This is a genomic window from Paenibacillus sp. J31R30, from assembly GCF_059692115.1.
In genome coordinates this window covers 115,344-173,014 of record NZ_JCAUAV010000006.1, presented here as the reverse complement: position 1 = coordinate 173,014, position 57,671 = coordinate 115,344, and the positions used below count along the sequence as shown (strand labels likewise).

The 57,671-nt window shown below is 45.8% G+C and carries 56 protein-coding genes (2 of these 56 cut by a window edge); 44 read left to right on the top strand and 12 right to left on the bottom strand.

Annotation, left to right across the window (positions count from 1 at the left end):
- Positions 1 to 925: the 3' portion of a LysM peptidoglycan-binding domain-containing protein gene (locus AC58QO_RS21235; RefSeq protein WP_497268984.1), read on the top strand. The gene continues 341 nt to the left of window position 1, outside the view; the window shows 925 of its 1,266 coding nt (coding positions 342–1,266); the start codon falls outside the window, past its left edge; it ends in the stop codon at positions 923 to 925.
- 68 nt (positions 926 to 993) lie between these two features.
- Here the strand turns inward: AC58QO_RS21235 and sigW are convergent, their stop codons facing one another.
- Positions 994 to 1,605 (bottom strand): RNA polymerase sigma factor SigW, encoded by a 612-nt coding sequence (gene sigW / locus AC58QO_RS21230; RefSeq protein ID WP_497268982.1) that lies wholly within the window; start codon positions 1,603 to 1,605, stop codon positions 994 to 996.
- A 242-nt stretch (positions 1,606 to 1,847) separates the two neighbouring features.
- Positions 1,848 to 2,012, bottom strand: coding sequence for a hypothetical protein (locus tag AC58QO_RS21225; RefSeq protein ID WP_497268980.1), 165 nt, complete (start codon positions 2,010 to 2,012; stop codon positions 1,848 to 1,850).
- A gap of 110 nt (positions 2,013 to 2,122) precedes the next feature.
- On the opposite strand from AC58QO_RS21225, the gene AC58QO_RS21220 reads away from it, so the two are divergent.
- From AC58QO_RS21220 to yajC, 8 genes are all read left to right on the top strand, one after another.
- Entirely contained in the window at positions 2,123 to 2,785 is a 663-nt protein-coding gene (locus AC58QO_RS21220; RefSeq protein WP_497268978.1) for a BofC C-terminal domain-containing protein, read from the top strand.
- 131 nt (positions 2,786 to 2,916) lie between these two features.
- On the top strand, positions 2,917 to 3,420 hold the full coding sequence (ruvC, locus tag AC58QO_RS21215; protein ID WP_497268976.1) for a crossover junction endodeoxyribonuclease RuvC: 504 nt from the start codon (positions 2,917 to 2,919) through the stop codon (positions 3,418 to 3,420).
- Positions 3,417 to 4,046: a Holliday junction branch migration protein RuvA gene (ruvA, locus tag AC58QO_RS21210; protein ID WP_497268974.1), complete on the top strand. Its 630-nt coding sequence runs from the start codon at positions 3,417 to 3,419 to the stop codon at positions 4,044 to 4,046. Before ruvC ends, ruvA begins: the two co-directional genes overlap by 4 nt.
- A gap of 32 nt (positions 4,047 to 4,078) precedes the next feature.
- Entirely contained in the window at positions 4,079 to 5,086 is a 1,008-nt protein-coding gene (gene ruvB, locus AC58QO_RS21205; protein WP_497268972.1) for a Holliday junction branch migration DNA helicase RuvB, read from the top strand.
- Between the two features lie 178 nt (positions 5,087 to 5,264).
- Entirely contained in the window at positions 5,265 to 7,472 is a 2,208-nt protein-coding gene (locus tag AC58QO_RS21200; RefSeq protein ID WP_497268971.1) for a SpoIID/LytB domain-containing protein, read from the top strand.
- A 9-nt stretch (positions 7,473 to 7,481) separates the two neighbouring features.
- Complete coding sequence (queA, locus tag AC58QO_RS21195) at positions 7,482 to 8,561, top strand: tRNA preQ1(34) S-adenosylmethionine ribosyltransferase-isomerase QueA (RefSeq protein WP_497268969.1); 1,080 nt, start codon at positions 7,482 to 7,484, stop codon at positions 8,559 to 8,561.
- 48 nt (positions 8,562 to 8,609) lie between these two features.
- Complete coding sequence (tgt, locus tag AC58QO_RS21190; protein ID WP_057311648.1) at positions 8,610 to 9,749, top strand: tRNA guanosine(34) transglycosylase Tgt; 1,140 nt, start codon at positions 8,610 to 8,612, stop codon at positions 9,747 to 9,749.
- A gap of 15 nt (positions 9,750 to 9,764) precedes the next feature.
- Entirely contained in the window at positions 9,765 to 10,079 is a 315-nt protein-coding gene (gene yajC / locus AC58QO_RS21185; RefSeq protein WP_497268967.1) for a preprotein translocase subunit YajC, read from the top strand.
- A gap of 66 nt (positions 10,080 to 10,145) precedes the next feature.
- Here the strand turns inward: yajC and AC58QO_RS21180 are convergent, their stop codons facing one another.
- Together AC58QO_RS21180 and AC58QO_RS21175 are read right to left on the bottom strand one after the other, a co-directional pair.
- Entirely contained in the window at positions 10,146 to 10,985 is an 840-nt protein-coding gene (locus AC58QO_RS21180; RefSeq protein WP_497268965.1) for a phosphatase PAP2 family protein, read from the bottom strand.
- Between the two features lie 97 nt (positions 10,986 to 11,082).
- Positions 11,083 to 11,463, bottom strand: a complete 381-nt coding sequence (locus AC58QO_RS21175) for a TIGR04086 family membrane protein (protein ID WP_497269188.1) — start codon at positions 11,461 to 11,463, stop codon at positions 11,083 to 11,085.
- 111 nt (positions 11,464 to 11,574) lie between these two features.
- Here AC58QO_RS21175 and AC58QO_RS21170 point away from each other — a divergent pair, with 111 nt between their 5' ends.
- Both AC58QO_RS21170 and AC58QO_RS21165 read left to right on the top strand, forming a co-directional pair.
- Complete coding sequence (locus AC58QO_RS21170; protein WP_497268963.1) at positions 11,575 to 12,903, top strand: ArsB/NhaD family transporter; 1,329 nt, start codon at positions 11,575 to 11,577, stop codon at positions 12,901 to 12,903.
- A gap of 104 nt (positions 12,904 to 13,007) precedes the next feature.
- The gene (locus AC58QO_RS21165; RefSeq protein WP_497268961.1) at positions 13,008 to 13,694 is read left to right on the top strand and encodes a DUF421 domain-containing protein; all 687 of its coding nucleotides are present in this window, start codon (positions 13,008 to 13,010) and stop codon (positions 13,692 to 13,694) included.
- Positions 13,695 to 13,702: 8 nt separating this feature from the next.
- Here AC58QO_RS21165 and spoVB read toward each other — a convergent pair whose 3' ends face one another.
- The gene (spoVB, locus tag AC58QO_RS21160) at positions 13,703 to 15,268 is read right to left on the bottom strand and encodes a stage V sporulation protein B (RefSeq protein WP_497268959.1); all 1,566 of its coding nucleotides are present in this window, start codon (positions 15,266 to 15,268) and stop codon (positions 13,703 to 13,705) included.
- 159 nt (positions 15,269 to 15,427) lie between these two features.
- On the opposite strand from spoVB, the gene AC58QO_RS21155 reads away from it, so the two are divergent.
- From AC58QO_RS21155 to AC58QO_RS21110, 10 genes are all read left to right on the top strand, one after another.
- Positions 15,428 to 15,712: a post-transcriptional regulator gene (locus AC58QO_RS21155; protein WP_497268957.1), complete on the top strand. Its 285-nt coding sequence runs from the start codon at positions 15,428 to 15,430 to the stop codon at positions 15,710 to 15,712.
- Between the two features lie 98 nt (positions 15,713 to 15,810).
- Positions 15,811 to 17,046: a protein translocase subunit SecD gene (gene secD, locus AC58QO_RS21150; RefSeq protein ID WP_497268955.1), complete on the top strand. Its 1,236-nt coding sequence runs from the start codon at positions 15,811 to 15,813 to the stop codon at positions 17,044 to 17,046.
- The gene (gene secF / locus AC58QO_RS21145) at positions 17,036 to 17,962 is read left to right on the top strand and encodes a protein translocase subunit SecF (protein ID WP_497268953.1); all 927 of its coding nucleotides are present in this window, start codon (positions 17,036 to 17,038) and stop codon (positions 17,960 to 17,962) included. The genes secD and secF overlap by 11 nt, the downstream gene beginning before the upstream one ends.
- Positions 17,963 to 18,027: 65 nt before the next feature.
- Entirely contained in the window at positions 18,028 to 18,981 is a 954-nt protein-coding gene (locus AC58QO_RS21140) for a cation diffusion facilitator family transporter (protein WP_497268951.1), read from the top strand.
- A 66-nt stretch (positions 18,982 to 19,047) separates the two neighbouring features.
- Positions 19,048 to 21,465, top strand: a complete 2,418-nt coding sequence (gene recJ / locus AC58QO_RS21135; RefSeq protein WP_497268949.1) for a single-stranded-DNA-specific exonuclease RecJ — start codon at positions 19,048 to 19,050, stop codon at positions 21,463 to 21,465.
- A gap of 26 nt (positions 21,466 to 21,491) precedes the next feature.
- Complete coding sequence (locus AC58QO_RS21130) at positions 21,492 to 22,004, top strand: adenine phosphoribosyltransferase (protein WP_497268947.1); 513 nt, start codon at positions 21,492 to 21,494, stop codon at positions 22,002 to 22,004.
- Between the two features lie 185 nt (positions 22,005 to 22,189).
- The gene (locus AC58QO_RS21125) at positions 22,190 to 24,376 is read left to right on the top strand and encodes a RelA/SpoT family protein (protein WP_497268946.1); all 2,187 of its coding nucleotides are present in this window, start codon (positions 22,190 to 22,192) and stop codon (positions 24,374 to 24,376) included.
- A gap of 14 nt (positions 24,377 to 24,390) precedes the next feature.
- On the top strand, positions 24,391 to 24,831 hold the full coding sequence (gene dtd / locus AC58QO_RS21120; protein WP_497268944.1) for a D-aminoacyl-tRNA deacylase: 441 nt from the start codon (positions 24,391 to 24,393) through the stop codon (positions 24,829 to 24,831).
- 81 nt (positions 24,832 to 24,912) lie between these two features.
- Entirely contained in the window at positions 24,913 to 25,086 is a 174-nt protein-coding gene (locus AC58QO_RS21115; RefSeq protein ID WP_497268942.1) for a hypothetical protein, read from the top strand.
- Between the two features lie 149 nt (positions 25,087 to 25,235).
- Positions 25,236 to 27,185 carry an FAD-dependent oxidoreductase gene (locus tag AC58QO_RS21110; RefSeq protein WP_497268940.1) on the top strand — a complete coding sequence of 650 codons (1,950 nt, stop codon included), beginning with the start codon at positions 25,236 to 25,238 and terminating at the stop codon, positions 27,183 to 27,185.
- Positions 27,186 to 27,285: 100 nt separating this feature from the next.
- On the opposite strand, the gene AC58QO_RS21105 is transcribed toward AC58QO_RS21110, so the two are convergent.
- Together AC58QO_RS21105 and AC58QO_RS21100 are read right to left on the bottom strand one after the other, a co-directional pair.
- Complete coding sequence (locus tag AC58QO_RS21105) at positions 27,286 to 27,612, bottom strand: hypothetical protein (RefSeq protein ID WP_497268938.1); 327 nt, start codon at positions 27,610 to 27,612, stop codon at positions 27,286 to 27,288.
- A gap of 303 nt (positions 27,613 to 27,915) precedes the next feature.
- A complete protein-coding gene (locus tag AC58QO_RS21100) occupies positions 27,916 to 28,308 on the bottom strand; it encodes a DoxX family protein (protein WP_497268937.1) in 393 nt (130 codons plus the stop codon).
- Between the two features lie 157 nt (positions 28,309 to 28,465).
- On the opposite strand from AC58QO_RS21100, the gene AC58QO_RS21095 reads away from it, so the two are divergent.
- From AC58QO_RS21095 to AC58QO_RS21075, 5 genes are all read left to right on the top strand, one after another.
- Positions 28,466 to 28,774, top strand: a complete 309-nt coding sequence (locus AC58QO_RS21095; protein WP_497268935.1) for a winged helix-turn-helix transcriptional regulator — start codon at positions 28,466 to 28,468, stop codon at positions 28,772 to 28,774.
- A gap of 438 nt (positions 28,775 to 29,212) precedes the next feature.
- The gene (hisS, locus tag AC58QO_RS21090; protein ID WP_497268933.1) at positions 29,213 to 30,478 is read left to right on the top strand and encodes a histidine--tRNA ligase; all 1,266 of its coding nucleotides are present in this window, start codon (positions 29,213 to 29,215) and stop codon (positions 30,476 to 30,478) included.
- A gap of 43 nt (positions 30,479 to 30,521) precedes the next feature.
- Positions 30,522 to 32,303 carry an aspartate--tRNA ligase gene (gene aspS, locus AC58QO_RS21085; protein WP_497268931.1) on the top strand — a complete coding sequence of 594 codons (1,782 nt, stop codon included), beginning with the start codon at positions 30,522 to 30,524 and terminating at the stop codon, positions 32,301 to 32,303.
- Positions 32,304 to 32,327: 24 nt separating this feature from the next.
- The gene (locus AC58QO_RS21080) at positions 32,328 to 33,086 is read left to right on the top strand and encodes a tRNA threonylcarbamoyladenosine dehydratase (protein WP_497268929.1); all 759 of its coding nucleotides are present in this window, start codon (positions 32,328 to 32,330) and stop codon (positions 33,084 to 33,086) included.
- Between the two features lie 154 nt (positions 33,087 to 33,240).
- Positions 33,241 to 34,560, top strand: coding sequence for a replication-associated recombination protein A (locus tag AC58QO_RS21075; RefSeq protein ID WP_497268928.1), 1,320 nt, complete (start codon positions 33,241 to 33,243; stop codon positions 34,558 to 34,560).
- Here AC58QO_RS21075 and AC58QO_RS21070 read toward each other — a convergent pair.
- The 3 genes from AC58QO_RS21070 to mnmA all read right to left on the bottom strand — a co-directional run bounded on the left by AC58QO_RS21070 (position 34,555) and on the right by mnmA (position 37,128).
- The gene (locus tag AC58QO_RS21070; RefSeq protein WP_497268926.1) at positions 34,555 to 34,899 is read right to left on the bottom strand and encodes a DUF3889 domain-containing protein; all 345 of its coding nucleotides are present in this window, start codon (positions 34,897 to 34,899) and stop codon (positions 34,555 to 34,557) included. The two genes, AC58QO_RS21075 and AC58QO_RS21070, sit on opposite strands and share 6 nt — an antisense overlap.
- A 391-nt stretch (positions 34,900 to 35,290) precedes the next feature.
- Positions 35,291 to 35,980: an AlkZ-related protein gene (locus AC58QO_RS21065; RefSeq protein ID WP_497268924.1), complete on the bottom strand. Its 690-nt coding sequence runs from the start codon at positions 35,978 to 35,980 to the stop codon at positions 35,291 to 35,293.
- 59 nt (positions 35,981 to 36,039) lie between these two features.
- Entirely contained in the window at positions 36,040 to 37,128 is a 1,089-nt protein-coding gene (mnmA, locus tag AC58QO_RS21060; RefSeq protein WP_497268922.1) for a tRNA 2-thiouridine(34) synthase MnmA, read from the bottom strand.
- A gap of 321 nt (positions 37,129 to 37,449) precedes the next feature.
- Here mnmA and cymR point away from each other — a divergent pair, with 321 nt between their 5' ends.
- The 5 genes from cymR to AC58QO_RS21035 all read left to right on the top strand — a co-directional run bounded on the left by cymR (position 37,450) and on the right by AC58QO_RS21035 (position 41,011).
- A complete protein-coding gene (gene cymR / locus AC58QO_RS21055) occupies positions 37,450 to 37,869 on the top strand; it encodes a cysteine metabolism transcriptional regulator CymR (RefSeq protein ID WP_057311968.1) in 420 nt (139 codons plus the stop codon).
- A gap of 8 nt (positions 37,870 to 37,877) precedes the next feature.
- Positions 37,878 to 39,026: a cysteine desulfurase family protein gene (locus AC58QO_RS21050; protein WP_497268920.1), complete on the top strand. Its 1,149-nt coding sequence runs from the start codon at positions 37,878 to 37,880 to the stop codon at positions 39,024 to 39,026.
- 28 nt (positions 39,027 to 39,054) lie between these two features.
- Entirely contained in the window at positions 39,055 to 39,576 is a 522-nt protein-coding gene (locus tag AC58QO_RS21045; protein WP_497268919.1) for a PRC-barrel domain-containing protein, read from the top strand.
- Positions 39,577 to 39,583: 7 nt separating this feature from the next.
- The gene (locus tag AC58QO_RS21040) at positions 39,584 to 39,787 is read left to right on the top strand and encodes a YrzR-like zinc ribbon domain (RefSeq protein ID WP_028555750.1); all 204 of its coding nucleotides are present in this window, start codon (positions 39,584 to 39,586) and stop codon (positions 39,785 to 39,787) included.
- A 153-nt stretch (positions 39,788 to 39,940) separates the two neighbouring features.
- Positions 39,941 to 41,011: an AI-2E family transporter gene (locus AC58QO_RS21035; RefSeq protein WP_497268918.1), complete on the top strand. Its 1,071-nt coding sequence runs from the start codon at positions 39,941 to 39,943 to the stop codon at positions 41,009 to 41,011.
- Positions 41,012 to 41,244: 233 nt separating this feature from the next.
- Here the strand turns inward: AC58QO_RS21035 and AC58QO_RS21030 are convergent, their stop codons facing one another.
- Positions 41,245 to 41,484: a DUF3951 domain-containing protein gene (locus AC58QO_RS21030; RefSeq protein WP_497268916.1), complete on the bottom strand. Its 240-nt coding sequence runs from the start codon at positions 41,482 to 41,484 to the stop codon at positions 41,245 to 41,247.
- Positions 41,485 to 41,896: 412 nt separating this feature from the next.
- On the opposite strand from AC58QO_RS21030, the gene alaS reads away from it, so the two are divergent.
- From alaS to AC58QO_RS20975, 11 genes are all read left to right on the top strand, one after another.
- On the top strand, positions 41,897 to 44,524 hold the full coding sequence (gene alaS, locus AC58QO_RS21025; protein ID WP_497268914.1) for an alanine--tRNA ligase: 2,628 nt from the start codon (positions 41,897 to 41,899) through the stop codon (positions 44,522 to 44,524).
- A gap of 111 nt (positions 44,525 to 44,635) precedes the next feature.
- Positions 44,636 to 44,896, top strand: a complete 261-nt coding sequence (locus AC58QO_RS21020) for an IreB family regulatory phosphoprotein (protein WP_028555746.1) — start codon at positions 44,636 to 44,638, stop codon at positions 44,894 to 44,896.
- 17 nt (positions 44,897 to 44,913) lie between these two features.
- Positions 44,914 to 45,330 carry a Holliday junction resolvase RuvX gene (gene ruvX / locus AC58QO_RS21015; RefSeq protein ID WP_068665576.1) on the top strand — a complete coding sequence of 139 codons (417 nt, stop codon included), beginning with the start codon at positions 44,914 to 44,916 and terminating at the stop codon, positions 45,328 to 45,330.
- A gap of 6 nt (positions 45,331 to 45,336) precedes the next feature.
- Positions 45,337 to 45,645 carry a DUF1292 domain-containing protein gene (locus tag AC58QO_RS21010; RefSeq protein WP_056610485.1) on the top strand — a complete coding sequence of 103 codons (309 nt, stop codon included), beginning with the start codon at positions 45,337 to 45,339 and terminating at the stop codon, positions 45,643 to 45,645.
- Entirely contained in the window at positions 45,642 to 45,941 is a 300-nt protein-coding gene (locus tag AC58QO_RS21005; RefSeq protein WP_497268912.1) for a DUF1292 domain-containing protein, read from the top strand. The genes AC58QO_RS21010 and AC58QO_RS21005 overlap by 4 nt, the downstream gene beginning before the upstream one ends.
- A 126-nt stretch (positions 45,942 to 46,067) precedes the next feature.
- Positions 46,068 to 47,165, top strand: a complete 1,098-nt coding sequence (gene mltG, locus AC58QO_RS21000; protein ID WP_497269186.1) for an endolytic transglycosylase MltG — start codon at positions 46,068 to 46,070, stop codon at positions 47,163 to 47,165.
- A gap of 44 nt (positions 47,166 to 47,209) precedes the next feature.
- Positions 47,210 to 48,136: a peptidase U32 family protein gene (locus AC58QO_RS20995; RefSeq protein WP_497268910.1), complete on the top strand. Its 927-nt coding sequence runs from the start codon at positions 47,210 to 47,212 to the stop codon at positions 48,134 to 48,136.
- A 25-nt stretch (positions 48,137 to 48,161) separates the two neighbouring features.
- Positions 48,162 to 49,445, top strand: coding sequence for a peptidase U32 family protein (locus tag AC58QO_RS20990; protein ID WP_497268909.1), 1,284 nt, complete (start codon positions 48,162 to 48,164; stop codon positions 49,443 to 49,445).
- A 186-nt stretch (positions 49,446 to 49,631) separates the two neighbouring features.
- A complete protein-coding gene (locus tag AC58QO_RS20985) occupies positions 49,632 to 51,806 on the top strand; it encodes a methyl-accepting chemotaxis protein (protein WP_497268907.1) in 2,175 nt (724 codons plus the stop codon).
- A 143-nt stretch (positions 51,807 to 51,949) separates the two neighbouring features.
- Entirely contained in the window at positions 51,950 to 53,770 is a 1,821-nt protein-coding gene (locus AC58QO_RS20980) for a peptidoglycan D,D-transpeptidase FtsI family protein (RefSeq protein ID WP_497268905.1), read from the top strand.
- Between the two features lie 73 nt (positions 53,771 to 53,843).
- A complete protein-coding gene (locus AC58QO_RS20975; protein ID WP_497268903.1) occupies positions 53,844 to 54,665 on the top strand; it encodes a lipoate--protein ligase family protein in 822 nt (273 codons plus the stop codon).
- Here the strand turns inward: AC58QO_RS20975 and AC58QO_RS20970 are convergent.
- Positions 54,657 to 55,388 carry an alpha/beta hydrolase gene (locus AC58QO_RS20970; RefSeq protein ID WP_497268901.1) on the bottom strand — a complete coding sequence of 244 codons (732 nt, stop codon included), beginning with the start codon at positions 55,386 to 55,388 and terminating at the stop codon, positions 54,657 to 54,659. The genes AC58QO_RS20975 and AC58QO_RS20970 overlap by 9 nt on opposite strands.
- 218 nt (positions 55,389 to 55,606) lie before the next feature.
- Between AC58QO_RS20970 and pdhA the strand changes: the two genes are divergently transcribed.
- Together pdhA and AC58QO_RS20960 are read left to right on the top strand one after the other, a co-directional pair.
- A complete protein-coding gene (gene pdhA, locus AC58QO_RS20965; protein WP_497268899.1) occupies positions 55,607 to 56,689 on the top strand; it encodes a pyruvate dehydrogenase (acetyl-transferring) E1 component subunit alpha in 1,083 nt (360 codons plus the stop codon).
- Between the two features lie 60 nt (positions 56,690 to 56,749).
- Positions 56,750 to 57,671, top strand: partial view of an alpha-ketoacid dehydrogenase subunit beta gene (locus AC58QO_RS20960; protein ID WP_477589338.1) — the 5' portion only. Its footprint extends 59 nt past the window's final position; 922 of the gene's 981 nt are visible here — the first part of the coding sequence; the start codon lies at positions 56,750 to 56,752; its stop codon lies beyond the right edge, outside the window.

Below are 57,671 nucleotides of genomic sequence, written 5' to 3'. Positions count from 1 at the left end.
TCATATGCATGGCAATCAACACCACACACACCACACACACCACACTACATCGAAGCTCTCTACGGAGCCATTTGCTCCTATGCCTATTACACAGCCAATGCCGCCGGCAGATGCTTATCAACAGCCAATTATCCAGAGCCCACAAGTACCTGTATTCGAAGCGCCGCCATTATCTACAGGAGAGACAAAACCTGCGGTGCCACAAGCGACTTCGCCAGTTATTCCAGCTCCAGTCATGGATGGTCTGGGACTCCATGAACCTTATGGGCAGGCGGTACATCCATTTCAACAATTTCATATTACAGCCACAGAGGTATTCGCTTACCCAGAGCAGCAGCACGAGGCCATGACGTATCCGGCTTATCAAGAAGAACCTTGTGAGCCGCTTCCAGCGATGACAGCCCCAGTTTCAGTCGTTGATGAAGGTTGTGGGTGCGGTGGACCTTCTATGAGCGAGCACCAATGGATGAATTACCCAGCCCATTATTCGAATGTACCTATGGGTAATCCTTGGGACAACATGCCGCAAGACATGCAATCTATGCCAAATATGCCAGCCATGCCTGCTTTCTATCCACCGCCGATGCCTTACGATCATCCAATGGCTCAGCACTATGCCTATCAGCATGATCCGTATGGCATTCCTTATGCTGGTGCCGGGCATCATGCGCCATATGATGAATCCTCGCTGATGCCGCAAGTTCATACACATGAGCTTAAGAAGGTCTCTGATACGCTAGAAGAGATTGAAATCGACATTCGGGATAAGCAAAAAGCAGATAAAGCGAAGTCTAATGGAAGTCGTTCCACACGTAAAGTAAAGCTTTCCGGAACATCAGCGTTGAGTGCATTCCTCCAGCAACAACAACGAGCTACGGAAAAACGAGAAACAAGTAAACCAAATAGTCCTTGGATTAATTTCTAGGCAAAACAAGAAGCCCCTGACCACGAGTTACAGCGTGGGAAGGGGCTTCTTTTTGTGTATAGAAGGAATCAAGCGATCATACCCAATGTGAAAAATGTCATTAAACCAATAACGAAATTCATTCCCCACTTTTTACGGAGGAGCTCACGCCCTCGGTGCAAGCGCGTTTTCACAGTGGTAATCGGCAGGTTCAGACGCTCACTAATCTCTTGTAGAGAAAGCTCCTCTAAATAGTAAAGCGTAATGATGCCTTTATATTTATCGCCTAATTTATTGATGGAAGCGTGCATGTGCTCTTGAACTTCCGTTTGAAGCAGCGCATGTTCAGGGGACTGATCTTGACTAGCCAGCTTGCTATAGTAGCTGTAATCGTCATCTAGATCATTTAGCTCCGCATCCAAGGATTGAACGGGTCTTTTTTTACGAAGCAAATCGATGGCAACATTTTTTCCGATTCGATAAATCCAAGTTGAGAAATTCTGGCTTTCATCAAAGTGGTTTAAATTCAAATAAACGCGGATAAAGGTCTCTTGGACGATATCCTCGGAATCAGGACGGTTATGCAGCATCCGAAACGCTAGCTTTTGTATTTTGTTACGATAGAGCTCGACTAACTCCACGAAAGCGTTGCGATCGCCCCGTCTGGATAATTGAATTAATTGAAGTTCTGCCACATTCATGATGTTTCCCTCCTTAGAGTTGTCGTTTAGAAAAGATGTGTAATGGTCTCATTTGCTTATTTCATATATATCGTCTTTCTTTCCTGCCTATGAGAGAATTCATCTATCTTTGACTATATCATTTCTGTGGCTACAGTCAAATTCAAATGCGAGGAAGAGTCATTTTATAACCATTTGTTACCGAAATGATGTAGGTTTCGTGACACTTTATAGGGATCTTTGACGAAGTCAAAGTCTCTCTGCTAGGAATGAGGACTCGGATTTGACTGAGAGACAGAAGTCGTATTCGAAGTCGCTGTACCGGACCCAACCTTTTGAATTTCGTTCCACAATGCCACACTTCCCCAAAACAAAATGACGCCGATAATGAGGAGAGTTGTGCGTTTAATTGGCTTTCTTCCGTTCATGGTTAATTTCACCATCCGTCTTGATTGGTTTCATTCTCTTCTATGGTAAATGATGTATAGTGCTTCTTGCAAATGGAAACAATACGAAAAAACAAGAAGAAGGGGATAACGTGAATGTACATCGGTTCTTGAAGCATTTAAAGAAAAGGCTACGCTGGAAGCGCAGTTGGTTGACCCTAGGGATGTTCGTTCTGGTTGTTATCGTGACCTGGCTAGTTTTTGGCAATAATGACCTCAACAACCCGAAAGGTTCCATTCAAGCGACCATCGCAGGCATAACGCCGGATAATGATGCACGAATTCAGGAAGCTGCCAAGCTGTTGCACACGATTTCGGATCGCAGAGAAAGCTATTTGCTCAAGTCCTATGTTTGTGGTGAAGAACGCAGTCAGTTAGGTTCGCATACATCACAAGAATTACTCTCGCTTCAGAAACAGCATCCTAGTTGGCGGTTAAGCATCCAGGAGACTGGCGAGGTTGTTTTTACGGAAAACATTGAAGATCTATCGCCAGATTGCAAAGAAAAAGCCGTATTCGGCATCGACGGAAGCAGCAATTTGTCGTTATTCAACGGTACTCCGGCAAATAATCACATTATTCGAACCTTTTTTCAACTCAATATAGAGCAGTTAGAAAGCAGTTTGCCACACGATACGGTTGCACAGCTGCACGAGGGAATCCGAGTCTCCGATATAGAGGAGTATAATAGCGTATTATCTACCTTCAGCGATTATGCCATTGAAGTTACAGAAGGTGCAATGTCTCGCCCTTAATTCAAACAATACCATAGATACAGCCCCAGAGATAGTTTCGGGAAATCCCGAGTCTATCTCTTTTTTTTGTTATCTGCTATAATGGAAAATGACTACATATGTTCGCTTTTTTAAAGATGGGAGAGAATTATTTGCGTATTCTAGGGATTGATCCAGGGATCGCGATCGTAGGCTTTGGCTTTATTGATAAAATCGGCAGTAAGCTAGTTCCGGTACAATATGGTTCGATTCAAACGGAAGCACATACGGATCCTGGTATCCGATTGAAGGATGTCTATGACGCTACAGTTCAACTGATAGAGAAATATAAACCAGATGTGATGTCCATTGAGAAATTGTTTTTTAATCGAAATGTAACAACGGCATTCACCGTAGGCCAAGCACGAGGTGTGATGATCCTTGCGGGCGTGCAGGCAGGGTTGCCAATTGCTGAATATACGCCGCTTCAAGTGAAGCAAGCCGTTGTTGGATATGGTAATGCAGAGAAGAAGCAAGTGCAGGAGATGGTTAAGATTTTGTTGAAGCTGACACAAGTGCCGAAACCAGATGATGTCGCTGATGCGCTTGCCATCGCTATTTGTCATGCACATTCATCATCACTTCAATCTATGATAAATGAGGCCAGGAAACGATGATAGATTTCTTACGAGGTAAAGTAGTCCTGCGTGAAAGTGAATATGCAGTACTCGATGTGAATGGGGTAGGCTATCGGGTATTCTGTCCGAATCCATATGCGCTTTCGCATAAGGAAGATGAGGATGTCACGATGTTCATCCACTATCATGTGCGGGAAGACGCACATCTTCTTTTTGGTTTTATCACACGTGATGAGCAGTCTCTATTTCGCTTATTACTAGATGTGAGTGGCATCGGTCCGAAGGTAGCGCTGGGTATTCTGGCAGCAGGTGGAAGGCCGGAAGCTGTGATTCTAGCGATCAGCCAAGAAAATTTGGTATTTCTAACGAAGCTTCCTGGTATTGGGAAGAAGACAGCCCAACGTATTATTCTAGACTTGAAAGACAAGCTGGGCTCTGTGAGCTTCTCGAGTCCGGAAGCTGCTGTCGCATTAAGTGTTGTCGGATCCGCACAATTAACAGAGGGCGGTCTGCCTTGGAGCGAAGCGAAAGAAGCCTTAATGACACTTGGCTATACGGAAGCAGAAGTCGATCGTGCGTGGCTGCAAGTGAAGCCTAAAGCTGGGCCATCGGATTCCGTAGATGTACTTGTGAAGCTTGCCTTGCAAGCCTTATTTACCATGTAAGCAACTGAACGTGCAAAGGAAGGAGGGACACCATGGACAATGACCGGATCATATCGGCTAATTTTATGATGGAGGACAATGTGGTCGAGTATAGTCTGCGTCCTCGTTATTTGGCTGAGTATATCGGCCAGAAGCAGGCGAAGGAGAACCTCAAGATCTATATTGAAGCAGCCAAGATGAGGAAAGAAGCTCTTGATCATGTACTTCTGTATGGGCCGCCTGGTCTTGGGAAAACGACACTATCCAACATTATCGCCAACGAGCTTGGCGTGAATATCCGTACTACCTCCGGGCCTGCCATCGAGCGGCCTGGAGATCTTGCTGCCATCCTGACGAATCTGCAGGAGGGGGATGTGCTCTTCATCGATGAGATTCACCGTCTCCACCGTACGGTGGAAGAGGTGCTGTACCCAGCGATGGAGGACTTTGCCCTTGATATTATCATCGGCAAGGGGCCTAGTGCGCGCTCTGTGCGCCTTGATCTGCCGCCATTCACCTTGATCGGCGCCACGACGCGTGTCGGGCTGCTCTCTGCGCCTCTACGCGACCGTTTCGGCGTCGTAAGTCGCCTGGAGTTCTACACGGTGGATGAGCTAAGCTACATCGTTAGTCGGACAGCCGACATTCTGCAGGTCGGCATCGTGGGTGATGCAGCCCGCGAGATCGGAATGCGTTCTCGAGGAACTCCGCGTATCGCGAATCGCTTGCTGAAGCGGGTACGCGACTTTGCGCAAGTGAGAGGCGATGGCATCATCACGATGGAGCTCGCTCAAGAATCGCTGCGCCTGCTGCAGGTGGATGACTTGGGGCTTGATGAGATCGATCACAAGATGCTGCGTGCGATTATTCAGAGCTTCCAAGGGGGCCCTGTCGGGCTTGAGACGATCGCAGCAACCATCGGTGAGGAAAGCCAAACCATTGAAGATGTCTACGAGCCGTATTTGCTCCAAATTGGATTTATGCAGCGTACACCTAGAGGACGGACCGTGACGCCACAGGCGTATCACCACCTCGGTTTACCTGTACCAGAACAAAGATAATGGATGGTTAACAGCCATATCAAAGTGAATCACACGAGAAGCTTTTGCCTCTGCTGTAAGGCGGGCAGGAGCTTTTTCGTCTTTTTTGTCATTTTTTCTGCAAGTCTAACAAAACTTCTGCCATTTGCTAGAGTCTACATTACTATAAGAGCACAGAAAGAAAGGAAACGATACCTTCATGTATGGAAGACACAAGCAACTGAATCCTAGACGAATCGCCATTTTGACGACAGCCGCAGTAACTTTCGCTACATTTTCCTTCCTAGGCGCTCCTCAGGCCAATGCAGAGGGAAGTAAGCATTTGGATCAGATTCGTGTTGCACTTGTCATTAACGCTGCCAAATATAAAAAGCTAGAGCCGCTAGTTTCACTCTCATCACCAGGAGGATTTGATATTGGTGTTCGCAGTTCAGCGAATACAGAAACGAAGCCATATGCTTCCATTTCGGATGCAGCCATTCGGATGTCATTGGATCAGTATAGTGTGATGATGTTAGAAACGCCGGACTACACGACGGCTAGGACTTTGAACGGCAAACTGGCTGTAATGCCAGAGGAAAGCTATGTGTTAAGTCGTGAAAAGCTAGGTAAGATGGTATACCAAGTGTATTACGGGAATCTGCCTACGAAGGCTGAAGCTGAAAATGCAGCGGCCCAAGCGTTGAAGGATGGGGCGGTTGCTTCCTTAACGAAATCGGCTGTGCCTGTGATTAGTGGTCCCCTTCATTTGAGTGCGGGCACGTATGCATCTGAGGCTGCAGCTCAGCAGCAAATCGCCGTGTACACACAAGCTGGTGTTGCAGCTGATCTCGTTTTACAGGCGGATGGGACAGGCAAAGTGGGCTATAGTGTTTGGTTAGGGAATGAGGCAACGGATACCAAGCTCGAGTTAGTGAAGCAAGCCGCACTGAAAGCTGCACCCAATACGCCTCTGCAAGCAGCGAATACGAAGGCAGCCTACTTGATCCGTAGGTCGGATGTAACCACCTCAAGTAGTCCCTCAATTGCTATGTCTCATTATGTGACTGCTGTTGGTGAGCAGAAAACGGTGATTCATCCTAAAAAAATGGGCATAGCGGTCAAAGAGCGTATGGACCGCAGCTTCCGTGGAGACATGGAGGTCAGCACGTATCGTGACCGTCTAGCCTTGGTGAATGAAGTTCCAATGGAGCAATATCTATATGGCGTTATTAGTGCAGAACTTAACTCGCAGTGGCCAACCGAAGCGTTGAAGGCTCAGGCCGTTGCAGCGCGGACATACGCCATTTATCAAGGAAATAAGTATGAGATTGCACAGGTTACGGATACAACGCTTGACCAGGCGTACTACGGCTTGGAAAGAGAATTTACGGCAGGCAACCAAGCGGTTGACGCCACGAAGGATGAAGTGCTTTCAGATAAGAAAGGCTTGATTTCACCTGTATTTGGATCGAATGCTGGGGGAATTACAGCGGATTCTACCGAGGCTTGGGGGAACTCAGTTGAGTACCTCCATAGCGTAGCAAGCCCGGATGAAGGCGCTGAACAAGGCAAAGCCATGTGGTATCAGATTCAACTGACGGACGGTCGTACAGGCTTTGTACATAGTATGTATGTCAAGGATAGTGGACAAAAGGACAAGTCAGGTAAGGCGATATATGAAGCTACCGAACCAGATGTCAATGTACGTATCTCGCCATATGTAGATAACGTTGCGAATCCTGCGATTGCGAAATTGGCCGCTAAGGAAAAAGTCGTTATCCTCGGTCAAGAGAGAGAATCGAATGCGTATTCCTGGATACGAGGTCCTTATACATTAAGTGAAATCAAGAGTAAGCTTGAAGCATTTACGAAAACGACCATTAATGGGGAATTAACCTCGCTGCAGGTTTCCAAAAGAGGGCCATCGGGCCGAGCGATCGAGCTGAAAGCGAACGGCGTTGTCGTGAAGGTGGATAATCCGGACGCCATTCGCGCCGCACTTGGCGGTTTGCCGAGCACGCTGTTTGAAATAGAAGGTGCAGGCAGTTATACTGGTACTAGCCCTAATGTTCCAAGCTTAGCTATCCTGAGTAGTACAGGGGTCGTTTCAAGCAGTTTGACTCCTGATAGCGTATATGTGTTATCTGGCAAACAATCGCAGCCAACAGCGGTGAAGACAACGGATATCATGACGTTAAGCAGCACGGGGTTAAGTAAACCGACGTTGGCAGGAACTGGGACGCCTGGGCTTCCGACTAAGGGGTCATCTACGCTGCAAGGGAATCAAATCATTTTCCGTGGAAAAGGGTTTGGTCATGGTGTAGGCATGTCGCAATGGGGCGCAAAAGGCTTTGCCGAAAAGGGCTACGATTACAAAAAAATACTTCAGACGTACTATACTGGGGTCAACATAACGAAGGAATGAATAACTAACATGGAAGTACAAGCTTTCGATTTTGAATTACCTGAATCATTGATTGCCCAGACGCCGCTGCTAGAGCGCACGGCGTCTAGGTTGCTTACGCTGAATAAAGAAACAGGCGAAACAGCCCATCGTACATTTGAAGATTTGATTACCTACGTAGAAGCCGGGGATTTACTCGTGATGAATGACACACGGGTCATTCCAGCACGGCTTTTTGGTATGAAGAAAGATACGGGCGCGAAAGTGGAATTATTACTTCTCAAGCCACTCGGCGAGGATCGTTGGGAGGCTTTGGTCAAGCCTGGGAAACGCATGCAACTCGGGGCTATTGCGGTATTCGGCGTGACGGCTGACGAGGAAAGTGAGCCGCTTCTAACTGCGGAAGTCGTAGATGTGGGAGACATGGGAGCACGTGTGCTGCAGTTCCGGTATACAGGTATTTTCAATGAGATCCTGGATCGATTGGGCGAGATGCCGCTTCCGCCATATATCAAGGAGCAGTTATCAGAGCGGGAAAGATATCAAACCGTCTATGCAAAGCATGAGGGGTCATCTGCCGCGCCAACGGCCGGATTACACTTTACCGAGGACTACTTGGAGAGGCTTAAGTCCAAAGGTGTTCGGCTTGCCTTTGTAACATTGCATGTAGGTCTAGGTACTTTCCGTCCTGTATCTGTGGATAAGATCGAAGATCACCAAATGCATGCAGAATACTACATTTTATCAGATGAAACAGCTTCATTGATTAATGAGACCAAAGCAGCAGGGAAACGCGTGATTGCTGTCGGCACGACATCTGCGCGTACGTTAGAGACGGCCGCTGGACTGAGCCGTGAGCAGCCAGGTTACATTGAAGGCGAACCATTACTCATTCAACCGTCTCAGGGTTGGACGTCCATTTTTATTTACCCTGGTTACACGTTTGGTGTCGTAGATGTCTTATTAACGAACTTTCATCTACCTAAATCAACGTTACTTATGCTCATTAGCGCATTAGCTGGCAAGGCGAATGTGATGCGAGCCTACGAGGAAGCTGTGAAAGAGCAGTACCGATTCTTCAGTTTTGGCGATGCCATGCTAATTTATTAAGACCATACACGAACAAGAAGAGCAAGCTTAGAATAGGAAGTGGATATGATGACAGCAGCAGTAACTTATGAACCGATCAAAACCTGTAAACAATCCGGCGCTCGCTTAGGCCGCGTTCACACCCCGCATGGCGTTATCGAAACGCCGGCGTTTATGCCAGTAGGAACACAGGCTACCGTGAAGACGATGAGTCCGGAAGAATTGAAAACGATGGACGCTCAAATTATTTTAAGCAACACATACCACTTATTCATTCGCCCTGGACATGAGATTGTGAAGGAAGCAGGCGGCTTGCACAAGTTCATGAATTGGGATCGTCCGATTCTAACGGACAGTGGTGGATTTCAAGTATTTAGCCTAAGTAATATGCGTAAAATTACGGAGGAAGGTGTCACATTCAAATCGCATTTGAATGGCGATAAGTTATTTCTATCACCGGAAAAGGCGATGGAGATTCAGAATGCGCTAGGTTCGGACATCATGATGGCTTTCGACGAATGTCCGCCATTTCCAGCCGAATATGAATATGTGAAAAAATCGTTAGAGCGTACGACACGGTGGGCAGAGCGCTGCCTGCAAAGTCATGCTAGACCCCAAGATCAAGGCTTGTTCGCCATCATTCAAGGCGGCATGCATGAGGATCTCCGTAAGCTGAGTGCGGAGCAGTTGACTTCCATGGATTTCCCGGGGTATGCTATTGGTGGACTGAGTGTGGGTGAGCCTAAGCACTTGATGTATGAAGTGCTAGATTACACAACACCGCTTATGCCTGCGAACAAACCACGTTATCTGATGGGTGTTGGTTCGCCGGACGCATTAATTGAAGGCGCTATCCGCGGCATTGATATGTTCGATTGCGTGCTGCCTACACGGATTGCTAGAAACGGGACTTGCATGACAAGTTCAGGTCGTCTTGTCATTCGTAACGCCAAATATGCAACTGACTTTGGCCCGCTAGATGCCAAATGTTCCTGCTATACGTGCACGAATTATAGCCGCGCTTATATTCGCCATCTTATCAAAGCGGATGAAACGTTTGGTATTCGCTTGACGACGATTCATAACCTTCACTTTCTATTACAGCTTATGCGTGAAGTGAGAGAAGCTATTAAGGAAGATCGATTACTTGATTTCCGCGATACCTTCTTTGCCGCTTACGGGCTGAATGATAATGAAAGAGGATTCTAAGAGAGGAGGATACCTATGTTTCTATTGGCTGACGAAGCTGCAAGCACAGGTGCAGTAGGATATTTGTATACATACGGCCCTTTAGTGCTCATGTTCGTAGTTTTGTACTTCTTACTTATTCGTCCACAGCAAAAAAGACAGAAAACACGTAGTCAAATGCTTGGAGGATTGAAAAAAGGGGATAAGGTTGTTACAATTGGCGGGCTTCACGGGACGATTGTAGAAATCACTGATGACATTTGTGTACTTCGTGTCAACGATGCAACGAAAATGACATTTGATCGCTCTGCGGTTAATGCGGTTTCACAAACACCTGCTTCTAAAGAATAATGGACAATTTAAAAAGCGAGGTCCTATAATAGGCTCTCGCTTTTTGTTTGCATAAACATATGGAATTTAATATTCATTGTTCTTTACTCGACGCTTGAGCAGTGCGCGCTCACCAAGGATGAGTCGGCCTTCAGCAATGCGAAGACCCATTCGTGCAGCTACAACACCTAGAACAACACCTGCACACATATCCGATAACCAGTGAATCCCTAGATAGAAGATTGTGAAAATGATAAAGGCTGCTGAGCTGGGAACGAAAATTTTCCAAAACTTATTTTGGCTTTTGACAGCGATAACCGCCATTGAAATGGAAATCGATGTGTGTAAGCTTGGGAAGCAGTTATCCAGTCCCGACAACGGTCTGTAATCTTGCTCAAACGTTGGGAATACATCTAAAATAAGAAGATCTACTTTTGGGTGGAAAAACCATACTTCATTAACTGGGAAAAAGAGATAAAACGGAATGGCAATCATATAATTGAACATGAGCGCATAACAAACCGCATAGAAAAGTTTATGATTCTTCTGGTACGTGTAGAGTGCAATAGAGGTAATCATGATGGATGGAAAAATAATAACATAGAAATAACTGCTGATCACCGTAAGAATATCATTGTGGAAAAAGTTTTGGATCGATGCTACAAAGTCACCTTCGATACCGTAGATCGACTTCGTAAAATCAGCTTTGTACTGCATGCCTTTTTCGATCGCCATCTCCATTTTGTTGAACATGAGGATCATAAGCAGCGCTAAAAAATGTAAAAGGTATTTGCGTGAAGTAAATATTTCTTGAACAAAGCTACTCGCAATGGTGTATGGACTCTTTCGCGTCGCGATAATTACAAATGCGAAAATGGTTAGTACAATATAGACTGTCGCATGCGTCATAGATTGAAAAGGGCTCATGTTGTATCCCCCCTATATATTGGAAGTTTTGTGCGGCAATAACTATGACATTATACCACATTCAACGGGGGGGAAGTGCAATCTTCACGGAAAAGACTTATTTCTGAGTATTTACACCAAGTATCCCGCCAAGCGCCCCAGATGCGAATAAAATGCCAAGTAATTGGAGGGATTGAAGATTCAACCCTGCATCAAATGCCAGAAAACCGACTAAGAAAATTAGAATGAAATAGAAAACGCCGACCATGCCCCCGTGATACCAGCCGCGGCTTCCGGCTCTTTTACCTGAAACCCATCCTCCAATAAACAAGGAGACCGCGTGGATGATGGTTGTTAGCGTGTGTAAGGAGCTTTCTTGTGTGCTTGTTAAAAGCAAAAACAAGGAGGTCACGATGGTTCCAATGGTCATCATAGTGAATGAATAGACGAGTCCTGAAAATAAAGGCGATGTTATTCGAACCTGACTGACCGTTTTCATAGGGTTCACAGGCATCATTCCTTTCCTATATTCGAACGCTTCATTATCATCATTGTATGGCCAAGCACATAGAATTAGTACAAACTATAGATCAAAGGAGTGTGATTATTTATGACTGAATTTTCTCAGGGTCCAGCTATGTGGCAAGCAATAGCAGCGTTGCTTATTTTCGCGGCGGCTCATGTTTGTATATTGATTGAAAAATGGGATCGCATGTATACCGCGCTTGGTGGAGCCATATTGATGCTGATTTTAGGCATTGTACCACTCCAAAAGGCACTAACCAGCTATGCGAACTGGCCCATTCTCATCTATCTCGTGAGTCTTTTCATCCTATCCAGTCTCTTTCAGCGAACCGGCATTATTTCTTATATCGTAAGTTCAATCGTTCGAAAATACCGTATGAGGGCGTTAACGCTTATTATTAGTCTTTCACTTCTAGCGGCGATTATTTCTGCCCTATTGGACAGCTTAATGGCTGTCGTTGTCATTGTACCTTTTATTATTGTTGCTTCGAAAAAAATGAGGCTATTGCCGGCTCCATTTCTAATCTCCATGCTATTATCCGTACATATTGGCGGAGCTGCCACGATCATGGGAAATATACCTAGCCGTATGCTAGGGGCGTCAGGACATATCTCGGCAGGGGACATGTTCATTAAGCTGTTACCTTTGATCATCTTGCTTTTAGCCGTGGTCTATCTCATTATGTGGTTGATCTATCGAAAGCGTTTGGTTGCTGCCGAAGCTTATATGCGTGAACTGCTCAGCTTGAAGCCAAGCTCCTATTTAGCTGCAAATCGAGGATATGTTCTGGGAAGCAGCTTGATAACGGGCTTGACCATTGTGACGCTTTGCCTCCATGGTGTACTAGCTTGGAGCCCAGCCTACATTGCGGCTTCTGGGGCGCTTGCACTGCTTGCGATGAATTACAAAGATATTCTGGATCTGATTAAAAACAAAGATTATGGCTCGGTCTGGCATCACTTGAAAGAAACGCAATGGCTCTTTTTCTTAGGCCTATTCATTATGGTTGGGGGCTTAACTTATGCAGGGTTTTCGGGGTTCATTGCAAGCAGAGGACTTGAGCTAAGTCAAGGGAGTATTCCGTTCTTGTCCATTTTGCTGTTATGGCTGAATAGCTTTGGTGCTGCGATGATGGATAACATCCCGTTCCTAGCTGCTATGATTCCCATCGTAGACCATATGGAGCAGCTCATTGAGGTATCCACGCAGCCAATTTGGTGGGCATTGATCGTCGGAAGCGGGATTGGAAGCGGAGTAACGCTAATCAGCTCAATCGCAAGCTTGTACGCTGCATCGTTTACGTATTACGACGGGGTAAAGCTAAAACAAAGTGAGTATGTCGTGGTTGCTGCCCCGATTTGTTTCGTTCTGCTGTTGATTTCGACGTTGTATTTCAAATTATTCTTGTTGTAATTGCCAACAATTGAATACGTAATATCTGCATGATGAAGTGCGTAGGCGGTCAGAATACCAGTGAACTCCGAGAACAAGCAAGAGCTTAGATCAGGGAGGTTACGATGGATATTCTGACCATTTTTTTGCGCACGGTGCTGATCTATTTTGTCGTATTTCTCATGCTTCGCATCATGGGGAAACGTGAGATTGGTAAGCTGTCGCTTTTCGATCTTGTCATTTCCATTATGATTGCGGAAATTGCAGTTTTCGTGCTTGAGGATGCGAAGAAGCCTCTGATGGCTGGCCTCTTACCAATGGGGACATTGGTGCTTATTCAAGTTGTCATTGCCTATATCACGTTAAAAAGCCGCGCCATTCGTGTGCTTTTCGATGGTAAACCGAGTGTTCTTATCAATAAAGGAATGATCGATCGCGAGGAAATGAAGAAGCATCGTTATAATCTAGATGATCTGATGCTGCAGTTAAGACAAAATAAAGTGATGAACGTGGCCGATGTGGAGTTTGCCATACTGGAGCCTTCGGGGAAATTAAGCGTAATCGAGAAAGATAAGGACGGGAAAGAGGCAGGTGCTAGCGTACCGAAGATAAAAGAAACCATTCGTTACGAAGGCTTACCGCTGCCTTTGATTATGGATGGTAAAGTCCAAGACGATAATTTAGAGAAAATCGGTCAAACCAGGTTCTGGTTGAAGAATCAGCTTCAAGAAAAAGGAGCCAGAGATTTTAAAGAAATATTCTATTGCTCGATTGATCATCGCGGCAGAATGTTTCTCGATCGGAAGAGATAAGTTGCGATTTAGCGTAATATTTTTTTGCCCATATTCATGAGACGCCCAATATCCTTAAGACTGATGAGACGGAATATCGTGATGAAAAAGATATAAGAGATGAGACCTAGAAATAAGGAGGAGACAAAGCGAATCCAAGTTGCTGAAATCCAAGGCGTATACATGATGAAGTAGCAAATAACGCCAGAAAGCAGCATAGCCGCACCAATTTTCCCGAAGCTGCTGCCTTCCATCCGGAATTTAAGTAGTCGAACTACGCTGCTCCAATGCAGCAAGGTCACTAAGACAATGTTGACATTAATCGCAAATACGGCCCCTTTGATGCCCATTTCCGGCTTACTGGCTAACCAGTAGATCAATGCCAACTTAACTGTAGAACCAATTAAGGTGTTGATAAGCGCAGCTCCTGGCTTGTTTAGTGCTTGCAAAGCAGATTGCAATGGAGCTTGAAAATAAATAAAAATCGCAATGGGTGCCATCATTTTGAGCATGACACTGACATCGGGCTGATTGTACAAATACGTACAAATGGGTTCAGCTAGAACGAACATCAGGACGGAGAAAGGGGCACCTGTCACTAATGCGAGCTTTAAGGATTGATGTAAACGCATATGAATCGTTTTGAGGTCTTTTCGAGCGGCTGCTTCACTTAGCGAAGGGACCAGAGAGACGGATAATGACATCGTAAGTGCACTCGGCAAAAGGATGATGGGGATAATCATACCTTGTAATGCGCCATATTGCGCGGTTGCAAGGGAAGTCGTAATACCAGCGATCGCTAAGCTCTGTGCAATTAAGATGGATTCTAGTAAATAGGAGCCGGCGCCGATGAGCTTGCTTCCTGTAATCGGGATGGAAATACGTAAGATTCTACGTAAATTCGTAAGTCGTCCTGTTGTTTTCTTTGATCCGATATGGGCAAGAGGAGTCTTTGGTGAAGCTTTTTTATCCCATCTAAAATGAATAGCCAAGACAGCAAGTCCGCCAATTTCGCCTGCTAAGACGCCAATCATCGCACCGGCTGCTGCATATTCAATCCCGTAAGGTATCATCATATAAGAACAGACTAAGACCATGACGATACGTATCAATGTCTCCATTATTTGCGAGGTTGCGGTAGGAATCATATTTTGTCTGCCTTGAAAGTAACCGCGATACACGGCCGATACACCAATAATGGGAATCATGGGACTCATACATAGGAATGTGTAGTAAACACGTGAATCTGTCAGCAAATGCGATGTGATCCATGAGGCACCTACGATGCAGATAACAGTAAAAATGATGCTTAGGGATATGGTAATCGCTAAAGATATGCGTAAAATACTGCGGATGCGGGTCTCATTTTTCTCAGCTTCCGCTTCTGCAATCAGCTTGGCGATAGCGACAGGAATGCCTCCTGTAATGATGGTTAAAATAACAGAAAGGAAAGGCCACCCCATTTGATAAATACCAATGCCTTCGGCCCCGATCACACGCGGTAAAGTCATTCTGGGTATGAAGCCAAGTATGCGATTCAAAATACCCGCGGCGAGCAGGATCATTGTACCTCTAATAAACGACTGCTTGGTCACTGCCATACCCTCTTCCGATAATGTCATACCTATGACTATGCGCGAGCTGGCCAAGCTCATGCTAAGATTTTATGGACAAGGGCGCATTCGGCAGGAAATTGCGAGGTGTCTCTCGAATTACCGTACATACAGGTAAACCATGCCTTAGGAGGATCCCCCATGAATGACGAGCAGGATAATGGAAGCGAAGAAGAGAATCCGGTTCTTTCGGATCATGAATTGAATGAAATCATCGAAAACCTTTGTTTGAGTAAGGTTGAGGAATTTATTCTGCTTGGGTACGAGCATGTTACCGGCAAGGATATCTGGGATTGTGTAAGTGATAAATACCGCAAAACAGGGATGCCCTCTCTCCATCAAATCGTAAATGACATTTTGTCCCTCAAATCTACAGCGTTTATGAACTGGATGACGATTAGCATGTATAGAGGAGCCCAATTCTAAGAATGGGCTTATTTTTTGCGTGAAACGACTTAAATTGACTCGTTTTTCAGACCTGAGTATAATAGGCATATTGAGTATTGAAGGGAGACTAGCAACAGATGCTGGATTGGAAAAGAATTTCGTTCTTTTTTCTAACGGTTGTCATTGTTCTTGGCGCAGTTGGAGCAACGAGCCCTAGACTAGTAGAACGTATTAAGCTTGGATTGGATTTAAAAGGCGGTTTTGAAATATTGTACACCGCGGAGCCGTTAACGGCTGGACAGCCTCTCACGAAGGAAACGCTTACGGAAGCTGCACAAAGTCTTGCAAAACGTGCCGATTCCCTCGGTGTTGCTGAACCTGAGGTGTACCCAGAAGGATCAGATCGTATCCGTGTTCGTCTAGCGGGTGTAGAGAACGAAGAAGAAGTTCGTACCCTGATGTCCAAACCTTCTGTACTTACTTTCAGAGGTCCTGATGGAACGGTTTACATGAATGGTACTGACTTCGTCGAGAATGCAGCGAAATTAAGCTATGACCCGAATACGAAGCAACCGATCGTTGAGATCAAAATGAAAAGCAGAGAGAAATTCAAGGAAGTAACAACGAAGTTGGTTGGCAGCACATTGTCTATTTACTTGGATGATGTTGTTCAGTCGACGGCATCGGTTAATTTCCCAATTGACAGCGACTCCGCAATCATTACACAAACGAATGTTGCTGAAGCAACTAAAGTAGCCAAAATGATTAACTTAGGCGCAATGCCGCTTAAATTAACGGAAAAATACATACAACGTGTCGATGCTACATTAGGGAAAGCATCCCTTCATGAGACAGCTAGAGCGGGGTTAATCGCTTCGATCTTGATCTTCTTGTTCATGGTGCTTTACTATCGTGTGCCAGGCCTAGTAGCGGCTTTCACTTTGATCACGTATGTTTGGGTATTATTAGCGATCTTCGACTTTATGAATGCCACATTGACGTTGCCAGGTATTGCTGCCCTTGTTTTAGGCGCAGGGATGGCTGTTGATGCGAACATTATCACATACGAAAGAATTCGCGAAGAAATCCGTGCTGGTAAGAGTATCCTTTCATCCTTGAAAGCAGGGACGAAGCACTCCTTCCGTACGATTATGGATGCGAACGTAACGAACTTAATCGCTGGTATCGTGCTTTATTATGTAGGTAACGGTGCTATTCGCGGATTCGCAGTTATTACGATGATGAGTATTATTATCAGTATCATAACGAACGTATTGTTCTCCAGATGGCTGCTGCATCTTATTATCCGAGGTAATTTGCTGAAAAAGCCAAGTTATTTCGGTGTAAAGGAGGCAGATATCCGTGGACTCTAAGCAAAAGTATGATTTTGTTAAAAATCGCAATAAATTTTTCATCGTTTCGGCTGCAATTCTGATCATCGGGTTAGTTATTATTTTAACCTCGGGTATGAATTTCGGTGTCGATTTCAAAGCAGGAACGAATATCGACCTTGTAGTCGGTAAACAGCTGGATAGTGCTAAGGTTGAGGAAATTTTGCATGGACTGAACACGAGTGGTGATGTGAAGTCGAAATATGCTGATCCTACAATTGGTGGTAATAATAGTGATCGCGTGTCGATCCGTTTCGATGACGTTCTGGACGATGCGACGGTAAACAAGATCCAAAAAGCATTTGCAACAGCCTATAGCGCTGAGGTTTCGAAGGAAATTAACACCGTTGATCCACAGTTAGCCAAAGAGTTATTGATGAAAGCGGTATACGCTGTAGCTATTTCAAGCGTATTAATTTGCTTGTATGTGAGTATCCGTTTCGAATGGCGATTTGCCTTAGCTGCGATTATTGCTATCTTGCATGATGCGTTCATCGTTATTGCGATGTTTGCCATTTTCCGCTTCGAAGTGAACCTTCCGTTCCTCGCGGCAGTGTTGACCACGATCGGTTATTCCATTAATGACAAGATCGTTATCTTTGACCGGATTCGTGAGAATTTGCGCTTCGCTAAGCTTAAGACAGACGCTGACCTTGTTGCATTGGTGAATGACAGTATCTGGCAAACCATGGCGCGTAACATCAATACGGTGCTCGTCGTGTTAATTGCTGCAGGTTGTTTGTATCTGTTCGGAAGCGAGTCCATTAAGTTATTCGCATTGGCCAAGCTAATTGGTTTAACGAGCGGAGCTTACTCATCTATCTTCATTGCATGTTCCTTATGGTATTTGTTCAAAAGAAATTCATTATCACGTTCTAAAAAGAAAGCTGCAGCGTAATAACCATAATAACCGGCCGCGTGATTGTTGCGCGGCCTTTGTATCCGTTCAGGGGGAATGGCCACATGAAAGACGAGGGTTTTCATAAGACAGAATACGCGCTTTGGGTAGGCATGCTGATCCTTTCTGCTCTGACTTGTCTGAATGGCGTATTTGGCTTTCAGGCGCATAGTATTTCGCTGCTTGCAGCAGCGGCTCAATCAGCAGCAGGGATTTGTGTGCTGGCTGCTGCTATCGGGAGAGTAAGATCAACGAGGCTGCAGCTTGCGAGTGCTTCTTATCGAAGTTTAGAAGGGAAAATTTCAGTCGGTTCGATTCTACTGATTGTCCTGATCATGGTAATTGGCACTGAAATGGGCATTATATCGGTCAAATCATGGATAAACCATGCGGAGTTTGAACCCAATGGAATTACCCTAGTCGTTCTAGTGATTTCGGTTCTTACAAAGGAATTCATGTTCCAATACATGCGCAGACTCGCTAAACAGGTTGGGACAGAGGAATTTATTGCCAATGCGCGGAGACACCGTTCCGATATATACTCTTCTTTTGTAGTCGGGTTAGGTATACTATCGACGATGCTGGCGCATGCCATGGGATATAGTGCGCTTTATTATGCAGACGCAGTAGCTGGACTTCTCATCGCATTATTTATTTATAAAATGGGATTCTCTCTAGTCAACAAAACGATATCTACTTCAGCAGAAAACGTTTTACATCAGGAAGAGGCCGCCGATTTCGTTACAGCCGTTCAAAAGATTCATGGTGTGATTACCGTTGATGAACTGTCCGCTAGAGAATACGGTCATTATGTCGTCATCGAAATGACGATCAGTGTGAATCCTAGGCTCTCCGTCTGGGAGGGGCATGAGGTTTCGAAGAAAATAAAACAACAGCTGATGAAGCAGTACCATCACGTGACCAATGTGTTCATTCATGTGAATCCCTACGATGCAGGCTATCCCTATAAACAACAGGCAGATATGGAAGCTAACGAACTGCCATCTGTTCTACACTAATTCACACTTTTCTAAAGCATGCTACCATGAAATATTCTTAGGAAAACGGCAAGGAGGACTCACCAAGTGCTAGCACCGAAGGCAAGATGGAACATTGGAAATGCGGATGAAGCGCTGGTAGAAGAATTTGTACGCGAACTGCAGTTGGACCCCTTGGTTGCCCGTATTCTAGTGCTTCGAGATATCCGCAGCGTGCCAGAGGCCAGACAATTTATGCAGGGTGGCATCGGCGATTACCATGATCCCTATTTGCTGGACGGGATGCTTCCTGCTGTGGAGCGAATCCGCAAAGCACTGCAGAACAACGAGATGATTCGTGTTTATGGTGACTATGATGCCGATGGTGTCAGCAGTACGTCCTTGATGGCGCATTTGTTAAAAGGATTAGGGGCTCGTTTCGATACGTACATACCCCATCGAGTTCGTGAAGGCTATGGTCTGAATCGCGCTGCAATAGCGTTAGCGAAGGAGCAAGGTGTCGAGCTGCTCATTACCGTGGACACGGGAATCAGCGCCGTTCACGAAATTGCTTATTGCCAAGAAATAGGCTTAGATGTCATTGTCACGGATCATCATGAGCCGCCAGAAGTGCTGCCAGACGCTTTGGCTGTGATTAACCCTAAGAAGCCGGGCTGCCCTTATCCTTACAAGCTCTTAGCCGGTGTAGGCGTTGCATTTAAGCTCGCACATGCGCTGTTGGAACGATTTCCTGAAGAGCTTCTTGAATTCGCAGCGCTTGGAACGGTTGCCGATCTCATGCCGCTCACAGGCGAGAATCGGCTGATCGTGAAGATGGGCTTGGCACGTATGCAGGATTCCAGTTACGTCGGATTCCGCTCCCTTATTGGTGTATCGGGCATAGAGCGGAAAGAGATTACCGCAGGACATATCGGATTCTCGCTGGCACCCAAAATTAATGCGAGCGGTCGATTAGAAGCAGCCGATATTGCCGTTAAGCTGCTTACCACCACGGATGAAAAAGAAGCGGAGCAAATTGCCTTCGAATTGGATATGCTGAATAAAGAGCGTCAACAAATCGTCGAGGATATGGTTCAAGAAGCCTTTGCGATGGCCGAGGAGCAGAGAGCCAGGGGCTTGGATAAAGTCATCGTCGTAGCCAAAGAGAACTGGAATGTTGGCGTCGTTGGGATTGTTGCCTCGAAGATTGTGGAGAAATTCTATCGCCCAACGTTGGTGCTGAGCATTGATCCTCAGAAGGGGATGGCCAAAGGCTCTGCGCGTTCGATTGCGGGCTTTGATTTGCACAAGGCATTGACAGCTTGCAAGGATCTTCTCGACCACTACGGAGGTCACCAAGCAGCGGCTGGAATGAGCTTGGACTGTACTCATCTGGAAGCTTTCGCAATCCGATTAAATGAGCTTGCAGAAGCAACGTTGACAGAGCAAGATTTCGTACCTGTCTTACGCGTAGATAATCAGTGCAGCCTAGCAGATGTTCCTATAGCAAGTATTGAAGGGCTAGAGCTGTTAGCACCTTTCGGGATGGGGAATCCATCGCCTAAATTTATGTTTACGGATTTAGGACTTGAAGATATTCGAACTATGGGCAAAGAAAAGCAGCATCTGAAGCTAGGACTTTCCCAAGCGAAGGATGAAGTCAGCTGTACGGTTGAAGCAGTAGGCTTCGGCAAGGGAAGTTTAGCAGCGTTAATTGCTCCCTCGGCCAAGATTGATGTGTTGGGTGAGCTCTCAATTAATGAGTGGAATGGCGTTCGGAAGCCGCAAATCATTATGCAGGATCTGCGCATCCCGCATACACAAGTATTCGATTGGCGAGGTACGGGACAATTGCACTTGAAGCTTGCAGCGCTTACGAGCAATCTTTCAGCGGGGACAACTGTGCCGCTGCGATCACCAGGTATCATCCTTTTTGATGAAGCGGACATAGCCTTGTTCGAGTCAACTGCTTCGCAGGTAGGGCATCTTGTGCCCTATTGGATTGTACAGGAAACCGAACATGTGAGGCCGGGCAATGAGGCAGCAAGCGGGATGATGTTCGGCGATCTGCAAGATGTCATTTTGTACACATTACCTCGTCGAATTGCCAGCCTGAAAGGGGTACTTCAGCAAGCAACAGGCATGATGAGGTGCTATCCTGTATTCGCAGAGCTTGGGCAGGATAGTGGGCATACATTGCCTTCCCGCGATATGTTTAAGATGCTGTATGGCACCTTGCAGAAAGAGAAGACACTTCAACTGCAAGATACCAGAATGATGACGTCTTTTAGTAAACGATCGGGATTATCTCTAGGTATGATACATTTTATTTTATCTGTCTTCGAGGAATTAGAATTTGTAGTGAAACATGATAATATAGTTACGTTGAGTTCGACACCGGCCAAAAGAGATTTAACCACATCACGTTTGTACCAGCATCGATTGCATCGACAAGAAGTTGAAGCCATTGTTATGTATTCTTCAGCGAAAGAGTTGGAGCAATGGATCGCTGAAAACATCATATAAAAAGAGTTTACATTGGAGGAAATCATATGAATTTCAAAGATTACATTCGCGTTATCCCGGACTTCCCACAACCAGGTATTCGTTTTAAAGATATTACAACACTGCTTCAGAACGGCCCTGTGTACAAAGAAGCCATCGAACAATTAAAGCAACTTATCCAAGACAAGGAAATTGATGTGATTGCAGGTCCGGAAGCACGTGGATTTGTGATTGGAGCTCCTCTTGCTACAGCTTTAGGTGTGGGCTTTATTCCAATCCGTAAAAGCGGCAAATTGCCTGGCGAAACGATCGAAGCTGATTATGCGCTTGAATATGGCAAAGATAAGCTTGCTATGCACAAGGATGCGATTAAGCCTGGACAGAAAGTACTTATCGCTGATGACTTGCTTGCTACTGGTGGAACGATTCAAACGTCTGTTGATTTGATCAAACAGCTTGGCGGAGAAATTGTCGGAGCTGCTTTCTTAATCGAGCTTACGTACTTAGATGGCCGCAGCAAATTTGATGGTATTGATGTCGTATCTCTTATTCAATATTAAGATAGGGCTGGAGAATCGAATGCTCGTTATTCGATTCTCTTTTTCATAGCATTCTACGGAGTGAAAGCGATGCATTATCGGCATCTATGATGCTTTTTGTCGAAAGCATGTACGCGAATAGTTGACGTAGGGCCTGACTTGCAGGCATAATGGATAAAAATCGACTAAAGGGAATGGGTAGATGCATGGGTATAGAGCAGCTGCTGGAAAAGGCCGCCACCTATCTGAAAGAGAATGATTTGCAGAGGATTCGGGAGGCCTATGAATTCGCGGATGAAGCCCATCATGGCCAAGTGCGCAAATCGGGTGAGCCCTATATTCTGCATCCACTCGCTGTTGCAGATATATTGGTGAACATGCAGATGGACGTCACTTCGGTGATCGCTGCGCTTCTGCATGATGTAGTTGAAGATACAACAGTTTCACTCGAAACTGTTCTAGATAAATTCGGGAAGACCTGTGCGATGCTCGTTGATGGTTTGACGAAGCTGGAGCGCATTAAGTTCAAATCCAAAGAAGAGCAGCAGAATGAGAACTATCGCAAAATGTTCGTCGCCATGGCGCAGGATATCCGCGTTATTCTGATTAAGCTTGCGGATCGACTGCACAATATGCGGACTTTGAAGTATCAGTCGGAGGAAAGTCAGCGCCGCATTGCGGAAGAAACGCTGGAGATTTTCTGTCCGATTGCTCATCGTCTTGGTATTTCTACGATCAAATGGGAAATGGAGGACATTGCCCTCCGTTATTTGAATCCGCAGCAATACTATCGGATCGTAAATCTTATGCAGAAGAAACGGACTGAGCGTGAGCAGTACATTGAAGATGTGATTCATAGCATCAAAGAGAAATTGGATGAGATGGGGATTCAAGGAGATATCTCTGGAAGACCGAAGCATCTCTACAGCATTTACAAAAAAATGAGCTCCCGCGGCAAGCAATTTAACGAAATCTACGATCTCATGGCCCTGCGTGTCATTGTTGACGGCATTAAGGATTGCTATGCATCTTTGGGTATCATTCACACGTTATGGAAACCAATGCCTGGACGCTTCAAGGATTATATTGCGATGCCGAAGCCGAATATGTACCAATCCTTGCATACGACGGTTATTGGACCGAAGGGTGAACCGCTTGAAGTGCAGATTCGGACTTGGGAAATGCACCGAACCTCTGAGTTTGGGATCGCGGCGCACTGGGCTTATAAAGAAGGCGGTTCTGTTGTTCCATCCGGCACCTTCGAGGATAAAATGAGCTGGTTCCGCGAGATTCTTGAGCTGCAGCATGAGACGAATGATGCCTCAGAATTCATGGAATCCATGAAGATGGATTTCTTCTCTGATCTTGTTTTTGTCTTTACCCCAAAAGGGGAAGTTATCGAGCTTCCGGCAGGTTCCGTTCCGCTTGATTTTGCTTATCGCATTCATACTGAAGTCGGGAACCGCACCATTGGTGCCAAAGTCAATTCGCGGATCGTTCCGCTCGATCATAAGCTCAAAACCGGCGATATCATTGAAATTCTAACATCCAAGCATTCCTATGGTCCAAGTCAGGATTGGATCAAGATCGCGCAATCTTCTCACGCACGCAGTAAAATTAAGCAGTGGTTTAAGAAAGAGAAGCGTGAGGAAAACGTTGAAAAAGGTAAGGATATGATCGAGCGCGAGCTCAAACGCTTAGCGATTGACCCTCCAACCTTAATGAGTGACGATAAAATGCTGGAAGCAGCGAAGAAGTTCAATTTTAGCGATATTGAAGACATGCTCTCGGCTGTTGGTTTTGGCGGGATTACAGCTGCACAGATCTGTACGAAGCTTACAGAGAAGCTGCGTAAAGAAGCAGAAGAAGCGCAGATTATCAAACTTAGCAGTGAAGTGAAGGAGGTTAAAGCTCCTGCTGCTACTGAACGCAAAAGCCGTCCAACGAACGGTGTACGTGTCAAAGGTGTAGATAACCTGCTTGTACGCTTTGCTCGTTGCTGTAATCCAGTGCCTGGGGATTTCATTATTGGCTATATTACTCGCGGGCGTGGTGTTTCTGTCCATCGATCCGATTGTACGAACATACCAACGACGATGGGTGAGGAAGATCGCGTTATCGAAGTGGATTGGGCCGAAGCGGTTGAATCCAATTTCAATGTGGAGATTGAGATTACGGGACATGATCGCCGTGGCTTCCTAAATGAAGTGCTTCAAGCCGTATCTGAGAGCAAGACGATGATTTCAGCTGTTTCAGGACGTTCCGATAAGAACAAAATGGCGACGATTCATATGACCATTTTGATTAAAAATATCGATCATCTACAATCCGTTGTAGAAAAAATAAAACGTGTTAAAGACATTTATTCCGTTCAGCGAATTATGCAAAGCTAGGGGATTTAGGGACGATGAGGGTAGTTGTACAACGTTGTAAACGCGCGGAAGTAACCGTTGATCATCAAATCGTCGGTCGCATTGAGCAAGGGTTGATGCTGCTGGTTGGTATTACTCACGAAGATACGGAGCAGGATGCGAAGTATCTTGCTGATAAAGTGGCGGGTCTGCGCATTTTTGAAGACGAAATGGGTAAAATGAATCTTTCTGTCACGGAGACGGGGGGAGCCATCCTATCCGTGTCTCAATTTACACTATATGGGGATTGTCGCAAAGGGAAGCGTCCCAACTTCATGTTGGCGGCACGGCCTGAGCAGGCGGAGCCGTTGTATCATCAATTCAACACATTGCTAAGGGATCAAGGTTTGCAGGTTGAAACTGGCGCATTCGGAGAAATGATGGACGTTTCCTTTACGAATTGGGGACCTGTAACGTTAATTATCGATAGTAAATAAGTTGTACGGAAGGCATTGGGATAGGTAGCTCGGCCACTGGTTATACTAAACTTGTATATACTAGCGGTTAGGAGCCTACAGATGCGTCAATCCATAAAAGAAAAAATGATGACAGCCCCGGTACAGCAATTGTTCCATACCTCCATGGCGGAGCGGATGAGTCAAGCATCTGCTTTTGCCGATGTTGAAATTAGTGCGGAATTCACTTCTGATCATGAGAAAATGAAGAGTATTCCTAAGAAATCGTACCGGTAGTTCATAAAACCACGTGTGTGCTGTTCAACCAGCCTGCGTGGTTTTATTTGTGAAACGGGCATAATTTCTCTACACCTCTAAATTGTGGTAAACTAGCCTATGGAATTATTGTAAGACATGCAGGAGATAAGGTGGGTGCTTACGTCGTAATGTCAAATTCAAATCGCAACAAATCCACATCCAAAGGATGGGTATGGTTGATGGGCATATTGATTATACTTACGCTGCTGGCCGCAACGGCCGCCATGTACTATCAATATAATCATCATAACAGCTCCAAAGGACATAGTGGGCAGCAGCAAGCCCTTGAAGAAGTGAAATCGGTGAAAAAGGCGAAAGATGCCTATGATGTCATTGTGGTTGGTACGGATCCAGAAGGCGTAGCCGCTGCGGTTTCGTCAGCTCGGAATGGATTAAGCACGCTGCTTGTCGATGGTCGGGATCGTGAGATTTTAGGAGGATTGATGACCCTTGGTTGGATCAATTCCTTGGATAACAATTACTCTACGACTAAAACCTTGCTGGGCAAGGATGACGTGTGGAACAAAGGGTATTTCTCAGAATGGTACGCCAAAACCGAAGGGGATTCCTTCGATGTGAATACAGCTGCCAATGCCTTCTATGAAGCCGTGAAGAATGAAAAAAATATCGAAGTGCTGATGAAAACGAAGAAGATTGAACCCCTTCTTTCACAAAATAAAAATGCCGTCCAAGGCGCAACGATCACACTTGAAAATGGCAGTACACAAGTCGTCAAAGCCTTCTCTGTCATTGATGCTACGCAGGATGGCGATTTCGCGGCAGCAGCTGGTGTGCCTTTTACAATGGGACATGAAGATATTGGAGATCCAAAATCCAAGATGGCTGTCACACTTGCCTTTCGTTTGAAGAATGTCACCCCTGAAGTATGGAAACTGATGGCTAACCGATTGAATGGGGATGACAACTCGGGCACAGGTGTAACAGATGTAAGTGTATTTGGATATAGCGAAATGAGTAATTATCCTGCACTGAACAAAGAAAGAGCCAAGATGAGAGGGCTCAACATGGGTAGGCAAAATGATAATACGGTGCTAATCAATGCGTTACAAATATTTGGGGTCGACACATTTGATCCGAAGTCGGTGCAAGAAGCGTTTGATATTGGCAAAAAGGAATTGCCTAACATTGTCGCGTATATGCAGAAAACGTTCCCAGAGTTCTCTACGATTGAGCTCGATGGATCCGCACCTGAGCTTTATGTGAGGGAAACACGTCACATGCAGGGTGAATACCGCTTAAGTATCATCGATGTATGTACAAATGCAGATCAGTGGGATCGCATTGGCTTTGGATCCTATCCCGTCGATATCCAGCGTATCACACCAACGGACTCTGGTAATGTCGTATGTAAGCCAAAACAATATGCGATTCCTTTCCGCAGTATCGTTCCACAGAAGATTGACGGCTTATTGGTCGTAGGTAGAGCGGCAAGCTATGATACACTTCCACACGGAAGCGCTCGCGTTATGCCAACGGGGATGGCTGAAGGAGAAGCGGCCGGGGCTGCTGTTAGCTTGGCCAAAGCAGAGAACAAGACTTTCCGTCAGCTTTCAGCATCCAAGGAAAGCATTGCTAAGCTGCAGGCACAGTTAAATAAGCAAGGCATGGAAATTCAACCGATGACGATAAAGCCTCAGCCTTTCATGGAGCATAAGGCATACGAAGGTTTGAAATCAGCCATGATGCTTGGACTGGCATCTGGTGCGTATGATAATAACTTCCGCCTAGATGACGCGGCCAATCCGAAGCGAATGGTCAATGTGGTTGGAAGTGCACGGAAGATGAAGCCTGATGCATTTAAGGGTGACGTGAATCAAGCGATTGCCAAGTTGGAAAATGCGGACAAAATACCGTTGACGCTTGAGCAAGCGAGCTTTACGTTTACAGAAGCCCTTGGTATAAAAGGTACTTCTGCTGAAGCCCAAGCTAAGCTAATCGAGAGTAAATTGCTAACGGCAGCAACGGTTAATGGGATTGCAGATAAGCAAAAATTAACCAATGGCGACACGTATATGATGATTCGAGACGTTAAGATTGGCTTAACGGGTAAGCCTTAAATTGGAATCAATAAAGAGCCTTATTGCCGCATCGGATGTGGCTGTAAGGCTCTTAGTTTGTAGTTGGCTATGAGAGAAAGGATGTTTGCGGTTACATTTCTTAGTCTTCGTCGGCAGCTTCTTCGTCTGCTTCAGCTTCAGCGGATTCCTCAGCTTCCGCTTCTTCTTCATCAGCTTCTGCTTCTGGCTCCTCATCCGCGGATTCTTCACTCTCAGCTTCTTCGGCTTCTTCCGCATCCGCTTCTTCCTCATCAGCCGCTACTTCTTCGTCATCAGTCTCCGCATCCGCTTCAGTCTCTTCAATGGCCTCTTCTTCGGCTGCTTCGTCAGCTACTTCATCTTCAACTTCGGCTTCGGTTTCGGATTCTTCAGAGAAAAGCACCACGAGATCTTGTCGTTCCTCTTGAAACTCGTTTTGTAGTGTCATTGTTACAGCCTCCAGATGTTATATTCAAGGCCATTCGCCTTGTTGTACATGTATATGTGAAAATAGGATGAATATACGGGAGAAACGAAATGAAAATGCTTGAAAATAAGCGGGATTTGGGTGTAATGAAATTGTAATAAGCGCTTCATCTTCCTTTAATCTAAGAAGGATATACTGATACTCGACCCCCTTTAAAATATAAACTTTTGAAAGCCTGCTGCCTTGTGCTGCAGGCTATTTTCTTTGTACACAAAGAAAAACCGCTCAGCATAGCTGAACGGTTTGGAATTCAATAATACAAACTTACATAAGTGCATCAATAGCGTAATCACCGGCTCCGATTAATGCAACCCCAAGAGCGATAACGAGTAGTGTGAGGTTATATTCAATTCCATTGGAGGTTACCCAGTACCCGTTTTTGCCATGAACTTTAATAATAGCCATGATCATTGTAATAATAATAAGAGCCGCGCCAACTTCTGTCCATAAACCAGCGGCGAAGAGCAGGCCGCCAGCTAATTCTCCTAAACCAGCAACTACTGCCATCATGACACCTGGTTTGATGCCAATAGATTCGAAGAATCCGCCTGTACCTTTAGGTCCGTAACCACCAAACCAACCAAACAATTTCTGTGTACCATGAGCCGCCATCGTTAACCCAATCACCAAACGAATAATAAGTAGTCCTAATGCCATACTAACATCTCCTCTTTAAATATATTTTGTTTAACAACTTACTTTATGTTAGTATATTATTACGAGTCACTTACTTTTGTCAAGCGACTATGCTAAAATAGTTTTTACAGAAGTGTATGAAGATGTACTCAGCAAGAACTCGAAGGAGATGATTAAGATGGAGAACGATCAACTATGTCCCAAATTCGAGCATGCTTTCGAACTTCTGGGAAAACGTTGGACAGGACTTATCGTGAATGTGTTGCTATCTGGGCCAAAGCGGTTTAAAGATATCTCAGTTTTAATACCAAGTATGAGCGATCGGATGCTCTCCGAAAGATTCAAGGAATTAGAAGCGGCAGATATTATTATTCGACATGTGTATCCAGAAACGCCCGTTCGAATAGAATATGAATTAACACCAAAAGGGAAGGGACTTCAGCCGGTTATGGATGAAGTTCAAAAATGGGCAGACGGATTCAATTAATTTCATTAGTGAAGAGGGCTATCAGGAACGACTATCTCTTGACTTTGCCCTTTCCAATGTTTACAATAACCATAATGTAATTTGATATGATTGTGATCCATTGAAGGGACACAGTAATTCGCCCCCACATGTACAGAGAAGGAAGCCTAGGCTGCAAGCTTCCCATGATGAGCGAATGAACAGACCTCCCCGAGGACCGACTGGGAACAGCCCATGTGATCATGTGCTAAGTAGTAGTTGCGCGAGTAGCGGGCGTTAACCGCAAAGAGCTGAATTGCCTTTACTTGCGTAAGCGAGGAAGCAAGGTATGCTGAATGTGGGTGGTACCACGGGTGAATTTGAGTTATTCAAATCTCTCGTCCCTGACGGAAGTCGGGGATGGGGGATTTTTTTGTTATTTGCAAGAGCACGTATTAGAGATAAAGGGAGGTTACTTAAATGAGTATTCAGAAGCCAAAAGGAACCCAGGATCTTCTTCCAGGCGAGGTTGAGAAATGGCAGTACCTCGAGATGAAGGCGAGAGACTTGTGTCAACGTTTTAACTACAAAGAAATTCGTTCGCCAATTTTCGAGAGTACAGAACTATTTTCGCGCGGCGTTGGGGAAACGACAGATATCGTCGAAAAAGAAATGTACACATTTCTTGATAAAGGCGATCGCAGCATGACGTTGCGTCCGGAAGGAACCGCGGGTGTCGTTCGTGCTTACGTTGAAAATAAGCTATATGGGATCCCGGATTTAACGAAGCTATTTTATGTAGGACCGATGTTCCGTTATGAACAGCCGCAAGCGGGGAGGTACCGCCAGTTTCACCAGTTCGGTATTGAAGCGTTCGGATCGGTGGATCCAAGCATTGATGCAGAAGTCATTGCGCTTGGCTACACTTTTTATAAAGAAATTGGTCTCAAAGAAGTTACCGTGGAAGTTAACTCCGTGGGTACACCAGCGGTTAGAACGGCTTACCGTGAGCAGCTGCAGGCGTTCTTTGCGCCTGTGAAGGATCAGCTTTGTAAGGACTGTCAGTCTCGTTATGACCGTAACCCAATGCGCATTCTCGATTGCAAAAACGATCAAAAGTACGGTGTGGGCGCGCCAGACATTCTTGAGTTCCTAGACGAGGAATGCCGCACACACTTTGCACAGGTACAAGAGCACTTAACGGCGATGGAGATTCCATTCCGTATTAATCCACGCCTCGTGCGCGGCCTTGATTACTACACGCACACGGCTTTTGAATATAAAGCTGCGGGTATTGGCGCAATCGACACGATTGGCGGTGGCGGACGTTACAACGGCCTTGTGGAGCAAATCGGCGGGCATGGCACGGACCAACCGGGCGTAGGCTTGGGTCTAGGTCTCGAGCGTATTCTGCTCGTACTGCAAGCGCAAGGTGTTGAAATTCCGAAGCCTGAGCCGCTTGATGTGTACTTGATTGGTCTGGGCGAAGCGGCGGAGAAGGAAGTTACGAAACTTCTGCACCAGCTAAGAGTTCAAGGTTTAAAGGCGGAGAAAGACTACCAGGGTCGCAAGATGAAGGCTCAAATGAAGTCCGCGGATCGTTTCCAAGCAACGTATGTGGCGATTCTTGGCGATGACGAGTTAGCTCGCGGCGAAATTACGCTGAAGAAGATGGAAACAGGGAATCAAATCACGGTAAGTTTAGTGGATCTTGCCTCACAAGCTGCAAAGACACTATTCGAATAGATAGCTACACCACTATGAACACTATAAGGAGGCAACAACAATTATGATGCTCAAAACACATCATTGCGGGCAGCTTACGAAAGCCCAGGTAGGCGAAACAGTAATACTTAACGGGTGGGTTCAAGTAAGACGCGACTTCGGCGGCCTTCTTTTCATCGACCTACGTGATCGCAGTGGCTTAATACAAACGGTGTTTAGCCCAGATTTCTCAGGGGATGCTTTGGCGATTGCAGACCGTGCACGTAATGAATACGTGCTTGCAGTTAAAGGGAAAGTCGTAGAACGTGATGCTGAAACAGTGAACAATAACATTCCGACAGGTGAAATCGAAATTCAAGTAACTGAAATCGAAATCATGAACGCAGCGAAAACACCTCCTTTCTTCATCGAAGATGGCGTAGAAGTGGACGAAGCGGTTCGTTTGAAATATCGTTACCTTGACCTGCGCCGTCCTGAAATGCAACGTACGTTGATGTTGCGTTCCAAAGCATCTAACATCTTCCGTAATTTCTTGGATTCCCAAGGCTTTATCGATGTAGAAACACCAATCTTGACGAAAAGTACACCAGAAGGCGCGCGTGACTACTTGGTACCAAGCCGCGTGCATCCAGGCGAGTTTTTCGCGCTTCCACAATCGCCGCAGATCTTCAAACAATTGCTGATGGTTAGTGGTCTTGAGCGGTACTACCAAATCGCACGCTGCTTCCGCGACGAAGATCTTCGTGCAGACCGTCAGCCTGAATTTACGCAAGTCGACATCGAGACTTCTTTCCTATCGCAGGATCAGCTTCTTGATATCCTCGAAGAGCTTGTTGTGAAATTGATGCAAGAAACGGCTAACGTTGAAATTCCTCGTCCATTCCAACGGATTACACATGCTGATGCGATGGCGAGATATGGTTCCGATAAACCAGATCTTCGTTTTGACCTTGAATTGAAAGACGTATCCGATATCGTATCCACTTCCGGTGTTCAAGTATTCGCAAGTGTAGTTAACGGTGGCGGTCAAGTTAAAGCTCTTAACGCAAAAGGCTGTGGCACATGGAGTCGTAAAGAGATCGACGATCTTCTTCCATTCGCAGCACGTTACGGAGCGAAAGGTCTTGCTTGGATTCAAGTGAAAGACGGCGAATTCAAAGGGCCTATCGTGAAGTTCTTCAATGAGGCTGAAATCGCAGCATTGACAGAGCGTTTGGGAGCAGAAGAGGGAGATCTTCTTTTATTCTCTGCTGACAAGAAGAAAGTTGTTGCTGATGTTCTAGGTAACCTTCGTCTGAAAATTGGTCGTCAACTAGGCCTTATCGATGACTCCATATTCAAATATGCCTGGGTTGTAGACTTCCCACTTCTTGGATATGACGAAGATGCGAAACGTTATGTAGCGGAACACCATCCGTTCACACGTCCGAACGAAGAGGACATTCATTTCTTCGATACAGATCCAGGTCAAATTCGCGCGCAAGCATACGATCTAGTCTTGAACGGCTATGAAGTAGGCGGCGGATCCATGCGGATTTACCAACGTGATGTACAAGAGAAAATGTTCACAGCACTTGGTTTCTCCAAAGAAGAAGCGTATGAGCAATTCGGCTTCTTGCTGGAAGCATTTGAATACGGTACGCCTCCACACGGTGGTTTTGCTTTCGGATTTGACCGCTTGGTGATGTTAATCACAGGCCGTACAAACCTAAGAGAAACGATTGCATTCCCGAAAACAGCTAGCGCAACAGACTTGTTGATGGACGCTCCGGGAACTGTTGATGATAAACAACTAGAACAACTATCGATTCGCTTAGCGCTTAAGCAGCCTGCTGCGAAAGCCTAAGAACCTTGAAGAGGAAGTGTTCCGATGCTTCACCAATTTTCCCGTACTGAACTAGCCATTGGCCCAGAGGGTCTTGAAATGTTGAAAAACAGCACAGTTGTCGTGCTCGGTATCGGCGGCGTTGGCTCTATAGCGGCGGAAGCCTTAGCGAGATCCGGCGTCGGACGTTTGATTCTTATCGACAAAGATGTTGTCGATATCACGAATATTAACCGTCAGATCCATGCGCTAACGACAACGGTTGGTCAGCCGAAGGCTGATCTGATGCGCGATCGCATCAAACTGATCAATCCGGAGTGCGATGTCATTTCCCTGCGGATGTTCTACACAGAGGAAACGTATGAGCAAGTTTTCGCTTACCCAATCGATTACGTGTTGGATGCGAGCGATACGATCGAGTACAAGATCCATTTGATCAAACAATGTTTGGCACGTAAAATCCCGATGATTTCTTGTATGGGTGCTGCGAATAAAATGGATCCGACGCAATTTAGAATTACGGACATCTCCAAAACGAGCATGGACCCTATCGCACGCGTGATTCGTCAACGTTTGCGCAAAGAAGGCATCAAGAAGGGTGTGAAGGTCGTATTCTCGATGGAAGAACCGATGAAGCCACGGGAAGACGTTACGGAGCAAATCGTGCCTGCAGATGCACCTGATAGACGTAAGGCGCAGCAGCCGCCTGCGAGCAACTCTTTTGTACCACCTGTAGCGGGGCTTATCATGGTGAGTGCTGCCGTGAAGGATTTGCTGGAGATTGGTGCGAAGAAGAACGCATAGTAAAGAGAAACGGATGCCCCGATAAGGGGGTGTCTGTTTTTTTTGCGATTAAAATACGTGCGGAATGTCAATTTCATGGTGACACATGACATGCCCTCTGGGGCGGAGTATAATGAAGATTACTACGTTCAACACTCAGTAAAGGAAACTAACCATGGATTTGTTTACATATGCAGCAGCACAAGACCCGGTAGGCAAGCTTTTAGCTGACCGGATGCGTCCAACTACATTGGACGAATATATCGGACAAGAACAAATCGTTGGCAAAGGCAAGTTGTTGCGTCGGGCGATTGAGGCGGATCAAGTGACATCGATTCTTCTCTATGGACCGCCAGGGACAGGGAAGACGACGCTTGCGAACATTATTGCTAATCGGACTCAAGGTGAATTCATGAAGCTTAACGCTGTTGATGCTTCTGTGAAGGACGTTCGCGAGATCATTGAACTGGCCAAAAGCACGAAAGCGATGTACGGGCGGAAAACGACCCTGTTCCTGGACGAAGTCCATCGCTTTAACACCTCGCGGCAGGATGCGCTGCTTCCTGCTGTGGAGCAGGGCATCCTCATCTTCATCGGGGCGACCACAGAGAACCCCTTTCACCATGTGAACGGGGCCCTCTTGTCGCGCTCGACGCTGTTTCAGCTCGAGCCGCTCACGGCGGAGCATGCGCTCATCGCCATGCGAAGGGCGATTGCCGATCCCGTGAAGGGGCTCGGCTTCATGCGCCTCCACGTGGACGAGGAGGCGCTCACGCACATCGGGCAGATGGCCAATGGCGACATCCGCCGATCCCTGAACGCGCTGGAGCTGGCAGCGCTGACGACTTCCCCTGAACCGGATGGCACGGTTCATATCACACGCGAGGTGGCGGAAGAGTCGATCCGCCGCCCCATCGTGAAAGCGGACGAGTCGACGCAGTATGACGTCTTGTCCGCCTTTCACAAGAGCGTGCGCGGCTCTAGCGACGCCGCGCTGTTCTGGTTCCTCTATGCCGTTGAGAAGCTCGGCATGGATCCTATGACCTTCCTGCGGCGTCTGATCGTCGCATGCAGTGAAGATATCGGACTCGCCAATCCGCAGGCGATGGTTCAGTCTGTCACCGCGATGGACGCCTACCATAAGATTGGCTGGCCGGAATCGAAGTACATCATTTCCCAGGCAATTTTATTTGCGGTGGAGAGTCCGAAGTCCAACTCGATCCCGCTTGCGATTATGCGGGCGCAGGAGCTGATGGAACGCGTAAAATCAGCCGAGGTTCCCTTGCATCTGCGCGATACGCATTACAAAGGCGCAGAGAAGCTCGGCCACAAAGGTTATATGTATCCGCATAATTACCCAGGGCATTATGTGCGACAGCAGTACTTGCCGGATGAGATCCAGCATGAGGTTATTTTTGCAGCAACAAATCAAGGGACAGAAGAGAAGATGAAGCTGAATCAAAGCAAAAGAAGAGGGACGCCTACAGATTCATAGAATCCGTAGAGTCCCTCTATTTTCTTGCTCCATGAGGATCGTGAAGACTTTTTCTGTGATAGGATCATAACGAATCGAGACGATGAGTGGAAATTCATTACCATTCTTTTTGACCCAGAAACGGAACTGCTGCTGAACGACACCTGGTGCGACGTTGGACTTTCCGATGTATTTGTAATCCAACAATGTATACACCTTACCGGCTTCTTGAAAAGCAAGGCGACTCCATTTGGCATAAGAGGGGTCATGAATCGGAGCCCTTTCCGCATGGCCGCCGTTGCTAAGCTGGATCGTCTCCGCAAGTGCAGTTGAAGCGCCTACCCAGCTCAGCCCGAACATGAGTAAAACAGCTATGATTTTGCTCAGTATCGCTCACACCTTTCGCTTGTAGCGTGTGCGATGGGGGGAGCATACATGCGTAATGGCGAGCGGTAAATAACAGCAAAAATGGCGTGTCACTCCACTCACGTGTTCCAGTTCATTATTCCCTTCCTCTTACATAAGGGAACGTACATACGCTAATTGAGGGGAACGTCAGTGCGTTATTTGTTCCAAAACTAAGTATTTGGATTTCTTTTCGAGTAAATAGTGCATCTACGATCCCTTACGCGTAAAAATGAGCTTGTTTCGCTGGAATAGCGCACTCTCGTTCCCCTTAGGGGGAGAATAGAGGCTGAATTAACCTGAGGTAGCCCAACAAAAAAAGGAGCACCCCAGTGCTCCTCCCCAATTACAACTTAAAAATCTTCCCCAAATACTTACCAGCGCCTTCACTGTACTTGTCCTGCAGCAGCGTGCGTAACTGAGCTTTGGCCTCAGGTGTTGGAAGTGTATTCTTCGCTATCCCGTGCAGCTCCATCCAATGCGAAGCGGTCATATAGCAAGTGCTGTTCCAGCCATTTTTAGTGCCATTCGCGTTCAGGCGCTCACTGATGCCCGCAATCACGATGTCAGCTTTACTCTGCAAATCGATAAGAGCACGATCGAAATCATTCTTGGATTCTTTCGACTTCAGATCGGTCGCAGCGCGCAAAGCCTTCACATCAATGCCTTCGTTCCCAGCAATCGCGTGATACACATCGACGGCCGCTTTGGACAGCTCACCATCAGAGTAGCGTTCGTCCACTGTGTACGGGTCTTCAAGTAAGTTTTTGATCAGAGGAAATAACTCGGAAGCTATCAGCAATGGCTTTTTGGCAAAAAAACGTCCATAAGCAGCAAGTCCATCACCTGGAAGCCGATCACGCCATAACCAAGGATCTGTCTCTAACCCGGTATGCCACTGCTCCTGGACAGTTAAGGATTCAAGTGAAGGATGCTCAGGAATGAACGAAGAGAGGGGAAGAATACCAATCTCTTTAACGAGCCTTTTCACATCTTCATACGTATCAGCTTTCATCGTTACCCCGTTCATAGCCATATACATTCTCCTTCGTTTAATTCTTTTCCCATGCTTATCTCTGTCACTCGCTCTTACCCTTACTTGTGCACCTTATCAATCACACCGCCGCCAAGACAGATCTCCCCATCATAAAAGACTACGGATTGGCCTGGTGTTACTGCTTTTTGCGGCGTATCAAAAACAACTTCACAGCTGCCGTCTGGCTGCAAGGTAATCACAACGCCTTGATCGGCTTGGCGATAGCGGAATTTGGCTGTACACGTGTATGGACCTTCTGGTTTCTTGGAAGAAATCCAATTCACATCAGTTGCAGTCAAACCTTTGGAGTAAAGCCCAGGATGTTGTTCACCTTGAACGACGAGCAATTCATTCGTCTCCAAGTTTTTATCCACAACGAACCATGGCTCTCCTGAACCAGACCCGCCGATGCCCAGTCCTTGTCTTTGGCCTAATGTATAATACATCAACCCGTCATGGCGCCCCTTGATCTCTCCGTTGCGGATATCGACCATGTTGCCTGGACGTGCAGGGAGGTATTGGCTGAGGAATGTTTTGAAGTCGCGCTCGCCAATGAAACAAATCCCCGTGCTATCTTTTTTCTTCGCCGTTGCTAGACCAGCCGCTTCAGCGATTTCACGTACCTTGCACTTCGGCAGGTGACCGATGGGGAACATGGCTTTGGCAAGTTGCCCTTGATTAAGGACGTTAAGGAAGTACGTTTGATCCTTATTCGAATCATTTCCACGCATCAACACGAACTCGCCGTCTTGTGCCTTCACTTGGGCGTAATGTCCAGTTGCAATATAATCGCCGCCTAAATCCAGAACTTTCTGCAGCAATTCCCCGAATTTGATTTCTCGATTGCACATAACATCTGGGTTCGGTGTGCGTCCCTTGGTATACTCGTCCAAGAAGTAAGCAAAAACTTTGTCGTAATACTGCTTCTCGAAATTTACTGTATAGAAAGGAATGTCGAGTTGGTCACAGACCCGTCTAACATCCTCTGCGTCTTCTTCTGCGGTACAATGACCGAATTCGTCGGTATCGTCCCAGTTTTTCATGAAAATGCCAATAACTTCATACCCTTGCTCCTTGAGCAGCAGCGCGGCAACGGATGAATCGACACCTCCAGACATACCTAGGATGACACGTTTTTTTGTTTGCATAGCGTAAACCTCTTTTCCATCTTGCATGACTTTGGTAGTGCTGTTCATTTTCAACACTACTATTATACATGCCAATTGCTCAAATTTAAAATATTTCATGAGAATGTCATTGTTTTTCCCCCACAATACAAGGGATTTGTGATAACATAGATACGATATACGGATGTTTTGGAATGTTTTTGCGAAAAATGGAAACGCTGTTTACCTAGATAGGGACGACCCTGGTGTTTAAGCGTGGGTAGCAAGGTTGGTAAGCATTTCAAGTTTTAGCGATATATACAGACTCCTTGATGGCATATCTTGTTGAATGAGGTGTTAATTTTGAAAATTTCCACAAAAGGTCGTTATGGTCTAACGATCATGATGGAATTAGCTAACCGAGTGGGTGAAGGACCAACTTCACTGAAGAGTATTGCTGAGAGACATCAGCTTTCCGAACATTATCTTGAACAACTGGTAGCTCCATTGCGCAATGCGGGTTTAGTCAAAAGTATTCGCGGAGCTTACGGTGGCTATATTCTTTCTAAATCTGCCGAGCAGGTAACTGCAGGTGAGGTTATTCGTGTACTTGAAGGGCCGATCAGCCCCGTAGATTTTACGGAAGAGGATGATCCTGCCAAGCGAGACTTGTGGATTCGCATTCGCGATAGCATTGCGGAAGTGCTGGACTCCACGACTTTGGCGAACTTGATTTCTTTTGAGGATAAAGGCAAAAACGATAATTACATGTTTTACATTTAAGGTGACACATGGAACCCATTTATCTTGATCATGCTGCAACAACGCCCGTACATGCTGATGTATGGGAGGCTATGTTGCCTTTCTATACAGCAAATTATGGTAATCCTTCTAGCACGCATAGTTTTGGCCGTGCCGCTAGAACCGCGCTTAATCGCTTCCGCGACGGCATGGCGAAATCCCTAGGCTGTCTGCCTGGTGAGCTAATTTTCACAAGCGGTGGAACGGAAAGCAATAATATGGCGATCTTTGGGATCATGGATGGGGTTCAAGCAGGGAAGAAGCATATCGTGACGACTGCGATAGAGCATCATGCTGTACTGCATCCCTGTGAACGCTTGGAGAGCCTTGGATTTGAAGTCACATACCTGCCAGTAGGTCCGGATGGACTTATTCAAATAGAAGATGTGGAAGCGGCTATTCGTCCCGATACAGCTCTTATCTCTATGATGTATGTGAATAATGAAGTGGGCACGATTCAGCCGATTGAGCAAGTTGGCCGGCTCGCCAGACAGCATGGCATTCCTTTTCATGTCGATGCGGTGCAAGCATTAGGTAAGCTGCCTCTGAATCTTGCTGATCTTCCTGTCGATCTCATGAGTCTGTCAGCCCACAAGATATATGGACCCAAAGGTGTCGGAGCTTTATATGTTTCGAGACATACGAAATTGCTTCCCCACGTTTACGGTGGTTCTCAGGAACGCAAGCGCCGAGCAGGAACGGAGAATGTAGCAGCTATCGCAGGCTTTGCCAAAGCAGTAGAAACCATTCTTCCGCTTCAAGAAAGTAACTATGCACAGGCAAGTGAGCTTCGCGAACACATGATTGCCATCTTAGAGCAGCAAATAGGCTGTGATCAATTTATCATTAACGGGCATAAGGCAGGGTGTGTTCCCCACATCTTGAACATCTCCTTTCCTGGTATCTCTACAGAAACGCTTTTGATGAACCTTGACTTAAATCAGGTAGCTGCAGCAAGCGGCTCCGCATGCACGTCTGGCTCGCTTGAAGTTTCTCATGTCTTACAAGCCATGAAACTTCCAGAAAATGTGACACTCTCCGCGGTACGATTTAGCTTTGGAATGGGGAACTCTAAAGAACAAATCGAAACGGCTGCCCATAAAATTGCAACCATTATTGAGCGGTTGCGTAATAAGTAGTACTGGGTAGTTCTAGGAGGCGTTACGCTTGCGCAGAGCGCATGAATTAATAGGACTTCCCGTGTTAACCGTTGAGTCGGGTAAGCAAGTTGGAGAAGTAAAGGATTTATTGATTGACCCAACGTGGAACATAAGCGGCATCGTGCTCGAAGCGAAGACGTGGTTCTCGTCCTTACGATACATATCATGGGAGGGAATCGTCGCAGCCGGAGAAGATGCTATAACCATACCGAACGACAGTGTCATTTGCGAATTTGGGCAGAAGAATGAGTGCCATGCTTTTCTTGAGGGAAGCGACAAGATAAAGGGACTCCCGGTGATCACAGTGGGAGGGCACGAATTAGGCGTGGTAGAAGATGTTTATTTAAACCAGAATTGGGGAAAACAAATAGTAGGTTATGAATTGTCCGAAGGGTTTATTTCTGATTTAAAAGAAGGGCGAAAGTGGCTTCCCATGCCGGATAAGGCAACCATAGGGGAAGATGCAATCATCGTGCCTGGACATTGCGCTCAGGAAGTAGAAGAACTCTTCGTATCCAAAGAAGAATAGGGTGAGCATGATGCGTTGTCCAAACTGTAATTCCAAAGATATTGGAAAGATCGGTTCTCATCAATTTTACTGCTGGGGTTGTTTTATCGAACTCAGCGTAAACGGAGATAAAATGTCCGTTTATCAAGTAGAAGAAGATGGTACGTTAAGTTCTCTGGATGATTTGTTTTTTGAGGAAGAAGTTTCTCATATCCACGAGCACGTGAACTAAAGTTAACTTAATAAACGTTATTTTTCGAGCGATATTTCGCTTGGAGAATAGCGTTTTTTTGTCTTTCGGTGACAATTAAGGGTTAATTTGGGCAGGTTGTACACATACTGTATGAGCGCAAGTTAGAATTCAAATGACAGAGGTGGAGGCAGCATGGAAAGCTTTTCGAGTAATAAATGGTTCAAGGGACTGATTTATGGCCTATTAATCTTAGTCGGTTTATATTTGCTTCTGCTCATTAAGCCTATTTTATTTCACGTTTTTACATTCGTTAAAGCCATTGTTATGCCGTTCTTCATTGCTGTCATCATTTCGTATATCCTAAATCCAGTTGTCACGATATTGAATAAAAGGAAAGTGCCGAGAACCATTGCCGTTTTGTTGATTTATAGTGTATTTATCACATCGGTGACGGTCATTATCATGAACATGACGCCGATGTTTATCGAGCAAGCTGCGGAATTAAATGAGCATATGCCGCAAATGGCCATGCGCGCACAATCCCTGGTAGACGGCTTTAATCAAAATCAATTATTGCCTGACAGCGTGCGAAATGGCTTTAATCATTCCATTGGCAAGCTGGAGTCGAAGATTTCCATGGCCGTGGCCAATTATATGAATCAGATCGGCACGACGATCAATATGCTATTTGTTGCTTTTATCGTGCCATTCCTCGCCTTCTACATCTTAAAGGATTTCCAGATTATTGAGAAAACTGCGCTAGCCATCGTGCCTGTGAAACATCGCAAAAAAACCGTCTCCCTGCTTATGGACATTGATACGGCGCTTGGCAACTATATCCGTGGACAGCTCCTCGTGTGCTTCATTATTGGGGTGCTAGCTTATTTAGGCTATTGGCTGATTGGCATGCCGTACCCATTGCTGTTAGCTAGCGTGGTCGCGATTTTCAATATCATCCCTTATATGGGGCCTTTTTTCGGTGCCGCGCCTGCCATTATTATGGCTTCAACCGTCTCGTTAAAAATGGTACTGTTCGTCGCACTCGTTAATTTGACCGTGCAGATTCTGGAGGGGAATGTGATTTCTCCCCAAGTGGTTGGTAAAACCCTGCACATGCATCCATTGTTTATCATCTTTGCCTTGCTAGTAGGCGGAGAAGTGGCAGGGGTTGTTGGTTTAATCTTGGCTGTTCCGTTCTTTGCTGTGATGAAGGTCATCGTTCAGCATGTGTTCATCCATTTTGTTCATAAACCAACAACTTAGGTGGATCGTGTGGTAAACATGCAGAAGACGCACAAAACCCCTTGAGCCATGACTTGCGGGATCATGGACCAAGGGGTTTTGCACGAGGGTTGAGGAGTTGTTGAAAGGTTGTGGCCCATACGTAAACCATAATGGACTACGGAATAAGTGAGTAAATAACAAGCTGTAAGTTGTAAGTTCGATAATGAAAATCATTATCAATAAACCTAGTATACTTCTATTGAGAATCATTGTCAACGATGAGTTTTCAAATTTTTCTGATGCTTATTTTTATCGTCTCCTTGGCTGTCATCCTCTTCTTTTTGCTCTTTTTGTTCTTGAAATTCCACATGGGATTGGCCTGTAATATAGTCAAAAGGATTATAGCGGCTATCAGGTATCTCTTTTTTAATCAGTGTTTTCGCCATAATATAGATAATTAAGACGAAGATGGGGAAGATGAGACCGAGCAAGGTAAGTGTAGGTATGTCCATTTGAAGCACCTCCATAGGCTTTATTCTACAGTATAATGCCCTCATATTGACAGGCAACCCCCATAAAGTTATAATTTGCCTTATCTATATGTGAATTAAAGCGTTGATGAAACTTAGTAAGCCATAGCCCATCGTCAGAGAGAAGGTTCCGCTTGGCAGTGATTGCTGCGAAGATCGGCTGGAAGAACCTTTCGGTGTTAGGATGGCCCAAAGCTCGTTTCGGAGCGTGGATGAACTCCACCGGTTGGACCCGTTAATAATCCGCACAAGGAGATTGGATTCGCTCTAAGCCGTTGGTAGAGGGAGCACGAATGCAATAACCAGGGTGGTACCGCGATGATTCGTCCCTGTTAGCTGCAGGGGCGTTTTTTGTTTGTTTGTAAACTTATTCTAAATATGGAGGCTCACAGAGATGAAAGCAAGTGAAATTCGTTCGAAATGGTTGCAATTTTTCGCAAGTAAAGGGCATAAGGTCGAGCCGAGCTCCTCATTAGTCCCTCACAACGATCCATCTTTATTGTGGATTAATGCGGGGATTGCACCGTTGAAGCCTTATCTAGATGGTCGTGAAATTCCTGAGAATCCGCGTATTACGAATGCTCAGAAATGTATCCGTACCAATGATATTGAAAACGTTGGTAAAACGCGTCGTCACCATACATTCTTTGAAATGCTTGGCAACTTCTCCATTGGTGATTATTTCAAAAAAGAAGTTATTCCTTGGGCATGGGAGTTCCTAACGGATCCGCAATGGATCGGCTTTGATCCGAATCGGATCTCGGTAACGGTTCACGAAGATGACGAGGAAGCTTTCGAAATTTGGAATAAACAAATCGGCATTCCTGAAGAACGTATCTATAAGCTAAAAGAAGATAACTTCTGGGATATCGGTGAAGGCCCATGCGGACCGTGTACAGAAATTTTCTATGATCGCGGCGATAAATATGGCGACTTGTCGGATCCTGAGTGCTGGCCTGGCGGCGAGAATGAGCGCTTCCTTGAGGTGTGGAACTTGGTATTCACACAGTTCAACCACAACTCCGATGGCAGCTACACACCGCTTCCGAACAAGAACATTGATACAGGCGCAGGCTTAGAGCGTTTTGCATCTATTCTACAAGATGTGGACTCGAACTTCGATACTGATCTCTTTAAACCTATTATTGAGAAAACGTGTGAACTGACTGGTGTCGCTTATCACGTTAACGATGATCATGATGTGGCTCTGAAAGTCATTGCTGACCATATCCGTACAGTTGCTTTCTCAGTAGGGGATGGTGTACTTCCTTCCAATGAAGGTCGCGGCTACATCATTCGCCGTTTGCTGCGTCGGGCAGTACGTTATGGGAAAGTCCTTGGCTTGGATAAACCGTTCTTATTCAAGTTAGTGCCTACGGTTGGCGACATCATGGGTGTTTATTATCCGGAGGTTGTTGATAAGCGTGAGTTCATCGAGAAGGTCATTCGTACCGAGGAAGAGCGTTTCCATGAGACATTGAGCGATGGTTTGATCATTCTTGCCGAGATGGTTCAGAAAACGCAGCAAGCGGGAACGAATCAAATTAGCGGACCGGATGCATTTAAACTTTATGACACGTATGGCTTCCCATTTGATTTGACGGAGGATTTTGCTTCGGAGAAGGGGTTAACCGTTGATCGTGCAGGCTTTGATGCTTCCATGCAGGAGCAGCGTGATCGCGCTCGTGCAGCTAGCAACAAAGAAGGCGGCATGAAGGTTCAAGGCGGGCCGCTGTCCGAATTGACGATTAAAAGCGAATTTGTTGGATATAATGAATTGGTAGTTACTGCTAATATCGAGGCGATTGTTCATGAGAATGAACTTGTGGAGCTTGTAGGTGTTGGCGAAACGTGTCAAGTCGTTCTAGATCGTACGCCTTTCTACGCAGAGAGCGGTGGTCAAGTTAGCGATCACGGTACGATTCGCAATGATCAAGTGACGCTGCAGGTTATTGATGTGATGAAAGCGCCGCATGGCCAGCATGTACACAAGGTACTAGTGGAGTCAGGTGTTCTTCGCAAAGGAGACGCTGTAGAAGCTGTTGTTGCTTCTGCGCCTCGGACAGATATCATTAAGAACCATACGGCAACTCACTTGCTGCACAAAGCGCTTAAAGAAGTATTAGGCTCGCATGTTAATCAAGCAGGATCTCTTGTAGAGCCGGATCGACTGCGGTTTGACTTCTCCCATTTCGGCAGCATTACGAGTGAAGAGCTGCAGGATGTCGAACAGCGTGTGAATCAACAAATTTGGAATAGCACGAACGTTGATATTTCCCTCAAAGCGATCGCAGATGCGAAAGCAATGGGCGCAATGGCGTTATTCGGCGAGAAGTACGGCGATATCGTACGCGTTGTACAAGTCGGCGATTATTCCTTAGAGCTATGCGGAGGCTGTCACGTTCAAAATACAGGACAAATCGGCCTATTCAAAATTGTAAGTGAATCGGGGATTGGCTCCGGTGTGCGTCGGATTGAAGCTGTTTCTGGACGCAGTGCTTACGAATATTTAGATGGGCAATTGCAATTGCTGAAAGAAGCTGCTGGCTTGCTGAAATCGAACATCCAAGACGTTCCCAAACGTGTAGATGCTACGTTGCAGCAATTGAAGGAGCTAGCACGCGAGAATGAGTCACTTCGCGGTAAGCTTGGTCGTATTGAAGCAGGTTCGCTTACAGATCAAGTGAAGCAAGCTGCGGGTGTTTCTGTTCTAGCTGCACAAGTCAATGCTGCTGATATGGATTCTCTTCGTAACATCGTTGATGAGATGAAAGGGAAGTTAGGTTCGGCTGTCATCGTCCTTGGCGCTGCTGCAGAAGATAAAGTGAACCTAGTTGCTGCTGTAACACCTGATCTTGTTGCGAAAGGTTTCCATGCGGGTAAAATTATTAAAGAAGTCGCACAAGCAGTAGGCGGAAGCGGCGGCGGGCGTCCGGATATGGCACAGGCCGGCGGTAAGGATGCATCTAAGCTGCAAGCAGCTTTAGCTAGTGTCGAGGGGCTTCTATCCCAATTTGTATAATTATTTTTCTAATGGACAGGAATTTTTAAAACCACAGAGAATATATCACATGTATAACGCAAGTTTTTTTCAATTATTTTACAAAGGTCACAAGGAAGTGGGGTGCTCCTGATGAGTTCCATGGACAAAACGATGAAGTTCAATGTGAAGGCGGAAGAGATCGAAACTTCGCCGAAGGATGTATTGCTGGCGGTGTATGATGCTCTTCAGGAAAAAGGGTATAATCCGATTAACCAAATTGTTGGTTATTTACTTTCGGGAGATCCTGCCTACATTCCGCGACACAATAATGCGAGAAGCCTCATTCGTAAACGGGAACGGGATGAACTGATTGAAGAATTGGTTCGTGCTTATCTGGGTCAACACAAATAGAAGAAAAGAGAACCAGCATGAGATGGATGGGCTTAGATTATGGGGATAAAACCATCGGTGTCGCGTTAAGCGATGAGCTTGGATGGACGGCTCAAGGGCTCGAAGTGATTCGCCGTAATAAGCCGGGAGAAGACATTGAACGGCTTATCCAGATTGTTAATGAATATGGCGTATCACAAGTGGTTGTCGGGTTACCCAAGAATATGAATAATACGATTGGGCCACGCGGCGAGATTGCGATTGCTTTTTCAGAAGAATTAAAACAAAAGATCAGTGTACCAGTACACCTATGGGATGAGCGATTAACGACCGTAGCCGCCACACGGACGCTCCTTGAAGCAGATGTAAGCCGGAAGAAACGGAAGCTAGTCATTGATAAGATGGCCGCTCAATTAATCCTGCAAGGGTACATGGATGCCAATATGAAGAGGTGAATGAACATGTCCAAAGAAGAATTGCGTGAAGAAGAACCAGAAATCATTTACATCCCGGACGATGAAGGCAACGAAGAAGAGTTCGAGGTTATCATGAAATTCGAAGTGGACGGTTCAGATAAGAAATATATGATGGTTGTGCCGACAGATGGCGGAGACGAAGAATCCGATGAAGTCTATGCCTTCCGTTATGAAGAAGACGACGATGGCGAGGATTTGAAGCTCTTCACGATCGATGACGAAGAAGAGTGGAACATTGTGGAAGAAACGTTCAACACCTTAATGGCGGAGTTCGACGAGGAAGAAGAAGCATGAGTTTGACAACACCTTCTGATGTATTGCGCAAAACTTACGGGGATGATATCCTGTTGTCTGACGACCAAAGTGAGTCGACGGTGTATCATCTTCTGAAAGAATTCGTCTATGAGAACCAAACGTATGCCGTTATGCAATCTGATGCACTGAAGAAGGAAGAGGAAGTTGCCCTTTTTCGTGTCATCTCAAATGATGACGGTGAATACGAACTAGTGACCATTGACGATGACGATGAGTGGGAAACGGTTTCGGAGCTATACGACGAGATGGTTTTTCCTGAGCAGGACGACTTGTAAGAAGAAGATAACCGAGCGGAGTTTATCCGCTCGGTTTTGTTGTGCATATGGTTAATGCTAGTAAGGGAAGCTAGTGCCAAAGGCTTGACGATGGACATTCTTAGGGGGAATCGAAGCGTTGTGAATATGGATTATGAACAGGAAGAATCACATAAGCCTAAACGTAGTGTGTTGAAATGGGTATTGCTTAGCTTCAGTATCGTTGTGTTACTTGTTCTTGGTACGGCAGGCGGAATAGGTTTGTTTATCGCAAGTGCGCTGCAACCAGTGGAAGCTTCTGATCAGGAGGTCCGCATATCCATTCCGCAAGGCTCCAGCTCCATACAGATCGCAGAGGAATTGAAAACCAAGGGACTCATTAAGAATTCTTCTATTTTTACCTATTATTTAAAATGGAAAAAGCAGGGCTCTAAATTTCAAGCTGGCGAATACGCGATGAAGCCAGGCATGACCTTTGTAGAGATGATTGATAAGCTCAACAAGGGTGATGTCGTAAAGGAAGAAATGGTTCGTATCACGATTCCTGAGGGCTATACAATCGAGCAAATTGCTGCCAAAGTGAGCGAGCAGAGCACTTGGAAGAAAGATACATTTCTGGGGCTTGTCGATGATCCATCCGGATTTAAAGTGGAGACAACAGCCTCGATTCCGGACAGCAAGAATTTAAGACACCGATTAGAAGGGTATATCTTCCCTGAAACCTATGAATTTAAGAAAGGCTCCACGGAGAAAGAATTCGTTGAGCGATCTTTGGAGCAGCTAGACAAAAAGCTTGCAACGCTTCCGTCGGACTGGAAGGACAAGCTGAAAGCACGTAATTTAAGCATTCATCAAATGCTGACGATAGCCTCGTTAATCGAACGGGAGGTTGTTGTTGACAGCGAACGAGCACTCGTTTCAGGTGTCATTGTGAACCGTTTGAAGATGAACATGCCACTTCAGATCGATGCGACGGTGCAGTACTTGTTTGATAAGTCGAAAGAGCGGTTATTAGAAAAGGATCTTCAAATTCAAAGTCCGTATAACACGTATTTGAATACTGGATTGCCTCCAGGTCCGATTGCCAGTCCAAGTCTGGCCTCCATTAAAGCGGCGATCTATCCAGATGAAACGAAATATGTCTTCTATGTCACCAAGAAGGATGGCACGATGGGTCATCTGTTTGCAGAAACCTTCGAAGAGCATAAGAAGAATATTGCCAATAGTAAGAAGGCCTCGAATTAAGCATAATGAGCGAATTAAGTTGACAGAAGGTAGGTAAGCATGACGTGAATAAACCAGAATTAGTCATCAGCTGTGGTTCCATTGCTGAGTTGAAACAAATGATACTTGCAGGTGCGGACGCAGTTATTATCGGGGAAGATCGCTACGGGCTTCGTATGCCTGGCGAAGTGAAGCTAAGCGAGATCGGGGAAGTGGTCACTTGGGCTCACGAGCGAAACGCGAAAGTCTATGTGGCGGTCAACAATATTTTGGATAATCAAACACTTGAGGGTTTAAAAGAGTACTTAGCGGCCCTACAGTCTTATGGGGTAGATGCGATTATCTTTGGAGATCCAGCTGTCGTCATGACGGTGCGTCAGTTGCCTGAGCCTTTGCCGATGCATTGGAATGCTGAGATGACCTCGACGAATTATGCAACTGCGAATTATTGGGGGAAGCAAGGTGCAGTACGCGTTGTACTAGCGAGAGAGCTGAACATGGAGCAGGTGCTTGATTTTAAAGCGAAGTCGGAGATTTCTGTAGAAGTACAAGTTCATGGGATTACGAATATTTATCATTCCAAACGCGAGCTGGTCAAAAATTATATGGCGCATCAGGGGAACAAGGTGGAAGAAGATCGTTCGAAGGAGCGGGGGCTATTCCTGATTGAGCACGAGCGTCGCGACCAACGTTATCCCGTCTATGAGGATCGCAATGGTACGCACATCATGAGTTCCGAAGACTTTTGTATGCTGGAAAATTTACCAGAGCTCATTGATGGGCATATTGACAGCTTGAAAATTGAAGGATTGCTCAAATCCTCACAATACAATGAAACGGTTGTAAAGAGCTATCGCGCAGCCATTGATGCCTATGTGGCTAATCCGGAGGGATATGAATTCCAGCAGGCATGGTTGGATGCAATAATCGCACTGCAGGATCCTGAGCGTGAGCTGAGTTACGGATTTTTCTATAAAGAACAGGTATATTGATCGAAGAAAGAAGGTGCTCTCCTAGATGACTACAGCCGTAGAAGCACGAGCCAGGGGTAAGCGAGTAAGACTTGATAAGCCGGAGCTGTTAGCTCCAGCAGGTAATTTAGAAAAACTGAAATTTGCGATCCATTATGGCGCAGATGCTGTATATATTGGTGGACAGAAATATGGATTGCGTTCGAACGCAGATAATTTCTCCAAAGAAGAAATGCGTGAAGGAGTCGAATTTGCGAAGCAATACGGTGCCAAGGTATTCGTGGCAACGAATATTTACGCGCATAACGAAGATATTGAAGGTTTGGATGAGTATTTGCGAGGGCTGCAGGAGGTCGGTATCTCAGCAATCATTGCTGCTGATCCCATTATCATGGAAACATGTAGACGTGTTGCTCCAGAGCTGGAAGTCCATGTAAGTACGCAGCAGTCCGTGATGAACTGGCAAACCGTTCAGTTCTGGAAAGACCAGGGGATCGAGCGTGTGGTATTGGCACGTGAGGTGAGCATGCAGGAAATTGATGAAATCAAAGCGCATGTGGATGTTGAAATTGAGGCTTTCATCCATGGTGCGATGTGCAGTTCTTATTCCGGACGATGCGTCTTGTCGAATCATTTCACCGATCGCGATTCGAACCGCGGCGGCTGTTCGCAATCGTGTCGCTGGAAATATGATCTCTTCACGAAGGATCAGCCTCTTGATGCGCCACTGGCGACGGATTTCCCTATGTTCGCTGAGGATGACGATGCCTTTACCATGGGGTCCAAGGATTTAAGCATGATTGATCACATCGCAGATATGATTGAATCAGGTGTAGACAGCTTCAAAATCGAAGGTAGAATGAAAAGCATTCATTATGTGGCAACCGTCGTGAATGCCTATCGTCAGGCGATTGATGCTTATTTCGAGGATCCTGAGCGCTTCGAGCTCAATCCTGTCTGGCAGGATGAGATTCATAAAGCGGCGAATCGACCATTGAACGATGGATTCTTTTATGAAGCGCCGGGTCATGAGGATCACATATTCGAGCCGGAGGATAAGGTTGTAGGCTTCGACTTTGTGGGCTTGGTTATGGGATACAACGAAGAGACAGGTGTTGCTTTAATTCAGCAACGAAATCATTTCAAACCTGGTCAAGAGATTGAATTTTTTGGTCCGGAGGGTACGCATTTTAAACAAACGGTTGGCGTCATTCATGATGAAGCGGGGCAAGATTTAACCGCGGCTAGACATCCGTTGCAGCTAATTCAACTAAAAACAGAATATCCTGTCAAAAAATGGGATATGATGCGCAAGAAAACAGGCAAATAGTACCATGGAAGCTTTCTCCAGTGTAGGTTATATTGGAGAAAGCTTCATTTTTTTATATTCTTTTGATCGGATTATAGAGGATATTGGAAATGAATGTCGAAATTCATCAGTGACAAAGTATGTAAACCTTTTCATTTTGCGCGAAAGTTAGAAAAGGTTAATTAGAAACTAATGGTGGTGAACGAAATGACAAAAAGACCTCAAGGTATGCGCTCCATTTTAAACAAAGTAGTTCAAGCAGCTGGTCAAGTTCGAAGGGGTCGAAATGTTGACACAGCAGGTGGGTCAGCCTCACCAAATGGTACATATGCATTCAAAAGTTCTAGTAACATTAAGCTCGAAAATCCAGTGAAATCAGTGGGTATGAAGTTGTTTCTGATGTTTTTTGTCAGTATTCTGTTTTTCGTTATTACGGTAGGTCTGATTTCGTATTCGGTCTCCAAAAGTGTTATTAAGAACAAGGTATCCGAATCCAGTTTACAAACGGTAACTCAAGCAGGTCAGAAATTAGATTTCCTTTATCAGACCTTTGATGATGTTTCCCTACAAATTATGTTAAATAAAGAGTTACAAGAGCTGCTTGATAAGGTTCCGAAATTGGAGGCTTCCTCCTATGAAGCACTTGATGTTACGCGTCAATTAACAGAGAAATTAAACGTAGTTACTTTCTCAAACAAATCAATTAAAACGCTTCATCTGTATCGTCCCGATGGTAAGCTAATCGTGATTACAGGGGCTGGCGGCGCTCCGGCAGTAGAGAACTCGGCGACAACGGATTGGTTTAAACGTACGGTTGAAAATGCGGGTAAGGTAACATGGTTGGACAGTCAAGCCAAAGGTTACTCAAGCAGCTCCGCAAATACATTTGCGATTAGCCGTCTGATGCGTAATACGTTAACGAACTCGTCAACAGCCGTTCTAGTGCTAGAGCTTAGTGCAGACATTTTGACAAAAGAGTTAAGCGGAATGTCGTTAGGTGACGATAGCAATGTCATCATTACGAATGCTGAGAATAAAAACATTGCTGTAAAAGATATGACTTTGGTTGGGAAAGATGCTTCTGTTCAACTTACAAAGGAACAGGTTGAAGAAGAACACGGTTCCTTTATCACGAAGGACGATCACCTGGTTGCTTTTTATAAGTCGAATGTATCTGGATGGAATCTAGTTGGTGATATTCCAGTCAGTGCGCTTGTCAAAGACGCGAAGAAGATTTTCAATTACACATTGCTAATCGCATTGTTTGCGGCTATTGCAGCCATCATCATCGGTATTGTTGTTGCTAGAATGATCGGAAGTCCGCTCATTAACCTGCGCAACCTGATGCAGCAAGGTGCCAAAGGAAAGCTAACCGTTCGTGCCAATTACAAGTCGCAAGATGAGATTGGCCAGCTGGGAGCCAGCTTCGACGTGATGATGCAGCAGATTACGACACTTGTACAGCAAACGAGCACATCTGCTCAAGCGGTATTTGAAACTGCGCAAGAGTTGACGAATTCCTCCAAAGTGACAGCAACTGCAGCAAGAGAAATTGCTGTTGCAACAGATGAAATCTCCAATGGTGCAGGCGGATTGGCGACAGAGTCGGAGAAGGGGAACGAGCTAACTCACCATATCGGCATTCAAATGAAGCAAGTAATTGAAGCCAACCTCGAGATGGGCACTGCAGCAGCGGATGTTCAAACCTCCAGTGAGCTTGGAACGAAGTACATGTCGGAGTTAATCTCCAAAACAAACCTGACGGAAGAAATGATCCGTTCCATGGTTGATAAAGTTGATCGTTTGAAAGATAGTACACGTTCGATCCGTAAAATTCTAGATGTTTTGAATAACATGACGAAGCAAACGAACATCCTTTCCTTGAATGCAACGATTGAAGCAGCACGTGCAGGCGCAGCCGGCAAAGGCTTCATGGTCGTAGCCGATGAGATTCGTAAGCTGGCTGATCAATCGAAGCAATCCATTGACGTCGTAGGTCAAATTACCGAAACGATTCAACGAGAAATCGATGAAACAGTTAAAGTGCTTTCGACGGCAACGCCAATTTTCCAAGAGCAAATTTCGGCAGTTAAAGAAGCAGATACGATCTTCAAACAAGTGACGAATCATATGAGTGGCTTTATTGTTCAGTTGAGCACTGTGAGTGATTCCATTTCGACGCTTGAACAATCACAAGTGGTGCTATCTGATGCCATGACGAATGTTAGCGCAGTTGCAGAGGAATCACTGGCTACTTCCGAGGAAGTTGCTTCCCTAAGCTCCGAACAACTGAGCATCAGCGATGGTTTGGTGAAATTATCGGACAAGCTGGATCTATTGTCCAAGTCACTGACCGATACATTATCCAAATTCGAAGTATAAGCTATCATTCATACATCCACTCTCCAGTAGGAGGGTGGATTTTTTTGTTTTTTCGCGCAGCTACAGCGGTTTGACGGATTGCAAGAATGCCGATACTGAAAGCAAAGAGGGTTATATTGGCATTGTAAAAAGGGGTTCATACTATGAATGATAATCAATTATCATCGCATGAGAAAAGGCGCATGTTTCTGATGCTGTTTTTGATACTGCTCTTATTTCTAGGTATTTTTGGCAAGCTATTCTGGATCCAAATCGCCGCAACGGAAAGCTACTCCTCCCGAGGCATCAATCTGGTGAAAAATTCTGTGATCCAGCGTCAACGCGCACTTGTCTTGGAAAGCGGGAGAGGCGAGATTCTAGATCGCAATCTCCAGCCATTGACGGGAAAGATTGTGAAAGCGTTAGTCGCCTTTCCGATCAACAATGAATTTGCGATGAATCAGCAGGAATTGAGTCAATTAGCACGTATTTTGCAGACGAATAAGGAGAGCTGGGTTTCCTTCTCACGAAATTTGAAAGAGCCTCAAGTATGGGGGACACAAGATGGGGGGAAGGCAATCGCGCTGAGCGAGCAGCAAGTTCATGGAATTGATGGCTTAAATGTACCGAATGTCAAGGTAGTCGAAATGGAAGATCGCTATCCGACGGGGATGACGGCGCGGCAACTGGTCGGTTTTATCGGACAGAATCCGGATCGTGTGATGCAAATATACAGCTCGGACCTGGAAAAAGGCAGAGTTGCGTTAACGTCGAAAATAGGCGGAGCCGGCTTGGAGAAGTCGTTCGATACTTGGCTTCGCGGTATAGGTGAAACCTCGATTTCCTACTTCACCGACGCTGGGAAGAGACCGCTAGCGGGTCTCGATGCTCGAATGATTGCTCCAGATAACTCCTTCTATCCTGTGAAGTTAGTCACGACCTTGGATAGCCGCGTGCAGCAGCAAATAGAAGCCTTAATGGATAAACTGAATATTCGCGAGGGGGCCGCTGTGGTGCAGGAGGCGGCGCATGGCGATGTGATTGCGATGGCCAGCAGACCCAACTATAATCCGTTGCAGGTGGATTTGGCTAGTAACAATTGGAGTAATTATGCTCTCAAAGCAACGGCGCCGGGTTCGATTTTCAAAACGATTGTGGCGGCAGCCGCACTGGATGAGAAGGTGGTTACGCCAACGGAAACGTTTGATTGTGAAGGTGCGCTTGGGAAGTATGGCTTCACATGCTGGAGGAAAGACGGGCACGGGCCATTAACGTTAGAAGAGGGCTTTGCGCAATCGTGTAATATTGTTTTTGCGAATGTCATGCTGCGTCTAACAGCCGCCCAATTAGAGAAGTATGCGAATAAGCTGGGTGTGCTAAATGAAGTAGGCTGGACAGGGAAAACCGATACGAGGGATGTATTTGAACAATTTGATTCCGAGGAGACGGGCCAATTATTTGCTGCGCATACTCCGGAGAATGATGAGGGCGTTCTGATGCAAACGGCCATTGGACAGAGGGATGTCAGAATGACGCCTTTGCAGGCGTCGAATATGATTGTGACCCTGCTTCATGAGGGGAAGGGCTTCGAGCCTAGGGTAGTTCAGGAAATCCGTTATCAAACCGGGCGTGAGATGGAGTCATTTCCCGTGAAAGCTTTATCCTCGGAGGATGGCAAAATTTCAGCTGCCACTAGTCGGACACTCCTTAGTTGGATGAGGGAGGTTGTCACGGAAGGGACAGGTCAAGGTTTGCAAAGCGCCAAGTGGAAGCTGGCAGGTAAGTCAGGAACAGCACAAATCCAAAATGGGAACCAAGAGAAAGTGAATCAATGGTTCATTGGTTATGGCCCGGTGGAAAAGCCGCAGTACGCCGTTTCTGTTGTTATTAAAAATACCGACCCTAACGAAAGTAATAAAGCGATTCCTTTATTTAAAGGGATTATGGACATTTTGGCTAACCAAGGGTTGTCAAACAGTAAATAAAAGGTATCATGGAGGTTGGGCCTAACTGGCTGCCCGTGCTGTTGATACATACTAAACTCAGGAGACATTACCTATGGCGACCCAACTGCCTTCATCCTTACGAATTCTAGATCGTTCCAATGACACAGAACCTAAACCAATTTTATATGCATTTGCCTTAGAGGAGCTTTTGTGCCGAGCAATTGGGCATGGAACACCTCCAATCATACATATTTGGCGGCACCCGCGCGCATTCGTCATGGGGCTTAGGGATAGCAGACTTCCTAACGCAGCGCAAGCAGATGAATGGCTGCAAAGTCAAGGCTATGAGACAGCCGTGCGCAACTCTGGAGGAGCCGCTGTGCCTTTAGATGCGGGCGTCGTGAATTTGTCCTTGCTCCTTCCGAAGGAAGCCGGAGACATGGAGCATCGCAAGGATTTCGATCTCATGGTAGATGTGATCAGACATGTGATGGCTTCTATCACGGATCGAATCGATCAAGGGGAGATCATCGGCTCCTTTTGTCCAGGCGAATTCGATCTAAGCATTGGCGGCCGTAAATTTTGCGGAATCGCACAGCGCAGACAACAGCTAGCCATTTCTGTACAAGCTTTCCTGATCGTAGAAGGCCGCGGCGAGGAGAAGGCTGCATTAGCCAGAGGATTTTACGAGAGAGCCGCAGTATCTGCAACCAAGATGGACTATCCCATTGTTGTGCAGGAAAGCATGTCAAGCTTAGCTGAATGCCTGCACCTGCCGATCACAGCGGAGCAGTTCGTGGAACAGCTGCGGCAGGTATTGGGCGGATCAGGGATTCAGCTAAGCCAAGCTGAGGACATCCCCGGATATCCTACTGAATCCCAAGTACATGACATGATCGCTATAATGAAGGATCGCTATGCCATCTCATCCTAAAAAATAATGAAGCGCGGCTGGCAGTTCAACCTGCCAAAAGCCCCATATATGCTTGCCAGGTTTCTCTATATAGTGAAGCGTGGCATTTTTGTCTTGCAAAAAAGTGTGTGTCAGTCTGTTTTCTCGGACGAAGTCGAATGTGCCGCGTTCCGTTGTCACGTCTGTTTCATCTGTTCCAATGAGCATATAAAGCTCTAGCCACGATAAATCGTCTTCTTGCTTAATTCTTTCTCGCGTGATGTCGAAAAATGCGCCTGACAAGGATATAACTCGGCAAAAAAGGCTAGGATAATCTAAGGCGAGATGCAAGGAAACTGTGCCTCCAAGCGAATCGCCTGCAAGAATGCGTTCCGTTCGCTCCGTGCGGACCGGGTAACGGCTTTCTACATAAGGAAGCAGCTCATCTGCGAAGAATTGACAGTAGGTATCGTGTCGCTCTCCTTCAGGCGCGTATTCGGAGGTTCGATTCGTGATATTCACGTCGACACCTACAACGATGGCAGGCTCCAAATCCTCATCTAGGATTAACCTTGTAAGGGTTGTAGCAATTCGACCGAAATTAAAGAACTGTTCACCGTCTTGACAGTAAATGACCGGATAGGAAAGCAGTTCGTTATAGCCAGGGGGGAGATAGATCCGCAGGGGACGATTTTCTCCGAGCAGGCTCGAGGTTATTTCATCTTTTACAATAGTACGCTTATACAAACGGGAGTCGTCTAGCATCGTGGATCTCCTTCACAAATGGGGTAGGTGTATTATAGCAGTTGTTGTTTCCCTTTAAACTGTATTATATATTTTGTTGAACTGTACTATTCACTAACAGTAAAAAAGGTGAGATACCCCGTCGTTACTGGTGTACAATTCACCAAAACAGGATTATAATAATACTATAACAGAAGTCCAGATAGTAGGCACCAAAATCATATAAGAGGTGAAATGGTATGAGTAAGCCACTTGTCAGCCAAGCAAATTATGAAGTGACCACAGAAAAGGTTGAGCCATTGCAGGTTCTTGCTCCAGACGGCACAGTCGTAAATCCCGATAAAATGCCTAAGCTTAGCGATGAACAATTAAAAGAATTAATGAGAAGAATGGTATTTACACGCGTATGGGATGAAAGAGCAGTTAATCTAGGTCGTCAAGGCCGTCTTGGTTTCTATGCACCAGTTTCTGGTCAAGAAGCATCCATGATTGGCAGTGAATTTGCCCTGAATAAAGACGATTTCATTTGCCCAGGTTACCGCGATATGCCGCAATTGGTATGGCACGGTCTTCCACTATATCAAGCATTTTTGTATTCCCGTGGTCATCAACATGGCGGACAAATTCCGCAAGATGTTCACGTACTTATGCCGCAAATTATTATCGGCGCACAAATTCTTCACGCAACAGGCGTAGCAATGGCTTTCAAAAAGCGCAACCAGCCGCGTGTAGCAATTACGTACACAGGTGACGGCGGAAGCTCTGAGGGCGATTTCTACGAAGGTATGAACTTTGCAGGAGCATTCAAGCTGCCTGTCATTTATTTTGTACAAAACAATGGTTATGCGATCACAACACCTTACTCGAAACAAACAGGAGCACTTTCTGTTGCACATAAATCCGTTGCTGCAGGTATCAAAGGCGTGCAAGTAGACGGCATGGACGTTCTAGCGGTTGTTCAAGCGGTTACTGAAGCGGCAGAAAGAGGACGCAGAGGCGAAGGCGCTACGTTGATCGAAGCATTGACATACCGTTTCCGTCCACATTCCTTGGCAGATGATACTACGAAATACCGTACCAAAGATGAAGAGTCCGGTTGGGAGCCAAGAGATCCGCTTACACGTATGCGTTTGTTCTTGACGAAGAAGGGCCTTTGGAGCGAAGAAGAAGAAGCTGCAGTGAAGGAAGAAGCGAAAGCAACTGTTGCTGAGCACATCAAAAAAGCAGAAGAAACAGAGAAAATGACAGTCGCAGGTTTGATCGACTCCATGTTCGAAGTAACTCCGGCACACTTGGAAGAACAAAAAGCAGAGTATAAATAGAGAGTAATTGTTCCACATTGGCACGAAACAAGTTTTAACTTTAGGAGGCACAGAGTAGTCATGGCACAAATGACAATGATTCAAGCGATAAAAGACGCGATGCGCGTAGAATTAGAAAGAGATCCTAATGTTATTTTGTTCGGCGAAGACGTTGGTAATGTTGGTGGCGTGTTCCGTGCGACAGAAGGTTTGCAAAAAGAGTTCGGTGAAGAACGTGTATTCGATACGCCTCTAGCTGAGTCCGCAATCGGTGGACTTGCTGTAGGTCTTGGTGTACAAGGCTTCCGCCCAATTGCTGAAATCCAATTCGTAGGTTTCATTTACGAAGCGCTTGACCAAATTTGCGTGCAAGCAGCTCGTATGCGTTACCGTTCCGGTGGGCGTTATAACTCCCCAATCGTATTCCGTACACCTTTCGGCGGAGGCGTTAAAGCAGCTGAGCTTCATACGGATGCACTTGAAGGCCTACTTGTTCAAACACCAGGAATTAAAGTAGTTGTTCCTTCCAACCCTTACGACGCGAAAGGGCTTCTGATTGCAGCTATTCGCGATAATGACCCTGTATTCTTCATGGAGCATTTGAATTTGTACCGTGCATTCCGCGGTGAAGTACCAGAAGGCGAATACACCGTAGAACTGGGCAAAGCCAATGTTGTTAAAGAAGGATCAGACGTAACGATCATTACTTACGGCGCAATGGTTCACACATCCATGAAAGCCGCTGAAGAAATCGAAAAAACAGAAGGCGTGAAAGTCGAAGTTATCGACCTTCGTACACTTCTTCCACTTGATATCGATACAATTGTTACTTCCATTAAGAAAACAAATCGTGCAATTATCGTTCAAGAAGCGCAAAAAACATCTGGTGTAGCTGCAGAGGTTATTGCACAAATTAACGAAAAAGCGATTCTACATCTGGAAGCTCCGGTTCTGCGTATTGCACCACCAGATACCGTTTATCCATTTGCACAAATCGAAGATG

Bases quoted from the DNA above. Each gene is read 5' to 3' on its own strand.
- sigW (WP_497268982.1), bottom strand. From the start codon at position 1,605: ATGAATGTGGCAGAACTTCAATTAATTCAATTATCCAGACGGGGCGAT.
- AC58QO_RS21225 (WP_497268980.1), bottom strand. From the start codon at position 2,012: ATGAACGGAAGAAAGCCAATTAAACGCACAACTCTCCTCATTATCGGC.
- ruvA (WP_497268974.1), top strand. From the start codon at position 3,417: ATGATAGATTTCTTACGAGGTAAAGTAGTCCTGCGTGAAAGTGAATAT.
- ruvB (WP_497268972.1), top strand. From the start codon at position 4,079: ATGGACAATGACCGGATCATATCGGCTAATTTTATGATGGAGGACAAT.
- AC58QO_RS21200 (WP_497268971.1), top strand. From the start codon at position 5,265: ATGTATGGAAGACACAAGCAACTGAATCCTAGACGAATCGCCATTTTG.
- queA (WP_497268969.1), top strand. From the start codon at position 7,482: ATGGAAGTACAAGCTTTCGATTTTGAATTACCTGAATCATTGATTGCC.
- tgt (WP_057311648.1), top strand. From the start codon at position 8,610: ATGACAGCAGCAGTAACTTATGAACCGATCAAAACCTGTAAACAATCC.
- yajC (WP_497268967.1), top strand. From the start codon at position 9,765: ATGTTTCTATTGGCTGACGAAGCTGCAAGCACAGGTGCAGTAGGATAT.
- AC58QO_RS21180 (WP_497268965.1), bottom strand. From the start codon at position 10,985: ATGAGCCCTTTTCAATCTATGACGCATGCGACAGTCTATATTGTACTA.
- AC58QO_RS21175 (WP_497269188.1), bottom strand. From the start codon at position 11,463: ATGAAAACGGTCAGTCAGGTTCGAATAACATCGCCTTTATTTTCAGGA.
- AC58QO_RS21170 (WP_497268963.1), top strand. From the start codon at position 11,575: ATGACTGAATTTTCTCAGGGTCCAGCTATGTGGCAAGCAATAGCAGCG.
- AC58QO_RS21165 (WP_497268961.1), top strand. From the start codon at position 13,008: ATGGATATTCTGACCATTTTTTTGCGCACGGTGCTGATCTATTTTGTC.
- AC58QO_RS21155 (WP_497268957.1), top strand. From the start codon at position 15,428: ATGAATGACGAGCAGGATAATGGAAGCGAAGAAGAGAATCCGGTTCTT.
- secD (WP_497268955.1), top strand. From the start codon at position 15,811: ATGCTGGATTGGAAAAGAATTTCGTTCTTTTTTCTAACGGTTGTCATT.
- AC58QO_RS21140 (WP_497268951.1), top strand. From the start codon at position 18,028: ATGAAAGACGAGGGTTTTCATAAGACAGAATACGCGCTTTGGGTAGGC.
- AC58QO_RS21130 (WP_497268947.1), top strand. From the start codon at position 21,492: ATGAATTTCAAAGATTACATTCGCGTTATCCCGGACTTCCCACAACCA.
- AC58QO_RS21125 (WP_497268946.1), top strand. From the start codon at position 22,190: ATGGGTATAGAGCAGCTGCTGGAAAAGGCCGCCACCTATCTGAAAGAG.
- dtd (WP_497268944.1), top strand. From the start codon at position 24,391: ATGAGGGTAGTTGTACAACGTTGTAAACGCGCGGAAGTAACCGTTGAT.
- AC58QO_RS21115 (WP_497268942.1), top strand. From the start codon at position 24,913: ATGCGTCAATCCATAAAAGAAAAAATGATGACAGCCCCGGTACAGCAA.
- AC58QO_RS21110 (WP_497268940.1), top strand. From the start codon at position 25,236: ATGTCAAATTCAAATCGCAACAAATCCACATCCAAAGGATGGGTATGG.
- AC58QO_RS21105 (WP_497268938.1), bottom strand. From the start codon at position 27,612: ATGACACTACAAAACGAGTTTCAAGAGGAACGACAAGATCTCGTGGTG.
- AC58QO_RS21100 (WP_497268937.1), bottom strand. From the start codon at position 28,308: ATGGCATTAGGACTACTTATTATTCGTTTGGTGATTGGGTTAACGATG.
- AC58QO_RS21095 (WP_497268935.1), top strand. From the start codon at position 28,466: ATGGAGAACGATCAACTATGTCCCAAATTCGAGCATGCTTTCGAACTT.
- hisS (WP_497268933.1), top strand. From the start codon at position 29,213: ATGAGTATTCAGAAGCCAAAAGGAACCCAGGATCTTCTTCCAGGCGAG.
- aspS (WP_497268931.1), top strand. From the start codon at position 30,522: ATGATGCTCAAAACACATCATTGCGGGCAGCTTACGAAAGCCCAGGTA.
- AC58QO_RS21080 (WP_497268929.1), top strand. From the start codon at position 32,328: ATGCTTCACCAATTTTCCCGTACTGAACTAGCCATTGGCCCAGAGGGT.
- AC58QO_RS21075 (WP_497268928.1), top strand. From the start codon at position 33,241: ATGGATTTGTTTACATATGCAGCAGCACAAGACCCGGTAGGCAAGCTT.
- AC58QO_RS21070 (WP_497268926.1), bottom strand. From the start codon at position 34,899: ATGTTCGGGCTGAGCTGGGTAGGCGCTTCAACTGCACTTGCGGAGACG.
- AC58QO_RS21065 (WP_497268924.1), bottom strand. From the start codon at position 35,980: ATGGCTATGAACGGGGTAACGATGAAAGCTGATACGTATGAAGATGTG.
- mnmA (WP_497268922.1), bottom strand. From the start codon at position 37,128: ATGCAAACAAAAAAACGTGTCATCCTAGGTATGTCTGGAGGTGTCGAT.
- AC58QO_RS21050 (WP_497268920.1), top strand. From the start codon at position 37,878: ATGGAACCCATTTATCTTGATCATGCTGCAACAACGCCCGTACATGCT.
- AC58QO_RS21040 (WP_028555750.1), top strand. From the start codon at position 39,584: ATGATGCGTTGTCCAAACTGTAATTCCAAAGATATTGGAAAGATCGGT.
- AC58QO_RS21035 (WP_497268918.1), top strand. From the start codon at position 39,941: ATGGAAAGCTTTTCGAGTAATAAATGGTTCAAGGGACTGATTTATGGC.
- AC58QO_RS21030 (WP_497268916.1), bottom strand. From the start codon at position 41,484: ATGGACATACCTACACTTACCTTGCTCGGTCTCATCTTCCCCATCTTC.
- alaS (WP_497268914.1), top strand. From the start codon at position 41,897: ATGAAAGCAAGTGAAATTCGTTCGAAATGGTTGCAATTTTTCGCAAGT.
- AC58QO_RS21020 (WP_028555746.1), top strand. From the start codon at position 44,636: ATGAGTTCCATGGACAAAACGATGAAGTTCAATGTGAAGGCGGAAGAG.
- ruvX (WP_068665576.1), top strand. From the start codon at position 44,914: ATGAGATGGATGGGCTTAGATTATGGGGATAAAACCATCGGTGTCGCG.
- AC58QO_RS21010 (WP_056610485.1), top strand. From the start codon at position 45,337: ATGTCCAAAGAAGAATTGCGTGAAGAAGAACCAGAAATCATTTACATC.
- AC58QO_RS21005 (WP_497268912.1), top strand. From the start codon at position 45,642: ATGAGTTTGACAACACCTTCTGATGTATTGCGCAAAACTTACGGGGAT.
- mltG (WP_497269186.1), top strand. From the start codon at position 46,068: ATGGATTATGAACAGGAAGAATCACATAAGCCTAAACGTAGTGTGTTG.
- AC58QO_RS20990 (WP_497268909.1), top strand. From the start codon at position 48,162: ATGACTACAGCCGTAGAAGCACGAGCCAGGGGTAAGCGAGTAAGACTT.
- AC58QO_RS20985 (WP_497268907.1), top strand. From the start codon at position 49,632: ATGACAAAAAGACCTCAAGGTATGCGCTCCATTTTAAACAAAGTAGTT.
- AC58QO_RS20980 (WP_497268905.1), top strand. From the start codon at position 51,950: ATGAATGATAATCAATTATCATCGCATGAGAAAAGGCGCATGTTTCTG.
- AC58QO_RS20975 (WP_497268903.1), top strand. From the start codon at position 53,844: ATGGCGACCCAACTGCCTTCATCCTTACGAATTCTAGATCGTTCCAAT.
- AC58QO_RS20970 (WP_497268901.1), bottom strand. From the start codon at position 55,388: ATGCTAGACGACTCCCGTTTGTATAAGCGTACTATTGTAAAAGATGAA.
- pdhA (WP_497268899.1), top strand. From the start codon at position 55,607: ATGAGTAAGCCACTTGTCAGCCAAGCAAATTATGAAGTGACCACAGAA.